This is a genomic window from Marinimicrobium sp. UBA4209 (assembly GCF_002381585.1).
Taxonomy (GTDB): Bacteria; Pseudomonadota; Gammaproteobacteria; order Pseudomonadales; family Cellvibrionaceae; genus Marinimicrobium; species Marinimicrobium koreense.
In genome coordinates this window covers 571-56938 of sequence record NZ_DFTP01000117.1, presented here as the reverse complement: position 1 = coordinate 56938, position 56368 = coordinate 571, and the positions used below count along the sequence as shown (strand labels likewise).

General features: G+C 57.8%; 59 protein-coding genes and 1 pseudogene (1 of these 60 cut by a window edge). 30 read left to right on the top strand and 30 right to left on the bottom strand.

Annotated features, from left to right (window positions below; translation table 11 throughout):
* The 4 genes from B3187_RS17375 to ahpC all read right to left on the bottom strand — a co-directional run.
* Positions 1-626 carry the 5' portion of an EAL and HDOD domain-containing protein gene (locus B3187_RS17375; protein ID WP_286807747.1) on the bottom strand. The gene continues 613 nt to the left of window position 1, outside the view, so only the first 626 of its 1239 coding nucleotides appear in the window; it begins with the start codon at positions 624-626; its stop codon lies beyond the left edge, outside the window.
* 125 nt (positions 627-751) lie between these two features.
* Positions 752-1759, bottom strand: coding sequence for a zinc-dependent alcohol dehydrogenase family protein (locus B3187_RS17370; RefSeq protein WP_286807746.1), 1008 nt, complete (start codon positions 1757-1759; stop codon positions 752-754).
* Between the two features lie 190 nt (positions 1760-1949).
* Entirely contained in the window at positions 1950-3548 is a 1599-nt protein-coding gene (ahpF, locus tag B3187_RS17365) for an alkyl hydroperoxide reductase subunit F (protein WP_286807745.1), read from the bottom strand.
* A gap of 96 nt (positions 3549-3644) precedes the next feature.
* Positions 3645-4211 carry an alkyl hydroperoxide reductase subunit C gene (gene ahpC / locus B3187_RS17360; RefSeq protein WP_123638521.1) on the bottom strand — a complete coding sequence of 189 codons (567 nt, stop codon included), beginning with the start codon at positions 4209-4211 and terminating at the stop codon, positions 3645-3647.
* Between the two features lie 414 nt (positions 4212-4625).
* Between ahpC and B3187_RS17355 the strand changes: the two genes are divergently transcribed.
* From B3187_RS17355 to B3187_RS17315, 9 genes and pseudogenes are all read left to right on the top strand, one after another.
* Positions 4626-5819 (top strand): acetate/propionate family kinase, encoded by a 1194-nt coding sequence (locus tag B3187_RS17355; protein WP_286807744.1) that lies wholly within the window; start codon positions 4626-4628, stop codon positions 5817-5819.
* Positions 5820-5824: 5 nt separating this feature from the next.
* Positions 5825-7960, top strand: coding sequence for a phosphate acetyltransferase (gene pta, locus B3187_RS17350; RefSeq protein WP_286807743.1), 2136 nt, complete (start codon positions 5825-5827; stop codon positions 7958-7960).
* Positions 7961-8089: 129 nt separating this feature from the next.
* Positions 8090-9670: an ABC-F family ATPase gene (locus B3187_RS17345; protein WP_123638525.1), complete on the top strand. Its 1581-nt coding sequence runs from the start codon at positions 8090-8092 to the stop codon at positions 9668-9670.
* 256 nt (positions 9671-9926) lie between these two features.
* The gene (locus B3187_RS17340; protein ID WP_286807742.1) at positions 9927-10757 is read left to right on the top strand and encodes a class I SAM-dependent methyltransferase; all 831 of its coding nucleotides are present in this window, start codon (positions 9927-9929) and stop codon (positions 10755-10757) included.
* Between the two features lie 229 nt (positions 10758-10986).
* Positions 10987-11385, top strand: a complete 399-nt coding sequence (locus B3187_RS17335) for a hypothetical protein (protein ID WP_286807741.1) — start codon at positions 10987-10989, stop codon at positions 11383-11385.
* A 495-nt stretch (positions 11386-11880) separates the two neighbouring features.
* Positions 11881-12270, top strand: coding sequence for a hypothetical protein (locus B3187_RS17330; protein ID WP_286807739.1), 390 nt, complete (start codon positions 11881-11883; stop codon positions 12268-12270).
* Positions 12271-12644: 374 nt separating this feature from the next.
* Entirely contained in the window at positions 12645-13289 is a 645-nt protein-coding gene (locus B3187_RS17325; RefSeq protein WP_286807738.1) for a hypothetical protein, read from the top strand.
* A gap of 160 nt (positions 13290-13449) precedes the next feature.
* Positions 13450-13701: a type II toxin-antitoxin system Phd/YefM family antitoxin gene (locus B3187_RS17320; protein ID WP_286807751.1), complete on the top strand. Its 252-nt coding sequence runs from the start codon at positions 13450-13452 to the stop codon at positions 13699-13701.
* Positions 13702-13753: 52 nt separating this feature from the next.
* Positions 13754-13975 (top strand): annotated as a pseudogene (locus B3187_RS17315) (type II toxin-antitoxin system RelE family toxin); the annotation flags it as partial.
* A 35-nt stretch (positions 13976-14010) separates the two neighbouring features.
* Here B3187_RS17315 and B3187_RS17310 read toward each other — a convergent pair.
* Together B3187_RS17310 and B3187_RS17305 are read right to left on the bottom strand one after the other, a co-directional pair.
* The gene (locus B3187_RS17310; protein ID WP_024461514.1) at positions 14011-14520 is read right to left on the bottom strand and encodes an MOSC domain-containing protein; all 510 of its coding nucleotides are present in this window, start codon (positions 14518-14520) and stop codon (positions 14011-14013) included.
* Between the two features lie 17 nt (positions 14521-14537).
* Positions 14538-15545 (bottom strand): histone deacetylase family protein, encoded by a 1008-nt coding sequence (locus B3187_RS17305; RefSeq protein ID WP_024461515.1) that lies wholly within the window; start codon positions 15543-15545, stop codon positions 14538-14540.
* Positions 15546-16120: 575 nt separating this feature from the next.
* Between B3187_RS17305 and B3187_RS17300 the strand changes: the two genes are divergently transcribed.
* Positions 16121-17428, top strand: coding sequence for an efflux RND transporter periplasmic adaptor subunit (locus tag B3187_RS17300; RefSeq protein WP_286807737.1), 1308 nt, complete (start codon positions 16121-16123; stop codon positions 17426-17428).
* Positions 17425-20556: an efflux RND transporter permease subunit gene (locus B3187_RS17295; protein WP_286807735.1), complete on the top strand. Its 3132-nt coding sequence runs from the start codon at positions 17425-17427 to the stop codon at positions 20554-20556. The genes B3187_RS17300 and B3187_RS17295 overlap by 4 nt, the downstream gene beginning before the upstream one ends.
* An 8-nt stretch (positions 20557-20564) precedes the next feature.
* Here B3187_RS17295 and B3187_RS17290 read toward each other — a convergent pair whose 3' ends face one another.
* From B3187_RS17290 to B3187_RS17275, 4 genes are all read right to left on the bottom strand, one after another.
* Entirely contained in the window at positions 20565-21488 is a 924-nt protein-coding gene (locus B3187_RS17290) for a DUF3667 domain-containing protein (protein WP_286807733.1), read from the bottom strand.
* A gap of 4 nt (positions 21489-21492) precedes the next feature.
* The gene (locus B3187_RS17285; RefSeq protein WP_024461520.1) at positions 21493-22425 is read right to left on the bottom strand and encodes a sensor domain-containing diguanylate cyclase; all 933 of its coding nucleotides are present in this window, start codon (positions 22423-22425) and stop codon (positions 21493-21495) included.
* 108 nt (positions 22426-22533) lie between these two features.
* Positions 22534-24171 carry a methyl-accepting chemotaxis protein gene (locus tag B3187_RS17280; protein WP_286807732.1) on the bottom strand — a complete coding sequence of 546 codons (1638 nt, stop codon included), beginning with the start codon at positions 24169-24171 and terminating at the stop codon, positions 22534-22536.
* A 160-nt stretch (positions 24172-24331) separates the two neighbouring features.
* Positions 24332-25096, bottom strand: coding sequence for an alpha/beta fold hydrolase (locus B3187_RS17275; protein ID WP_286807730.1), 765 nt, complete (start codon positions 25094-25096; stop codon positions 24332-24334).
* Between the two features lie 165 nt (positions 25097-25261).
* On the opposite strand from B3187_RS17275, the gene B3187_RS17270 reads away from it, so the two are divergent.
* Together B3187_RS17270 and B3187_RS17265 are read left to right on the top strand one after the other, a co-directional pair.
* Entirely contained in the window at positions 25262-26410 is a 1149-nt protein-coding gene (locus B3187_RS17270; RefSeq protein WP_286807729.1) for a helix-turn-helix transcriptional regulator, read from the top strand.
* 160 nt (positions 26411-26570) lie between these two features.
* Entirely contained in the window at positions 26571-27602 is a 1032-nt protein-coding gene (locus B3187_RS17265) for a LacI family DNA-binding transcriptional regulator (protein WP_286807728.1), read from the top strand.
* Between the two features lie 148 nt (positions 27603-27750).
* On the opposite strand, the gene B3187_RS17260 is transcribed toward B3187_RS17265, so the two are convergent.
* From B3187_RS17260 to B3187_RS17250, 3 genes are all read right to left on the bottom strand, one after another.
* On the bottom strand, positions 27751-28893 hold the full coding sequence (locus tag B3187_RS17260) for a Gfo/Idh/MocA family protein (RefSeq protein WP_286807727.1): 1143 nt from the start codon (positions 28891-28893) through the stop codon (positions 27751-27753).
* 81 nt (positions 28894-28974) lie between these two features.
* Positions 28975-30663 (bottom strand): alpha-amylase family glycosyl hydrolase, encoded by a 1689-nt coding sequence (locus tag B3187_RS17255; protein WP_286807726.1) that lies wholly within the window; start codon positions 30661-30663, stop codon positions 28975-28977.
* A complete protein-coding gene (locus tag B3187_RS17250) occupies positions 30660-32168 on the bottom strand; it encodes an MFS transporter (protein ID WP_286807725.1) in 1509 nt (502 codons plus the stop codon). Before B3187_RS17250 ends, B3187_RS17255 begins: the two co-directional genes overlap by 4 nt.
* Before the next feature lie 382 nt (positions 32169-32550).
* Between B3187_RS17250 and B3187_RS17245 the strand changes: the two genes are divergently transcribed.
* The 5 genes from B3187_RS17245 (at position 32551) to B3187_RS17225 (ending at position 40950) form a co-directional block, all read left to right on the top strand.
* Complete coding sequence (locus tag B3187_RS17245) at positions 32551-34179, top strand: alpha-glucosidase family protein (protein WP_286807724.1); 1629 nt, start codon at positions 32551-32553, stop codon at positions 34177-34179.
* A gap of 242 nt (positions 34180-34421) precedes the next feature.
* Complete coding sequence (locus tag B3187_RS17240) at positions 34422-37235, top strand: TonB-dependent receptor (RefSeq protein WP_286807723.1); 2814 nt, start codon at positions 34422-34424, stop codon at positions 37233-37235.
* 74 nt (positions 37236-37309) lie between these two features.
* Positions 37310-38800, top strand: coding sequence for a tryptophan halogenase family protein (locus B3187_RS17235; RefSeq protein WP_286807722.1), 1491 nt, complete (start codon positions 37310-37312; stop codon positions 38798-38800).
* A 13-nt stretch (positions 38801-38813) separates the two neighbouring features.
* On the top strand, positions 38814-40655 hold the full coding sequence (locus B3187_RS17230) for a glycoside hydrolase family 13 protein (RefSeq protein ID WP_286807721.1): 1842 nt from the start codon (positions 38814-38816) through the stop codon (positions 40653-40655).
* A 13-nt stretch (positions 40656-40668) separates the two neighbouring features.
* Positions 40669-40950 carry a hypothetical protein gene (locus tag B3187_RS17225; protein ID WP_286807720.1) on the top strand — a complete coding sequence of 94 codons (282 nt, stop codon included), beginning with the start codon at positions 40669-40671 and terminating at the stop codon, positions 40948-40950.
* A gap of 168 nt (positions 40951-41118) precedes the next feature.
* Here the strand turns inward: B3187_RS17225 and B3187_RS17220 are convergent, their stop codons facing one another.
* The 17 genes from B3187_RS17220 to B3187_RS17140 form a co-directional block, all read right to left on the bottom strand.
* Positions 41119-41478 carry a Mor transcription activator family protein gene (locus B3187_RS17220; protein WP_286807719.1) on the bottom strand — a complete coding sequence of 120 codons (360 nt, stop codon included), beginning with the start codon at positions 41476-41478 and terminating at the stop codon, positions 41119-41121.
* On the bottom strand, positions 41471-41968 hold the full coding sequence (locus tag B3187_RS17215; RefSeq protein WP_286807718.1) for a gp16 family protein: 498 nt from the start codon (positions 41966-41968) through the stop codon (positions 41471-41473). The genes B3187_RS17220 and B3187_RS17215 overlap by 8 nt, the downstream gene beginning before the upstream one ends.
* Positions 41968-42150 (bottom strand): hypothetical protein, encoded by a 183-nt coding sequence (locus tag B3187_RS17210; RefSeq protein WP_286807716.1) that lies wholly within the window; start codon positions 42148-42150, stop codon positions 41968-41970. The genes B3187_RS17215 and B3187_RS17210 overlap by 1 nt, the downstream gene beginning before the upstream one ends.
* Positions 42151-42166: 16 nt before the next feature.
* Positions 42167-42412 carry a hypothetical protein gene (locus B3187_RS17205; RefSeq protein WP_286807715.1) on the bottom strand — a complete coding sequence of 82 codons (246 nt, stop codon included), beginning with the start codon at positions 42410-42412 and terminating at the stop codon, positions 42167-42169.
* A complete protein-coding gene (locus B3187_RS17200) occupies positions 42409-42801 on the bottom strand; it encodes a hypothetical protein (RefSeq protein WP_286807714.1) in 393 nt (130 codons plus the stop codon). The genes B3187_RS17205 and B3187_RS17200 overlap by 4 nt, the downstream gene beginning before the upstream one ends.
* Positions 42788-42979, bottom strand: coding sequence for a hypothetical protein (locus B3187_RS17195; RefSeq protein ID WP_286807713.1), 192 nt, complete (start codon positions 42977-42979; stop codon positions 42788-42790). The genes B3187_RS17200 and B3187_RS17195 overlap by 14 nt, the downstream gene beginning before the upstream one ends.
* Entirely contained in the window at positions 42976-43329 is a 354-nt protein-coding gene (locus tag B3187_RS17190; RefSeq protein WP_286807712.1) for a DUF2528 family protein, read from the bottom strand. The genes B3187_RS17195 and B3187_RS17190 overlap by 4 nt, the downstream gene beginning before the upstream one ends.
* A gap of 2 nt (positions 43330-43331) precedes the next feature.
* Positions 43332-43955 (bottom strand): DUF3164 family protein, encoded by a 624-nt coding sequence (locus tag B3187_RS17185; RefSeq protein WP_286807711.1) that lies wholly within the window; start codon positions 43953-43955, stop codon positions 43332-43334.
* On the bottom strand, positions 43952-44314 hold the full coding sequence (locus tag B3187_RS17180) for a hypothetical protein (RefSeq protein WP_286807709.1): 363 nt from the start codon (positions 44312-44314) through the stop codon (positions 43952-43954). The genes B3187_RS17185 and B3187_RS17180 overlap by 4 nt, the downstream gene beginning before the upstream one ends.
* A gap of 316 nt (positions 44315-44630) precedes the next feature.
* Positions 44631-44933, bottom strand: a complete 303-nt coding sequence (locus tag B3187_RS17175) for a hypothetical protein (RefSeq protein ID WP_286807707.1) — start codon at positions 44931-44933, stop codon at positions 44631-44633.
* A 1-nt stretch (position 44934) separates the two neighbouring features.
* Positions 44935-46086 (bottom strand): AAA family ATPase, encoded by a 1152-nt coding sequence (locus B3187_RS17170; protein ID WP_286807705.1) that lies wholly within the window; start codon positions 46084-46086, stop codon positions 44935-44937.
* A gap of 10 nt (positions 46087-46096) precedes the next feature.
* The gene (locus B3187_RS17165) at positions 46097-47854 is read right to left on the bottom strand and encodes a DDE-type integrase/transposase/recombinase (protein ID WP_286807704.1); all 1758 of its coding nucleotides are present in this window, start codon (positions 47852-47854) and stop codon (positions 46097-46099) included.
* Between the two features lie 8 nt (positions 47855-47862).
* Complete coding sequence (locus B3187_RS17160) at positions 47863-48762, bottom strand: DUF3102 domain-containing protein (protein WP_286807703.1); 900 nt, start codon at positions 48760-48762, stop codon at positions 47863-47865.
* Positions 48763-48800: 38 nt separating this feature from the next.
* The gene (locus B3187_RS17155; protein WP_286807701.1) at positions 48801-49115 is read right to left on the bottom strand and encodes a helix-turn-helix domain-containing protein; all 315 of its coding nucleotides are present in this window, start codon (positions 49113-49115) and stop codon (positions 48801-48803) included.
* Positions 49112-49300 carry a hypothetical protein gene (locus B3187_RS17150; protein WP_286807700.1) on the bottom strand — a complete coding sequence of 63 codons (189 nt, stop codon included), beginning with the start codon at positions 49298-49300 and terminating at the stop codon, positions 49112-49114. The genes B3187_RS17155 and B3187_RS17150 overlap by 4 nt, the downstream gene beginning before the upstream one ends.
* Positions 49300-49740, bottom strand: coding sequence for a hypothetical protein (locus B3187_RS17145; protein ID WP_286807699.1), 441 nt, complete (start codon positions 49738-49740; stop codon positions 49300-49302). The genes B3187_RS17150 and B3187_RS17145 overlap by 1 nt, the downstream gene beginning before the upstream one ends.
* A gap of 30 nt (positions 49741-49770) precedes the next feature.
* Positions 49771-50007 carry a DNA-binding protein gene (locus B3187_RS17140; protein WP_286807698.1) on the bottom strand — a complete coding sequence of 79 codons (237 nt, stop codon included), beginning with the start codon at positions 50005-50007 and terminating at the stop codon, positions 49771-49773.
* A 102-nt stretch (positions 50008-50109) separates the two neighbouring features.
* Between B3187_RS17140 and B3187_RS17135 the strand changes: the two genes are divergently transcribed.
* From B3187_RS17135 to B3187_RS17085, 12 genes are all read left to right on the top strand, one after another.
* Positions 50110-50559 carry a helix-turn-helix domain-containing protein gene (locus B3187_RS17135; RefSeq protein WP_286807696.1) on the top strand — a complete coding sequence of 150 codons (450 nt, stop codon included), beginning with the start codon at positions 50110-50112 and terminating at the stop codon, positions 50557-50559.
* Positions 50556-50933 (top strand): hypothetical protein, encoded by a 378-nt coding sequence (locus tag B3187_RS17130; RefSeq protein ID WP_286807695.1) that lies wholly within the window; start codon positions 50556-50558, stop codon positions 50931-50933. Before B3187_RS17135 ends, B3187_RS17130 begins: the two co-directional genes overlap by 4 nt.
* A 43-nt stretch (positions 50934-50976) precedes the next feature.
* Positions 50977-51558, top strand: coding sequence for a hypothetical protein (locus B3187_RS17125; protein ID WP_286807694.1), 582 nt, complete (start codon positions 50977-50979; stop codon positions 51556-51558).
* Between the two features lie 342 nt (positions 51559-51900).
* Entirely contained in the window at positions 51901-52170 is a 270-nt protein-coding gene (locus B3187_RS17120) for a putative holin (protein WP_286807693.1), read from the top strand.
* Positions 52171-52232: 62 nt separating this feature from the next.
* Positions 52233-52868: a transglycosylase SLT domain-containing protein gene (locus B3187_RS17115; RefSeq protein WP_286807691.1), complete on the top strand. Its 636-nt coding sequence runs from the start codon at positions 52233-52235 to the stop codon at positions 52866-52868.
* Positions 52868-53284, top strand: coding sequence for a hypothetical protein (locus tag B3187_RS17110; RefSeq protein WP_286807690.1), 417 nt, complete (start codon positions 52868-52870; stop codon positions 53282-53284). The genes B3187_RS17115 and B3187_RS17110 overlap by 1 nt, the downstream gene beginning before the upstream one ends.
* The gene (locus tag B3187_RS17640; protein ID WP_422655511.1) at positions 53184-53405 is read left to right on the top strand and encodes a hypothetical protein; all 222 of its coding nucleotides are present in this window, start codon (positions 53184-53186) and stop codon (positions 53403-53405) included. The genes B3187_RS17110 and B3187_RS17640 overlap by 101 nt, the downstream gene beginning before the upstream one ends.
* Positions 53402-53581 (top strand): hypothetical protein, encoded by a 180-nt coding sequence (locus tag B3187_RS17105; protein ID WP_286807689.1) that lies wholly within the window; start codon positions 53402-53404, stop codon positions 53579-53581. Before B3187_RS17640 ends, B3187_RS17105 begins: the two co-directional genes overlap by 4 nt.
* Before the next feature lies 1 nt (position 53582).
* The gene (locus tag B3187_RS17100; protein WP_286807688.1) at positions 53583-53885 is read left to right on the top strand and encodes a DUF2730 family protein; all 303 of its coding nucleotides are present in this window, start codon (positions 53583-53585) and stop codon (positions 53883-53885) included.
* Positions 53886-53892: 7 nt separating this feature from the next.
* Positions 53893-54195 carry an ArsR family transcriptional regulator gene (locus B3187_RS17095; RefSeq protein WP_286807687.1) on the top strand — a complete coding sequence of 101 codons (303 nt, stop codon included), beginning with the start codon at positions 53893-53895 and terminating at the stop codon, positions 54193-54195.
* 1 nt (position 54196) lies between these two features.
* A complete protein-coding gene (locus B3187_RS17090) occupies positions 54197-54745 on the top strand; it encodes a phage protein Gp27 family protein (protein ID WP_286807686.1) in 549 nt (182 codons plus the stop codon).
* The coding region (locus tag B3187_RS17085) for a hypothetical protein (RefSeq protein WP_286807685.1) at positions 54745-56368 on the top strand (1624 nt) is incomplete at its 3' end. The genes B3187_RS17090 and B3187_RS17085, both read left to right, overlap by 1 nt.

Sequence of the window (56368 nt, the reverse complement as noted above, 5' to 3'; positions counted from 1 at the left end):
TGAATGATTTTCGGGCGGGCAAAGAAGTAGCCCTGAAACAGATCGAAACCAGCGGCATAGAAACGTTGATGATCTTCGGGTGTTTCAATTCGCTCGGCCAGCCAGCGCACCGGGTAGTGGGATAACTGTTTGCGGTAGGTGAGGGCCTGATGAAAGGGGGTTTTCTCCACATCCACTTTGATGATGGAAGACATGCGCAACAGGGGTTCCCACTCGGGTTTGAACTCAAAATCGTCCAGCGCAAAACTGAAGCCGCGCTGGTGCCAACGCCGAACCGCTTCGATCACTTCCGCGTCCGGGTCGATCCTCTCTACCAGCTCCACCACGACCCGACCCGGGTCGATGGGCAGAAACGCACCGGAACACAAAAAGCTGCGGGACACGTTAATAAAAGCCGGGGCCTGATAGCGCTTGATCTGATCGCTGACGCCCGTACAGAAGTTGAACAACAGTTCGTTGGTCGCGTTGCGCTCACCGACATCAAAGGCGGTCTGGCCCTCGTCGTTTCGATACAGCAGCTCCACACCGGCCACTGCATTCTCTCGGTCGTATATGGGCTGTGCTGCCAGAAGAACATTCAGTTCACTGTCGGAATCGTCTGCCGGCAAGTCGGGGCCATTCGCCATTGGGAAACTCTAATGTAATTGTTGTCTTGACGATGTGAGTATACGTGCCAGACAGACCCCTGTCGCCCCGGTGTCGGTAAGTTTAACAGGGGCACCCTCGAGGTGCCCCGGACCACCCAACGCGACTAAATCGTCAAGGTGATCTTGCCAAAGTGTTGGCCCGACTGTTCATACTGAAAGGCGTCAGCGATATCTTCCAGAGCAAATGATCGGTCAATCACCGGCTTGAAGCTGAGCACTTCCAGTGCGCGCACCATCGCTTGCTGATCCGCACGACTGCCGACAATCAGCCCCTGAATTCGAGCCTGCTTTGCCATTAGGCGAGCGGTCGGAATATCGCCCGCCACGCCGGTCAACACCCCGATCAATGCGATGTGTCCGCCAATTGCCACCGCGTTGATCGATTGCGGCAAGGTGCCGGGGCCGCCCACTTCGATGATGTGGTCGGCGCCGTAACCATCGGTGAGCTTGCGCACCGTTTTGCCCCACTCGGGATCGTTCTGGTAGTTGATCACATGATCGGCACCGAGGGCTTTGAGCTTTTCCAGCTTGGCATCGGAGGACGACGTGGCAATCACCTGCGCCCCCATGGCCTTGGCCATCTGCACCGCAAAGATCGATACCCCACCGGTGCCCAGGGTGAGCACCGTCGCGCCCGCTTTCAGGCCACCATCGACGACCAGAGCCCGCCAGGCGGTGAGGCCGGCGGTGGTCAGGGTCGCCGCTTCTTCGTGGCTATAGCCTTTCGGGGACAGGGTGAAATAGTGTACCGGGCGCACGACCGACTCCCGGGCATAGCCATCAATGCCGTCACCGGGGGTAGTGGAGAAATCACCGATACGGGGTGGGCCCGACAACCATTGGGGGAAGAAGGTGGACACCACATGATCGCCCGGTTGGAACTCGGTGACCTCCGGCCCCACGGCATCCACCACCCCCGCGCCGTCGGACATGGGGATACGGTTGTCCTCGGTGGGGATGATGCCGGTGACCACGCTCAGGTCATGAAAGTTGAGGGAGCTGGCGTGCAGACGCACGCGGATTTCCCCCGGACCGGGTTCACCCGGCTCCGGGCGGTTTTGAAGCTCCAGAGATTCGAGGGTGGCGGGGTTGCGTACCGCAATGGTTTTCATGGGGCACTCCTTCGAGGTGAAACGAATGATCCCAGTGTAGCTTATGGGGAGGTGGGTGTGGTTGGGGGATGGTGCAGGCGTTGGGTGACGGCGGATGCGGCCTTTGGCCTTATCCGCCCTACGCCTGGCTCCGAGGTACCCGTAGGGCGGATAAGTGCGAAGCACGCATCCGCCGTTACCGTAAGTGAACCTACGCCGTAGCCACTTCGGCTTTCGCCGTTGCCGCCGCATCATCTTCCTCTTCCACCGAACTGCGAATCAGATGATCAAAGGCACTCAACGCCGCCGTCGCACCGGCACCCATGGAAATCACGATCTGCTTGTACGGCACGGTGGTGGCATCCCCCGCGGCAAACACGCCGGGCATGGAAGTCGCACCGCGGGCGTCGATCTCGATTTCACCAAAGCGGTTCAACGCCAGGTCGCTGCCCTTGAGCCATTCAGTATTGGGCACCAGGCCAATCTGGACAAACACCCCGGCCAACTCAATGGTCTGGCTCGCGCCGGTCAGGCGATCGGTGTAAGTGATGCCGTTGACCTTGTTGCCATCGCCGTTGATCTCGGTGGTCTGGGCGCTGGTAATGATGGTGACATTCGGCATGGATCGCGCCTTGCGTTGCAACACGTCATCCGCTTTGAGCGTGTCGGCATATTCGAACACGGTCACATGCTCGACAATGCCTGCGAGATCAATCGCCGCCTCGACACCAGAGTTACCGCCGCCAATCACCCCGACATGCTTGCCTTTAAAGAAGGGGCCATCACAGTGCGGGCAGTAAGCGACGCCCTTGTTGCGGTACTTGGCTTCGCCGGGCACGCCCAGCTCGCGCCAACGGGCACCGGTGGCCAGCACCACGGATTTGCTCGACAGAGTCGCGCCGCTTTCCAGTTCCAGGTCAATCATCTTGTGCCGGGCGATGCTCGCCGCACGCTGTTCGGTGATGATGTCCACGCCGTATTCCTTGACGTGCTGCTCCAACCCGGCGGACAGTTTCGGACCCTCGGTATAGGGCACCGAGATAAAGTTTTCAATGCCCATGGTATCCATCACTTGGCCACCAAAACGCTCGGCCAACAGGGCGGTGCGCACGCCCTTGCGCGCGGCGTATACGGCCGCGGCGGCACCGGCGGGGCCACCACCGACAATCAATACATCATAGGGATCTCGCTCACTCAGCGCGGCGGCCTTCCGGTCGGCCGCACCGGTGTCCAGCTTATTGACGATCTCTTCCAGGGTCATGCGGCCCTGACCAAAGTGTTCGCCGTTCAGATAAACGGCGGGCACCGCCATCACTTGGCGCTCTTCCACTTCCTGTTGAAACAGACCACCGTCGATCATCTCGTGGGTGATATTCGGATTCAGGGTCGCCATCAGGTTCAGGGCCTGAACCACATCCGGGCAGTTCTGGCAGGACAGGGAAATGTAGGTTTCAAAATGGAATTCGCCTTCCAACTGACGCACCTGCTCCAACACCTCCGGGTCGGCCTTGGACGGATGACCGCCCGCCTGAAGCAGCGCCAGTACCAGCGAACTGAATTCGTGCCCCATGGGAATACCCGCGAAGCTGACGCGGGGTTCTTCACCGGCGGGGGCAATCGCCATGGCCGGACGGCGCTTGCCGTTACCGGGTTTCTGTTCAATTTTGGCGGACAACTCGGCGATTTCACTCGCCAGACTCTCCAGCTCGGAAGACTTGGGGGTTTCATTACCGGACACACGAATCTCGATCGGATTGACGATCTTCTGCAAATAGGTGTCCAGTTGCTGTTTCAGCGTTGCATCCAACATCGGTGTGTCCTTAAAAATTCGGTCTAACGGATTCGTTAAAAAAGGGCCCATCCGAAGATGGGCCTAAGGCGTGATTAAGCAATGAACGGGTCGGGATTAAATCTTGCCGACCAGGTCCAGTGACGGAGCCAGTGTCTCCTCACCTTCTTTCCACTTGGCGGGGCAGACTTCGCCCGGGTGAGCGGCGATGTACTGGGCGGCTTTGATCTTGCGCAGCAGCTCGGACGCATCGCGGCCGATACCACCCGCCGTGATCTCCACGATCTGGATCTTGCCCTGAGGGTCGACCACAAAGGTACCGCGATCGGCGATGCCTTCCTCTTCAATCAGCACGTTGAAGTTGCGGCTGATCTGACCGGTCGGGTCCGCAATCATCGGAAACTGGAGCTTACCGATGGTTTCGGAGGAGTCGTGCCACGCCTTGTGGGTGAAGTGGGTATCGGTGGACACCGAGTAGATCTCGACACCCAGCTTCTGGAATTCAGCGTAGTTGTCCGCCAGGTCGCCCAGCTCGGTGGGGCATACAAAAGTGAAGTCGGCGGGGTAAAAGAAGAATACGGCCCACTTACCCTTCGCATCTTCGTCAGTGACTTTTACGAACTCACCGTTGTGGTAAGCATGGGCACTGAAGGGTTTCAGGTCGGATTCAATATAGCGAGACATGCAAAGTTCCTCGTTGAGTGGATTTAAGGGAAAACCTAATACGAGGCTTATGCTATTAAAAAATATCTTTTAATAGAAGTTCTATATATCAATGAGTGTGATAGCTATTGGCAATATGGGTTTAATAGTTAATAAATATGGCTTTGTGTCGCCCTGGTTACGGCGGATGCGCTGCGCTTATCCGCCCTACGCGACCTGCCGTGCTACCCGCATTCTGCGCGGCCATGTAACCTGCCGAAGTTGGCGTAGGGCGGATAAGGGCGAAGCCCGCATCCGCCGTAACCACACGTTGGGCAACCACGAACAAGCCTTCAACTCCGAAAAACATCCGACCACCCTACCCCCATCGGCTGACTCCCCTTCAAACCACGGAGCCGCTACACTGTGGCAATAGCCACAGTCACGGAGTCGTTCATGGTTCGCAGTCCCGTTCTGGTGATCAATTCAGGCAGTTCATCGCTCAAATTCTCGGTGTTTGATATGCACACGGGCCGCGAAGTCCTCGCCGGTCTGGCCGAGCGGTTGGGGACAGCGGAGGCGCTGATGAGCTGGCAAGGCGAGGGCGCCAAACAGCACCGGGCGATTCCGGACCAGGGCCATGACGGTGCCTTGCGCGAGGTGCATTCGCTGCTGGATGACGTCGGCACCCCGGCCGCCATCGGTCACCGGGTGGTGCACGGCGGCGAAGTGTTTTCCGGCTCGGTGGTCATTGATGAGGCGGTCATTGAGGGTATCGAGGGTTGCGCCAGCCTGGCGCCGCTGCACAACCCGGCCAACCTGCTGGGTATCCGGGCCATGCAGCGTCTCTACCCGGCGGTTCCCCAGGTGGCGGTGTTCGATACCGCCTTTCACCAGAGCCTTGCGCCCGAAGCCTATCTCTACGCCATCCCCATTCGCCTGTACCGGGAGCAGCGCGTGCGCCGCTACGGCTTTCACGGCACCAGCCATCAATACGTAGCGGGCGAAGCGGTTCACCGCCTGGAACTCGACCCGCAGGATCACGGCCTGATTACCGCCCACCTGGGCAATGGCTGCAGCGCCGCCGCCATCCACAATGGTCGGTCGGTAGACACCACCATGGGCATGACCCCGCTCGAAGGGCTGGTGATGGGCACCCGTAGCGGGGATGTGGACCCGGGCCTGCACGAATTTCTGGCCGAGAAGCTGGGGCTGACGCTGGCGGAGATCACCGCCATGCTCAACCGGGAAAGCGGGCTGCTGGGCCTGTCGGCCCTGTCCAACGATATGCGCACTCTCACAGAAGCGGCCCAGTCCGGCAACGGCGATGCCCAGCGGGCCATTGAGGTGTTCTGTTTCCGGTTGGCGCGGCAGATCGGTGCGCTCGCCGCGAGCCTGCCAAGATTGGATGCGCTGGTCTTTACCGGGGGTATTGGCGAGAACGCCGCCCCGGTGCGCGAGCAGGTACTGAAACGCCTGCCCCTGTTCGGCTTTGAATGTGATACTGCCCTTAACAGGCAGCACGGCGACGACCGGGGCCGCATCAACGCCCCAGGCACCACCACCGCGGTGGTCATTCCCACCCGCGAAGAGTGGATGATCGCCAACGATGCTTTTCAACTCACTCATCTGTCATCAGGCGTGGGGTAACCGCTGTGCAACACACCTTTTTCATTACCGCCACTGGCGTCGGTACCGGCCTGACCTCCGTCTCCCTGGGTCTGGTTCGGGCACTGGATCAGCTCGGCGTCAAAGTCGCGTTCTGCAAGCCCATTGCCCAGCGCTCCGGTAACGATCGCGGGCCCGAGCGCTCCACCCATATGGCCCAGGCCACACTGGGCCTCAAGCCAGCCGAGCCGCTGCGCCTGAGCGATGCCCAACAGAAGCTCGCCCAGGGCGATGCCGATGCGTTTATGGAAGACGTCATTCAGGTGTACCAGCAATCCGCGGGCGATGCCGAAGTGGTGATTGTGGAGGGGCTGGTGCCGCTGGCGGACAACAACTACATCGATCGACTGAACCAGGACATGGCCAAGGCGCTGGATGCCGATATCATCCTGGTGGCCGCCAAAAACGCCGACAGCACGGCACAGCTGAACGAGCGCATCAAAATGGCGGCCAGCCTGTTCGGCGGCTTCAACAATCCCCGGTTACTCGGCTGCGTCCTGAACAAGGTGGGTGCGCCGGACCTGGAGTACCAACAGGTGGTGGCCACCGAGGAGCCTACCAGCGAAGAGCCGGAGAACATCGGACTGGAGCGCATCATCGCCTCGCTTCCGGTGTTCTCCCAGCAGCACTTCCGCTGCCTGGGCGCGATTCGCTGGCAACCCCACCTGGTGGCACCCCGCACCCGGGATGTGTGTGATTACCTCAATGCCGAAATCATCAACGAAGGGCAACTGCTCGAGCGCCGGGTGCAGAACATCACCGTCTGCGCGCGCACCATGAAAAACATGCTGCAGACCCTCAAGGCCGGCACCCTGGTGGTGATTCCGGGGGACCGGGAAGACATTCTGGTGGCCAGCTGCATGGCCGCCCTGAACGGGGTGCCACTGGCGGGCATTCTGCTTACCGGCAGCCTGCATCCCGACCCGAACGTCATGGCGCTGTGTCAGGCCGCCCTGAAATCCGGCCTGCCAGTACTGCTGGTGGGCGGCAACACCTTCAAGGTGGCGCAACAACTGAACAGCATGAACACCGAAGTACCGCCGGACGATATCGAACGCATAAACAATGTGATGGACAGCACCGCCGCCGACCTGGATGCCCGCTGGCTGATTGAGCGGACCCATGTCCGGCTGGAAAAGCGACTGTCCCCTCCGGCCTTCCGCTATCAACTGGTGCAGCGTGCCCGCGCCAACCCCAAGCGCATTGTGCTCCCGGAGGGCGACGAGCCGCGCACGGTTCAGGCCGCCGCCCTCTGTCATCAGAAAGGCATCGCCCGCTGCGTACTGCTCGGCAAAACGGATGATGTGCACCGCGTGGCGGCCAGCTACAACGTGGTGCTGCCCGAGGATATCGAGATCATCGACCCCGAAACCGTGTACCGCCATTACGTGGCACCCATGGTGACCCTGCGCAAACACAAGGGGCTGACCGAGCCCATGGCCGAGGCCATGCTGGAAGATACCGTGGTGCTGGCCACCATGATGCTCGCCCAGGGCGATGTCGACGGCCTGGTCTCCGGTGCGGTGCACACCACGGCGAACACCATCCGCCCCGCGTTGCAGTTGATCAAAACCAAACCCGACGCGGCGCTGGTGTCCTCCATCTTTTTCATGCTGTTGCCGGATCAGCCGGTCATTTACGGCGACTGCGCCGTCAACCCGGACCCCAACGCCGAAGAGCTGGCCGATATCGCCATCCAGTCCGGTGATTCAGCCATCGCCTTCGGTATTGAGCCGCGCATCGCCATGATCAGTTATTCCACCGGCAAATCCGGCTCCGGCAGCGACGTGGAAAAAGTGCGCGAGGCCACCCGCCTCGCTCAGGAAAAACGCCCGGACCTGGTGATCGACGGCCCTCTGCAGTACGACGCCGCCAGCGTCCCCTCGGTGGCCAAAAGCAAAGCCCCGGACAGCCCGGTGGCGGGCAAGGCCAACGTGTTCATTTTTCCCGACCTCAACACCGGCAACACCACCTACAAGGCGGTACAACGCAGCGCCAACCTGGTGAGTATCGGCCCCATGCTCCAGGGCCTGCGCAAACCGGTGAACGACCTGTCCCGGGGCGCCTCGGTGGACGACATTGTGTACACCATCGCCCTGACCGCCATTCAGGCCAGCGCCTGATTCCGCCAGCCTGGCGTCCCGCCCCGGCAAATCCGCTTGGGCTGGGCGCCCGTATCCGGTAGACTGCGCTCCTTTTGCGCCCTCCCCTACCGCGCTTGCGGCGCCCACACCTCCCAGTTGGACCCCTTTGTGATCTCTACCGCCAATATTACGATGCAGTTCGGGGCCAAGCCCCTGTTCGAGAACGTCTCGGTCAAATTCAACAACGGCAACCGCTACGGCCTGATCGGCGCCAACGGCTGCGGCAAATCCACCTTCATGAAAATTCTGGGCCGCGACCTGGAGCCCTCCGGCGGCCAGGTGATGCTCGAGCCGAATGTGCGCATGGGCATGCTGCGCCAGGACCAGTTCGCCTTTGAGGAATACACGGTGCTGGATACCGTGATCATGGGCCACACCGAACTGTGGAAGGTAAAGGCCGAGCGCGATCGCATTTACAGCCTGCCGGAAATGAGCGAAGACGACGGCATGAAGGTGGCGGAACTGGAAGTACAGTTCGCCGAGCTGGACGGCTACACCGCCGAAGCCCGCGCCGGCGAGCTGCTGCTGGGCCTGGAGATTCCGGAAGAACAACACACCGGCCCCATGAGCGCCATTGCTCCCGGCTGGAAGCTGCGGGTGCTGCTCGCCCAGGCACTGTTCTCCGATCCCGACGTGTTGCTGCTGGATGAACCTACCAACAACCTGGACATCAACACCATCCGCTGGCTGGAAGGCATTCTGACCCAACGCAACAGCACCATCATCATCATTTCGCACGACCGGCATTTCCTGAACAGTGTCTGCACCCATATGGCGGACCTGGATTTCGGCGAGCTGCGCATTTATCCGGGCAACTACGACGACTACATGATCGCCTCCACTGCCGCCCGCGAACGGCTACACAACGAAAACGCCAAGAAGAAAACCCAGATCGCCGATCTGCAGTCCTTTGTCAGCCGGTTTTCTGCCAACGCCTCGAAAGCCAAGCAGGCCACCTCGCGGGCCAAACAGCTGGAGAAGATCAAGCTGGAAGACATTCCGCCCTCGAGCCGGGTCAGCCCGTTTATCCGCTTTTCCCAGGACAAGAAGCTGCACCGTCTGGCGGTGGTCATGGAAAAAGCCAACAAGGCGTTTGACAAGACACTGTTCGAAGATCTGAGCCTGAGCATTGAAGCGGGTGAAAAAGTCGCGATCATCGGCCCCAACGGCGCGGGTAAAACCACCTTGCTGCGCTGCCTGTACGGAGACGTATCCGCCGACTCGGGCACCATCAAGTGGGCCGAGCAGGCCGACGTCGGCTATGTGGCACAGGACCACTCCGATGATTTTGCCTACGAGGCAACACTGTTTGAATGGATGCAGCAGTGGACCACCGGTGATGAACAGGTGGTACGCGGCGCACTGGGGCGCATGCTGTTTTCCAACGACGACGTGAAAAAATCGGTAAAGGTGATTTCCGGTGGTGAACAGGGTCGGATGCTGTTCGGCAAACTGACCCTGCTCAACCCCAACGTCATGCTGATGGACGAACCCACCAACCACCTTGATATGGAATCCATCGAGGCCCTGAACCTGGCGTTGGAGAATTATCCCGGAACGCTGATTTTTGTCAGCCATGATCGGGAGTTTGTGTCTTCACTGGCTACCCGGATTATCGATATGAAGCCGGATGGACTGGTGGACTTCCACGGCTCCTATGAAGAGTATCTGCGCAGTCAGGGGTTATAGTTTGGCGGGCACCCATGCGGTGCCACCACATCCATCAAAAAGAGCACTCCAGAATATTATCCTCGCGCCTTATAGCGATACAGTATAAACAGGACGTAACTCGCCGTCTGAAGCATGATATAACGTTGCCCAAGACGGCAGTCTTCCGGTTGAATACAGACACACCCTACCTGAGGGCATCAGGCAATAAAAAACGGGTGAAAGTGCATTTTCATTCACTCTCAATAATGAATATACACCACAAAAGGATCTGGCCATGCTGATCAAGCTACCCTGCATCAAACTACTTTGCGTAAGCCTGTTTCTTCTAGCAAGCCACACCAGCTTTGCCGACACTGACAATATCACCCAAGCTTTGCAACATGAGGTTCGTACGGAAGAGAACAAAGCACGAGATTCAGCGCGCAAGCCCGAACAGGTACTGACGTTCTTTGAAGTTACGCCGCAAAGTACCGTCGTTGAAGTGTGGCCGGGCTCTGGCTGGTATACCGAGATCCTGGCGCCATTATTGGCAAAAGAAGGAAAACTTTACGCTGCCCACTTCTCTGACAAGTTCAGTCTTCTGGACGCCGAATATATGCAGAAAGCCCGGAGTGAATACCAGGAAAAACTTGAATCGCACCCGGTTTACGACAATGTGATACTCACCGAGTTTGCCCCACTGGCCGATATCGCTATTGCGCCGCCAGCGAGCGCTGATGTGGTGCTCTCTGTTCGCAACCAGCTTTATGTATTTGAAGGCGAGAAATCAATGAATCACGCCTTGGCCAACTTTTATCAGGCGCTCAAACCCGGCGGAGTATTGGGAGTTGTGGCGCCACGCCTACCGGATGACTTGCAGGATGCGGATTGGGGGAAATCAGGTTATGTCCCCGAACAACTATGGTTAACGTTGGCTGAAGAAGCCGGATTCAGCTTTGAAGGCAAAAACGACCTGCTGCTAAACCCGAAGGATACTGCCGATCATCCGCAAGGAATCTGGTCCTTACCTCCCTCCTTGATGGGAGATGCAAAAGACAAAGGAAAGTATCTGTCCATCGGCGAAGCCAACCGGATGGTGCTGAAGTTCAAAAAGCCAAGCAATTAAAAGGTCGGAGCTTGTAACCCCGCAGGGCACCCATAGGGTTCCGCCACCCGGCTTTATGCCTACGCCCCAAGCCGGGAAAACGGGCTGCGCACCGCATTGTCTTCTGAACCGCTGTCTCATCAATATCCTTGACGCGCAGGCGAATCGCTACGCGGCCTGTCGGCCGCCGGATGCTCGCAAGCTTGCACCGGTCTACGCGGCGCTATGCAAAAATTTGGAGTCTGAGATTATGGAAATAGTTATAACTGTAGTGGCTGTCCTGGCAGCCACAACTATTCTATATAAGGTGCTGCCTCACCGGAATCTTGGACAAAAAAAACCGATACTTGCACTTTTCCCAAAATACAAGAACGAAGTGCCAAAGCCTAAATCCGTTTATCGTGTGGAAGAGGTAATGTCGTCCTTGGGATTTGAGAAGAAAAAAGATCAAGGCGGCTCAATAAAGTATTCGAGAGGCTCTATAGCTGGCGACATATCTGTTAAGCTTATGAAGATAAACGTTACGTTTTCGCCAATAAGCAATGGTAATCTTCCTTACACTGTTGAAGCCGCCTGGGTTGTTGCTTTCGACACAGGAGATCATTGGGACTTTACAAAGCAACTGGGCGATAAGATCGAAAGTGCATAACGAAGCACAGCACCACACAGTCTCCGGCTGCCGAGCACTTGCAGGCTCCCACCGCTATGCGATGAAAATATGCCAAGTATTCGTAGGTCTTCTAGCGATTGTAGCTACAGGGTGTGCAGGAATCGAAGCTAATTCTCCTGTGTCGTTGCGTGGCGAAGAAAACTCCTACAAGTATGACCAAGTCGTTCTGGAGAAAGCGCTAAAGAAGGCTCAGACGTGGTCAAATATAATATACGGAAAAGATTGCGTTGTTTGTGCTGAACTCCTACCAGATCCTTCGAAGTCACGTTTTGAGCTCCATATTACTAGCCCTGGTGACTTACTGTTCAACACCTCTGCCACTATGGAGTTCAGAAAATCCGATGGAAAAGTCATTGATAAATCGATATATCATTCTTGCAAAGTACACTACAAATCAGAAAATGATGCATAAAAAACGTTTCCATTTGACGCCGCAATGCGGCGCAAATGAAGCCGGGCGCCAAGAGGAAAAGTATGGTAGAACTGGATCACGATGAATGGAAAGAGATTAGAGGCAGAGTAGACTCTCTAGCGAATGCGGTGTTCTTGATTGCAGGTGGTGCACTAACATTGTCGGTATCATCACTGCTTAGGTTTTCCCAGGAGATCGGACCTGAATTAAAGACTTGTATAAGTCTTTCATGGCAAATACTATTCGGCTCTATAGTTGGTTTCATACTATTGAAGGTAAGCCTGATTGCACAATCGTATATGCGGTGCACCCTTCGCCCAGAGCAGTACAATCGCATAAACGGAATTACCAACTCCTTCGGCTGGACGGTAGGGCTTTTAGCATTACTATTGTTTATTGTAGGAATGTACATGATGTTTGGCGTTGCTTTGGTCGTAATTTTCCCAACTTAACAATCCAAGACAGCGGGGCATATTGATATTGGCTGCCCAGGTAAGGAGGTCTGAAACATGGAAAATGCAGATCGGGTATAAGGTAATATCAGGCTGCTAGTCTTTATAGTTACTTTGCCCTTTTGGGCAATACTAGCCATTGAGGTGTACAGCATTTGGCTGGGCGACCCTTATACTTTCGATATCACGCACGCTCTGGCTGCAGCGGCAATATATGCGTTCTTTCGAATAGTAGTACAGGGTAAGAATCCAATCGGAACAGCTGATAATGCAAAGCAATAAAAATGCTTACCATTACACCACCGCAAGTGGTTCAGCTCCAACACTTCAAATGTGGCCTTCATGCAAGGCGTTATGCGACTATAGGAAACATTATGAAATACCGTCTAGTATTCACTTTGGTTTTAGCGTTCCTGCAGTCTTGTGCCACGGTCGATAGTCCGGCTGAGTCTTTCTCCTTTTCCCGTGAAATGAAGTATGGCTTCTACTCCTACAGTTTCAAACGCCTCGAGGCCTACAAACCTGAATCGGAATTAGCGCTGATTTTCCCGTCGATTCCTGGAGCAATCTTTGGAAACCCCACAGATGATATATTGTATGTTGCTGAAGTCAGAAATAGCCATACCTTTGAACTCGTCCTTCCCAGCGATATTGATGCGAAGTCGGCGACTATTAGGCAGTCGGGTTTAAATGTTGTTCCAGCCGATACAAAGCTATTGAGGCTAGGCACTTTTCACGCATTTTCGCCGTACCGCGATCACATAGGTGGCGGTGGATTTATTAGTACAATAGACAACGAACCGCTAATTCTCGTTTATTTTTCCAACCCGGCGAATATTCGAGGAGTGCTAACGTTAGGAAAACAAAAGTTCGACCACCAAATCACCATTTCCAATGCGGGTTGGAATTGGATAAAAGTAGTTGAGCTATCCGATAATAGCTACCGACTATCTGAGTTTGACGGTGATAAAGGGGATATCGAGTTTAGTGTGGTCGTCAATACTGCTGCCAGCATATAAGTATATGCTTAACAACGCGCAGAGCTGCACTGTCCCAGGCCGCGGTGGGACGCTCGTAAAATCGCTCCCGTGTGCGCAAAGTTATGTAGGTAAGGCGTTAGGAAAACGACAAAGTGTGGCCAATAACATGTGTTGATTACTGGTCTTCTTTTGGTGATTTATTCGTCATACTTTTTCTTATTTTTCCGTAAGCATATCAGAATTAAAGAAGAATCCGTCCGCGCTGCTTTCTCAGTCTAGTGGTTCAGCAATCGTCGCCCTGAACCATAGACAGCCGGTGGCATACCTGATCCCTGCGGAGACCTACGAAGCTATGACGAGTATGACTGAGGATTATGAGCTAGCTAAGCTTCTCGATGAGCGACCAAGAGATAAGAATCAAGCAGTATCAGTGTCTTTGGACGACCTATAAGCTCAAGTTTCTACCAGTTGCGCTAAAATAGTAGGAGAAGTTTGGAGCTCCAGTCAAAAGCCAGTTTAAGAAAAAGCTGGCGACCAGGCTGGAAAATCCAAGAGTGCCAGCGGATAAACTAAGCGGTTACGAGTCGGCTTATAAGATCAAGCTTCGTTCGGCTGGGTATCGGCTGGCTTACGAAGTGGTTGACGATGAATTGCTTGTGTACGTTCTGGCTGTAGGAAAACGGGATAAAGGTAAAGTTTATTCCGTGCTCAAAGTACGAAAGTAAGTTGTACCAATAAAACCGCCTAACAAGGTGTGGCTTTAATCCGCCGCGAGTTGCGGCAACCGCACTACCGCATCCCCCACCGTCATCCGGCCGCCTTGAATAATCCGGGCACAGAGTCCCCCATAGCCAAACATCGCTGCAGCGCCCCCTGCGCCCAGGGCTTCGTCCATTCGGGAACAGGGGTGACAGAGGGCGGTGGTTTCCAGTACGGCTTCGCCAATCTGTAGGCGCTGGTGGCGCAGCAGGTTCATGTTCATTCCGGAGATCACCAGGTTGCGCCGTAATAGCGCCGGGTCGATCTCGGAGTGGCCGGTATGACGAGCGATGGCCTCGATAAATTCGCGGCTTATCAGGGTCACCTGGCGAGAGGAGCCCGGGGTTTTGCTCATGCGGTGATCGCCTTCCAGGCCCAGCCCCTCTACCGCCCGGGCGCTGTCCACCACGTGGATGTCGCCTCGCCGCTTACTGCGCAGGCCGATCCATTCGAGCCGCCCCTCTGGCAGGCTTTGGCACAACTTGTCGAGTAAGCGGGTTTGGGCTGTCATATTGTCACCGGGATGCGTTACGGGTTCAGGCCACTAAAGAAGTTTTTGGCGTTGGTCGCCAGGGACTCCAGGTGGTAGCCGCCTTCCTGTATCACCAGGGTGGGCAGGTTCATGGCGTTGATGCCTTCGCCCATGTGCCGGAAGCCTTCGCTGCTGACCGAGACTTTGGCCTGCGGGTCTTCGTGGTACACATCGAAGCCCAGAGCGACGATCAGTACGTCCGGCTCGTACAGGCGGATGGCGTCGGCGGCGTCGGCCAGTTTTTCGAAGAAGGTGGACTCGGGGGAGCCGTGGGGCATCGGCATGTTGATGTTGTAGCCATAGCCGGGGCCCGCGCCCCGCTCGTCTTCATAGCCGCTCACCACCGGGTAGAAGTTGGTGGGGTCGCCATGGATGGAGATGTAGAGCACGTCGTCCCGATCGTAGAAGATTTCCTGAATACCCTGGCCGTGGTGCATGTCCGGGTCGAGAATGGCGACTTTGTCGTAATGGTCCAGCAGGGCTTCGGCGGCGATGGCGGCGTTGTTCAGATAACAGAAGCCACCGGCGGCGTCGCGCCGGGCGTGGTGGCCGGGCGGGCGGCACAGGGCGTAGGCCCGCTGCTGTCCGGTGAGAAGCTCATCGGCGGCGGATAGGGCGCTCTGGGCGGACCAGTAGGCGGCCTCCCAGGTGTGGGGGCCGATGGGGCAGCTACCGTCGGCCTGATAGCGGGCGCATTCCGCCAGAATACCGCGCATGGGGTTCGGTGAACGGACAAAGATGTTGGACATGACTTCCCCGCCCCAGTCCTCGGGCCAACGCCGGTGGGCTGACTCAAGAAAGCGCAGGTAGCCCAGGTCGTGCACCCGATTGATCACATCCATGCCGTGATCGGTGGCCTGTTCCGGCCGGACGCCCAGGGCCTCCAGGCCCTTGACCAGCTCCGGGGTGCGCTCCGGCAGCTCTTGAGGGGGGCGCATCTGGCCGCGGGTCAGGTAGGATTGCGGGGCGTGTTTATCCTGGGACGGATGAAAAAACGCTTTCATGGTCTCTCCTGTCTCCGGTGATCGTGGGTGTTATTGCCTCTGTTGAGACTAGCACATACCGGGCCGGGTTCACCCTGGCTTTGCCCACGGACCCAGGTGCGCTAGACTAACGGCATGAATCGCCACTCCTTCCGTCATTGGTTGTTTGCGCTACTGCTGTTTCTGGCAGGGCCGCTGGGTGCCTCGCATCCGCCGATGATGACCGATACGGCGCCCGAACCCTGCCATGACACCATGGAGATGGCTATGGCCGATGGTGGTGCCATCCACAGTCATTCAGAGCATGACTCTACGCACCTCGCAGCCACCCCGGATCACGACTGCGACAGCCAGTGCGCCTGTTGCCCGGCTCCTGCTCCGGTTTTGTGGCCCTGACGGTGCAAGCGGTCCCGCCAATCTCAACCCCGAATCACTTCCTCTCTTCAGCCACCGACGCTGCACCCACGCGCGCGCCGCTGGAACTGCTCCGCCCGCCCAAATTCTCCTGACCACAGGATAGGTGCGCCTGACGATCGCACCCCCTTGGCCCTCCGCGGCCGTTTTTCTGTTGTGGTATTACCTTGTGGACAGGTGTTATGAACAAACCTCTATTTTTCGTGGCGCTGCTGGGCGCCTTTGCGCCGGGTGTGGGCAGTCATTTGCTTTGGCCCGAGCCTTCGGACAACGCCGAACCATCCAAGACTAGCGACGAGAAGGAGCCCCTTTACTGGGTGGCTCCCATGGATGACAGCTATCGCCGGGATGGGCCCGGCAAGTCCCCCATGGGCATGGATCTGGTGCCGGTGTATGCGGAGGACCAGAAACGCGAGCCCGGCGATGTCCGGATTAACCCGGCGGTTGCCCAGAACCTCGGGCTGACGCTGGCGGAAGCGACCCACGCGCCGGTGGGCCAGACCATTGAAACGGTCGGACTGGTGGAGGTGAACCAGCAACAGGTGCAGCACTTTCACGTGCGCGCCTCAGGCTGGATTACCGAGCTGGCTGTGGCCACCGAGGGCGACCCGGTCAAAGCCGGTGAAAAACTGTTTGAGTTTTACTCGCCGGAAATCATCAACCTGCAACGGGAATACCTGCAAAGCCTGAGAGACCAGCTTCCGGGACGGGCGGAGGGCTCCCTGTCTCAGATGCGCGCCAAAGGGGTGAGCGAGCGGGAAATCGAGCGACTGAAACGCGAACGCAGCGTACGGGAGAAACTGCGCTACTACGCGAGCCGGGACGGCTATGTGGTGCAGCTCGGTGTGCGCGAGGGCAACTTTGTGGACCTGCCGCAGAACCTGATGTCCATTGGCAGTCTTGAAGACATCTGGGTCAATGTCGAGCTGTTTGAGGCCGATGCGGGTCGTATCACCACCGGCCAGCCGGTCACCCTGACCACCGCAAGCTATCCCGGTGAAACCTGGGAGGGCACCGTCTCCTACCTCTACCCCACGCTCAACAGCAACACCCGAACGCTGCGCACCCGCCTGGAATTTGCCAACGACGAGGGTCGGCTTAAACCGGGCATGTTTGTCCGCGCCCGGATCGAGCCCGAGGATGAACAGGCCGTGCTATCCATTCCCCGCAGCGCCCTGATTCGCACCGGCGCCGGAACCCGCGTAGTGCGGGAAGTGGAACCGGAGGTGTATCGCTCGGTACCGGTCAAGGTCGGACAGGTCGGCCGCGAGCGCGCCGAAATTCTGGAGGGCTTGCGCCACGGGGATCGCGTGGTTGAAGACGGCCTGTTCCTGATCGATTCCGAGTCCAGCCGCGCGGCGGATTTGGGCCGAATCGAAACCCGAACACCAGAAGAGGACGAGGCGGATCACGATGCCATGGATCATGACGCAATGGATCACGGAGACATGGATCATGAGGGAATGGACCACGGAGGAAGCGCACCATGATTGCCGCGATCATTCGCTGGTCCATTCACAATCGCCTGCTGGTGGTACTGGCCACCTTGATGCTGTTGGGCTGGGGGCTCTACTCGGTGCGCAACACACCGGTAGATGCCATCCCAGACCTGTCCGATGTGCAAGTGATTGTCAAAACCTCCTACCCCGGGCAGGCGCCCCAGGTGGTGCAGGACCAGGTGACCTACCCGCTCACCACCGCGCTTCTGTCCGTCCCCAAAACCCAGACCGTGCGGGGCTTTTCCTTCTACGGTGACTCTTACGTTTATGTGATTTTTGAGGAAGGTACGGACCTCTACTGGGCCCGCTCCCGGGTGTTGGAGTATCTGAATCAGGCCGCTCAGGATTTACCCGAAGGCGCTCGCCCCGAACTCGGCCCGGATGCCACCGGGGTGGGCTGGGTATTCAACTATGCGCTGGTCGACCGCACCGGCCAGCACAACCTGGCGGAACTCACGACGCTGCAGAACTGGTTTCTGAAGTACGAGTTGCAGGCGCTCGATGGTGTGTCCGAGATCGCCACCATTGGCGGCATGAACCGGCAATATCAGGTGGAGGTCGACCCGCAGAAGCTGCGCGCCTATAACCTACCACTGCAACAGGTGCACGCCGCCATCGTCAACGGCAATGCCGAAACCGGCGCGTCGGTCATCGAAATGGCCGAGGCGGAGTATATGGTGCGCGCCACCGGTTATGTGCAGAGCATAGAAGACCTGGCGCAGATTCCGCTGGGCACCAACGAGCGGGGAACCCCGCTGCAGTTGAAAGACGTCGCCACCATCCAACTCGGCCCGGAAATGCGTCGGGGCATTGCCGAGCTGAACGGCGAAGGCGAGGTGGTGGGTGGCATCGTGGTGATGCGCTCGGGCGAAAACGCGGCGGAGGTGATTGACCGGGTGAAGGCCCGGCTGGATGAACTGAAGCCCAGTCTGCCCGACGGCGTGGAGGTGGTCACCACCTACGACCGCTCGCAACTGATTCGCAATGCGGTGAGCAACCTGTACGAAAAGCTCGGTCAGGAACTACTGGTAGTGGTCCTGATCTGCGCCCTGTTTCTGTTTCACCTGCGCTCATCCCTGGTGGTGGTGTTCAGCCTGCCGCTTGGCATTCTCATCGCGATGATCGTAATGCAGATCCAGGGCATCAACGCCAACATCATGTCCCTCGGCGGCATTGCCATCGCCATTGGTGCCATGGTCGATGGCGCGGTGGTGATGATCGAAAATTTTCACAAGCACCTGGAGCGCCACAAAGGCGAGCTGAGCAACGAACAACGCTGGCAACTGGCGGCCCGCTCGGCATCGGAAGTGGGCCCGGCCCTGTTTTTCTCGTTGCTGATCATTACCCTGAGTTTTCTGCCGGTATTCGCCCTGGAGGCCCAGGAAGGGCGGATGTTCTCCCCGCTGGCCTTTACCAAAACCTACGCCATGGCGGCCGCCGCCGGGTTGGCCATTACCCTGGTGCCAGTGTTGCTCGGTTACTGTGTGCGCGGGCGCATCCTGCCCGAGCGGAAAAACCCGATCAACCGGGTTCTGATCGCAGGCTATCAACCGCTGCTGCGCGGCGTGTTGCGCTTTCCCAAAACGACACTGCTGATCGCCCTGGCGATCATGGTCATCGGACTCTGGCCCGCACAGAAACTCGGTACGGAATTTATGCCCACGCTGGATGAAGGCGACCTGATGTATATGCCCACCACCTACGCGGGCGTATCCATTGGCGAGGCGCGGCAAATTGTGCAGCAGACCGACAAGCTGATCAAAACCCTGCCGGAAGTGGAGACGGTGTTCGGCAAAATCGGTCGGGCCGATACCGCCACGGATCCGGCCCCGCTGACCATGATCGAGACGGTGATTCAGTTCAAACCCAGAGACCAGTGGCGACCCGGTGTCACCCCGGAATCCCTGCGCGCCGAGCTGGATCAATTGATCGACTTTCCGGGCCTGACCAACGCCTGGGTGATGCCGATCAAAACCCGGATCGATATGCTCGCCACCGGCATCAAAACTCCGGTGGGAGTAAAAATTGCGGGGCCGGACCTGTCGGTGATTGAACAGCTCGGGCGGGAGCTGGAAACCGTGATTGGTGAGGTACCCGGTGCGAGCTCCGTGTACGCGGAACGCGTGGCCGGGGGGCGCTATCTGACCGTGGATATCGACCGCGCCAGCGCCGCCCGTTACGGGCTGAATATCGCCGATGTGCAGTCGGTAATCCGCACTGCCGTGGGCGGTGCCAATATCACCGAAACCGTCGAAGGACTGGAGCGCTACCCGGTCAACCTGCGCTATCCCCAAGCCTATCGTGACTCGCCGGAGGCGCTGGCCAATTTACCCATTGTCACCCCCAATGGAACCCACATTCCTTTGAGCGAGGTCGCCCGTGTGACCATCGACGATGGACCGCCCGCTATCAAGAGCGAGAATGCCCGGCTGAACGGTTGGGTGTTTGTCGACATCACCGAGCGGGATCTGGGCTCCTTTGTGGCCGACGCGCAAGCGGCGGTGAACGAGCACATTGAGTTGCCCTCCGGCTACTCGCTGCGCTGGGCCGGTCAGTACGAATACATGGCGCGCGCTCAGGAAAAGCTGGCGCTGGTGATGCCGATTACCCTGGGCGTGATTGTGTTGCTCCTGTACCTGAACTTCCGCCGCTTCAGCGAAGTGGCGATGATCCTCATGACATTACCGTTCGGGTTGTTGGGCGGCGTCTGGTTGCTGCTGGCGTTGGGCTATGACCTGTCGGTCGCGGTGGCCATGGGTTTTATCGCCCTGGCGGGGGTGGCGGTGGAAATTGGCGTATTGATGCTGGTGTATCTTAACCTGGAGTATCAGGCCGCCGAGGTGCGCTGCACCGAGGCCGGTCGGGCCTTCACCCGCGCGGACCTACAGCAGGCGGTGATGGAAGGGGCCGGGCTGCGGCTGCGGCCGATTGTGATGACCGCCGCCACGCTGTTCGCGGGCCTGCTGCCCATCATGCTCGGCGGCGGCACCGGTTCGGAGGTGATGCAGCGCATCGCCGCGCCGATGGTGGGCGGCACCTTCACGACACTGATCCTGACCTTGTTGGTGCTACCGGTGATCTATTACCTGTGGCGCTCGGTGGGTAAGCCGGCGACTTGATCGCCGGCTTAGCTGCGCAGGATGCTCTGGATCGTCGTAAACAAAAACGCCGTGAAGAGCAGAAAGCTGTAAGCAGTGGCAGTGAGTAAAAATTTAAGAACCGATTTCCACCATCCCTGACGATAAAACGTTTTGTGGCTCAGTAGCAGGTAGAGAGGCACCGACCAGAACAGCAGGCTACTGAGCACACTCAATGCCTCGGGCACCACAGGCCAGGCCGCGATGGCATCCTCAAGCATGGCCAAGCCCACCACCACCACAGCCAATTGCAACCCGAAGCTGTGGGTGTGGAGGGCAAGTATCAGGTGCTCCATATAATAGTGATGTCGCCGCCAGTAAATCAATTTCAGAACCAGGGCAAACAGCGGTAATAGCAAGAACATTACCTGGGGAGCAAGGGAAAAAAACTGATTGATGCCGATCTGAGGGTTCTCGGCAATACGACCAAAATTATATTCGAGTCGGCGATTGATTTCGTCGCTGACCAAGGGCAGCTCAAAGTGCACATCCCGGCCCGGTATGGGTGGCGCAACCAGACCGCTCCTCGATTCTGACCCCTCACCCGAGGCTCTCTCGGTCGTCTCCTCCGGTGGATTCAAGTTGATCGAATCCACCGGTATCGCCTGAGCGAACACCAGAAAAGCCACAATGGAGGTAAAGATGTACAGGCGCAGCGGCGGAACATATGGGGCTCGGTGCCCCTGAACGTAACGCAGACTCAGAAACCCCGGGCGGACCCACAGTGGCCACAAGGTCCGCCAGAGACGATTGTCCCAGTTGGTGAACTCCCCCAGGAACTCGGTGATGAGTCCGAAGGCGCTGCGTACATAATTCTTGTTGTCCTGCCCACAGCGATGGCAATAATCGCCCTGAAGCGGCGTATCGCAATTGGCGCAGAGCGAAGGCTGAGTCATGTCATCCCTGTCGGCCATTGCGCTAAGCCACCACCCGGTCGCGCCCTTCAAGCTTGGCTTGATACAGTTTTCGATCCGCGCTCTCAATAAATTCCGCCAGCTCACACTCGTGATCGGGAATAATACTGGCGACGCCGACGCTGATGGAAACCAACTGACTGGCATCGGAAGCGGCGTGGGGAATCTGCAACTTCAAAATGGCCTGGCGGCATCGGTCGGCCACCGCATGAGCGGCCTTTCCATCCGTTTCCGGGAGCACCAGCATGAATTCCTCGCCACCGAACCGGGCCAGGAAATCCCTGGGGCGGGAAGCCACGGTATCCAGGGTCTGGGCAATCGACCTCAAGCAGTCATCGCCCTGCAGGTGTCCGTACCGATCGTTGTACTGTTTGAAATAATCGATGTCGATCAGCAATACCGACAGCGGCTGGCAGTTGCGCCGGGCATTCAACCACTCCACATCGAGAATGGAGTCGAGCATGCGCCGGTTGGCCACGCCGGTCAGGCCGTCCTGGTAGGACAGCGTCTCAAGTTCTTTCTGCAGTTTGATCAGTTCCTGCTCGGTTTTCTTGCGCTCACTGATATCGAACATGAAGCCGATCAGCGCTTCCACTTCACCTTGCTCATTGCGGGCGACATGGACCACGTCCCGAATCCAGACGTAGTCGCCGTCTTTGGTCAGTGCCCGGTAGTCTGCCTCATGGTCCACACCGGACTGGGACTGGCTCACACAGAAGTTCACCACCCAGTCCCGATCTTCCGGGTGCATCCGGGTCGCCCAGTCCTCTACGCTGACCCAGCTTTCCGGCGTCCAGCCCAGGAGCGCTTCAATCTGGGGGCCGATGTAGGCGAATTTCATGGTCGCCCAGTCGATTTTCCAGGGGATGGCCTTGGTGGATTCAAGCAGGGTTTTATAGACCGCGCTATCAGTTGCGTCGGAAATGGGGGAGCTCATGAATAGGTGGCCCGGTGCTGGTTGGTCAAAGCCGCTCCTCTGCCGGGAGCGATCACGCTGCCTCAATATACTCCGAACCGCCGGGGCGGCCAACACCCGCCCACCTGACTACACCTCGAAATGGGCCACTTTGCGCGACAACTGCTGAGCCAGCTCGGACAGCTCCCGACTGGACCCCGCTACCTGATCGGCGCCAGCGGAGGACGCCAGGGTCGCTTCGCTGATCCGGTTGATGTTCTGATTGACGCCCTCGGCCACCTGACTCTGCTCCTCGGCGGCGCTGGCAATCTGGTGGTTCATATCGGTGATGGATACCACCTCCTGACGAATGGTGGACAGGGCGCTCTCGGCCTCCCGGGTTTTTATCACGGTTTTCTGGGCCAATTGATGGCTGGTTTCCATCACCTCCACCGCGTCTCCGGCCCCGGTCTGCAGGGTGCCGATCATCTCCCGAATCTCCCGGGTCGAGGCCTGGGTGCGGGTCGCCAGCGAGCGGACCTCATCGGCAACCACCGCAAAACCCCGGCCGTGCTCGCCGGCGCGGGCCGCTTCGATGGCCGCATTCAGGGCCAGCAGATTGGTCTGCTCGGCGATACCGTTGATTACATCGATGATTTTTTCAATATCGCCACTCTGGGTCGATACCGTCTGCACTTTGCTCACCGCGTCCTCAAGGGTCTGCGCCAACTGTTCAATGGCGGAAGCGGTTTCCTGCACCGTCTGATTGCCGGTGTTCACTTCCCGGTCAGCGCTCTGGGTGGCGTTTGAGGCATTGGCCGCGCTTCGGGAGATCTCCACCACCGAGGCACTGAGCTGATTGATGGCGGCGGCCATCTGCTCGGTTTCCGAGGACTGCAGGCGCACCTGTTCGCTGTTGTCATCCGAAGTCCGGGTCAGCTCTTCCGACGAGCGGGCCAGGGTTTCCGCCGCCATGCGTACATCGGTGATCACACCGGCGAGCCGGCGCAGGGTTTTGTTGATATTGGCCATGACGCTGTTTGGGTAGCGAGAGCTCTCCGTCACGGTCAGTTGCCCGGATGCGAAAGCTTCGATCGCCTCTGACAAGGCTTCCGGCTCAGCCCCGAGAGTCGCTTTGATGTTTTTGATGATCACCACGGCCACCACCGCTCCCGCGATCAACGCCAACAAAAGAAACGCCACCATGACTTTGGCAAAATCGCTTGCTACCGCCTGCACATGATCCACGTCCCGCCGGATATCCGCTTCCTGATAGTCAATAAACGCATTCACCCGAGCCAGCCATTCGGTGTAGGCCACCGAGACATCGGATAACAGAAACTCGCGGGCCGCCTCGATGTTGCCGGCCTGGCGAAGGGCGATCAACTCAGAGGTCAGGCCCAGGGTTTCCTGCTCAATCGTCTGAATCCGGTCCAGCAGGCGCTGCTCTTGATCAGTCACGTTCTGGGTGTCGAAGAGCGCGTCCATCTGCCGGGCCGAGTCCTGATAAAACGCATCCAGGTCACGCACGTCCTGCAAGTGAGCCTGCAGGGCGCGGTCGTTCTCGACCAGCACGGCATCGCGAATGGCGATGGCCCGGTCGTGGACGCTGCCCCGGAAATTGATGGCATAGCGTTGCTTCTGGGAGGCCCCCTCGTTGACAGCGGACAGGGTCCGGTCCATGACGGTCACCCGCTGGATCCCCAGCACGGTCACCATGGTAAACAGTAGAAGAATCAATCCGAAACCCGCGCCAAGGCGCTGGGCGATGGTGAGCGATCTAGCCATGATAAGTACTCTGTATACGGGGACTCGCCCCTAGAATGTCCTTGGCTCTGCGGCCAAGTGTTAATTTTCCCGACAGAGTACGTGTCAGTGTGTCGCATAGATCAACATTGCGACCATTGGGCTGAGAATCGTTGGATTACGCGCGTTGCGCTAATCCAACCTACTCAAGTTGTGACGCTATGGATTCCATTGACTGCTGTAGTGCGTTAGCGAAGGCCTGGGGCTGCTCGAACTGGGGGAAGTGATGGGTGCCCGGCAGGATGGTCTCCTGAACGTAGGGCGCGCAGCGCTTTTGCGCCGCCTCGGAAATGTGCTCACCGTTCAGCGCCACAATGGGCCCTTTGATAGCGGCAAAAGCCGCGTCCGGGGACCAGCGCAACAGGTTGTGCCAGATGGGCAGCAGGCGCTCTGGATCGCCCGACGACATCCGGGCTTTGATCCACTCACGGATTTCAGGGTCCAGCTCCGACACCGTGGTGTTGTCCACCAGCCCGGCCATGGCCTCGCGAAAATCCGCCTTGAAAGGTTCTTCAATGGAGGCAATGGTCTCGGCATCCATATCCCCATAGGGCAGCCCGAAACTGTCCACCAAAACCACGCCCACCGGTCCGGACCAGCGCCGGGCCGCTTCCAGGGCCACGCAACCGCCCATGGAGTGGCCCACCAGTATCAGTCGGTGGGCGCCCTTCTGATCAGCCACCTCGGTTACGGCTTTGGCCAGGCCCTCGATCGTCCAGTCATCCCAGAGTCTATCCCGCGCCTCGCCGTGGCCGGGCAGATCCAGAGCCAGGCAGTGGAGGTCCTGGGGCATGGCAGCCAGTGTTTGCACCCAATCGGTGCGCTGGCAGCTCCAGCCGTGAATCAGAATGACCAGAGGTTCGCCCTGGCCCTGCTCGGTCACACAATCGTCATAGTGGTCGGACATGGTTGGCTTCTCGTTGGAATGAGTCGTGCTTGAATTAGTCATTGCAGATTGGCGTATTTCAACGCAGACTTATTTAAAATAAGCGAAAATCGCGCCAGAGTCGATGATTTGATCTCCGGCTGCCCGCCACATCCACTGGCGGCGGCCTTACGGAACCACGGTGCCATGCCAGACGATACACTGCGGAAACGCTTTGCTGAGCATAACGAACAACTCCTGGGAACCCTTTACGGCAGTGCGCTGAGCAACGGCCAGTGGGGGCCGTTTCTCAAGCGGATGATCGATTTGACCGGGTCCCGCTCGGCCCGCTTACTGTTGTTGAATCAGGGCGCGAATACCGTTCAGCGCAGCATCAAGGTCAACATCGACGATAGTGCGCACCAGCGCTACGTGGAACACTTCGTCAATTTGTGCCCCTGGCGCACCGAGCTGGGAGAGAAGCCAACCGGGCAGTTGTATTCCACCTACCTCGATTTCAGTTGCCGACAGCCGACGTTTTACCAGACCGAATTCTTCAACGACTGGGCCAGAGGCCTGGATATTCATCACGGCGTGTGCGGCACGGTCTACAGCACCGAGCAGCACAAGGTGCAACTGTTGATTCAGCGCACCGGCGGGCAGGGGTATTACTCCCGGGAAGAGACCAACCTGATCAACAGCGTACTGCCCCATATGCGCCAGGCACTGCGACTCAGTGCCCAGATGGCCGACCGGGAGGCGCGGTTGACGTCGGCCCTGAATGCCGCCCAGAGTCACCCGTTGCCATTTGTTCTGTTCAATGCGAATGGCCAGATCCGTTACCTCTCGCCTCAATTGGAGCAGGCCGCCCCGATGGGCCTGCGCTTCACCTCGGACGGCGTTGAATTCACCGACCCGAATCTGAATCCCCCCTTCAAAGCGGCTCTGCAGCGTCTGACGGGCCAAGCGGCCCACTGCCAAAGCCTGGAGTGGCGCTTTGAGGTGCCCCGCCCCCACTGCCCGCCCCTGTATTGCCTGTTGACGCCGGTGTTTCCGGGCGCCGAACCCAATCTGCCGTTCTGGCAGACCGATATCCACGCCGCGCTCTATATCCGGGACCCATTGGCTCAGATCGGCCGACGTCACCAGCAGTTGGTCACCGCCTACGGACTGACCGACACTGAGGCCAGGCTGGCCCTGGATATCGCTCTGGGTCTGGAACTGAAAGCGGTAGCCACCCGGGACCACCGCTCGATCCACACCCTGAGAAGCCAGTTGAAGTCCGTATTCAATAAAACCGGCTGTTCTCGACAGAGCCAATTGGCGGCCCTGGTCAACCAACTGCCGGCCCGATAGTCCCTCAACGGCACTGGTGCCACTTTTGCTCAACCCTGTGATATATTCATTCCCGATCCGGCATTTGGCCCCACACCCAGTGTCGGGTTTGCCAAGCAACGGCAATCGCACACAGAGCCATAACAACAGAGGCCAGTAACAGGCCCGGGACTTTCGGTGTATGAAAGACGACAAGCCCACCTCGTTCGATATTGCCTATCGGGCCGGGGTTTCCCAATCCACAGTGTCACGTGCCCTGCGCGACAGCCCGTTGGTCAACGAGGCCACCCGTAAGCGAGTCCAGGCAATTGCCCGGGAGCTGAACTACAAAGTCGACAAAAACGCCCGCAACCTGCGCTCCAAGCAGACCCGGACCATCGCCCTGCTGCTGTGTGAAGATCAGGGTATTGGCGACTCCATGATCAACCCCTTCTTTCTGTCCATGCTGGGCAGCATTACCCGCGCCTGTGCCAACCGCCAGTACGACCTGCTGGTGTCCTTTCAGCAGATGAGCGATGACTGGCACGCGGATTTTGAGGACGCCCACCGGGCCGACGGAATCATTTTCCTGGGGTATGGCGACTATGTGACCTACGTGGAAAAGCTGATCCACCTGAACGAGGCGGGCGCTCACTACATTACCTGGGGTCCGGTGTTGCCGGGCCAGCCGGGCGTGTCCATTGGCTGCGACAACTACAACGGTGCCTACAAGGCCACAAAACATCTGTTACAGCTCGGCCGGAAACGGATCGCGTTTATTGGGGACGCCAGCGAGCACTCCCCCGAGTTCCGGCGCCGCTATGAGGGGCACGCCCGGGCACTGAAGGAATTCGGGATTGAGCTGGATCCGGCCCTTCAGGTCGCGGCGGAAACCTCGGAAACCGACGGCAAGGCGGGCATTGAAACCCTGCGAGCGCGGGGCGTGGAATTCGATGCGGTATTTGGTGCGAGCGACCTGATCGCCATCGGGGCGATTCAGGGAATTGAGGCCGCCGGTCTGATCGTACCGGATGATATTGCGGTGGTGGGCTTTGATGACATTCCCACCGCCTCCTACACCCATCCGCCCTTGACCACGGTGCAACAGAACACCCGACTGGCGGGTGAGCTGCTGGTAGACAACCTGCTGAAGATGATCGACGGTGAGAAACCGGAATCTTTCCTGCTGCCCACCGACCTGATGGTGCGTGGCTCTTGTGGGCACAAGGCATAGCGTTCTAGCTTATGCGGTAATCTAACCTTCTCTAATAACGAATGACAACGGCACGTACGAATTGACTACCACTTAGCACATGAACCAAACCTAAATGTTTTCAATAACTAAACGGACCAAGTGGGCGTCGGGGTCAATATCACGGGTTCTAATCTACATCCCTGTTTAGACCCATCTCTTTATTCTGCCCGGTGTCGGTTGGCAAAGTAACGCGCTCGCCACTGGCAGCGCTTTGGCGCGCCGCATCTAGGATCTGCATTACAATCATGTTGTTTTCCAGTGAAGATAACGCATAGGGTTCGGGTTCGATGGTTTGCTCAATCACCGCCTTAAAATAACTGAAGGGATCATCATACGGATACGGCCGCTCTTCCAGTTTTTTGCGGGTTTCATCAAAGTCATCGTAGCCGCGGGCGAGGCGTTTACGATACTGATGGCGATTATCGGCATAGAGCACGCCAGTGGTGCCATACACCTCCATATCTTTGCGACCGATTGGCCAGTTCCACGACCCTTGTACAACAGCTTGGGCGTGAGGGTAGGTTAAAATGAGAGTCGCCTCATCGTCTACCTCAGGGTTATTTTCCGGCTGTAACTGCTGGGTCACTGCTGTGACGGTCTTGGGCACTTGACCGTCGGTCAGCCAGGTCAGTAAATTCGCTCCATAACAGGCAAAATCCATAATGGCACCGCCGCCATTTTGTACCGGGTCTAACAGCCAGTCTAAAAACTCCTGGTTGATCCCCAGTTTACTCGGACCTTTGTGACCGTCTTGAACCAGCACCTTGCGCATCTCGCCAATGTCGCCCGACTGTAGCGCCGCTTTGACTGCATGGTTAGTGGGATACCAGGTCGTTTCATAGTTTGTCAGTAGATGGATTTTGTGCTGTTTCGCCAGATCATACATTTTTTGGGCATGGGTCATATTGACCGCCAACGGTTTTTCAACCATGACATGAATGCCGCGCGGGGCAGCCACTTCCACCACTTCAAGATGCTCAAAAATACTGCCAAAGGCTGTAATGGCTTCTGGCTGGGTAGCGTCTATCATCGCTTCCAGTGTGGGGTAGACCTTATCCATACTGTAATCATGCTGGCTGGCATATCGCCGGGCCAGGGATTTATCCGGCTCGACAATGCCCACAATCTCAAAATCGCCGCGCTCTTCACTATTAAAAACCCAGTGCACGTGGGTATGGGTTAACCCCGCCACTCCAATCTTTAATTTATTATCCGCCATAGCCGGTCCGGAACTCGCGAGCAATAGCCAAAAAAACATCAGCCACTTCATTATTTTCTCCTGTTATCCGCTAAATTGATAATCAAATATTCGCATTCTATAAGGCAGAACAAATCCCGAACGTTGCTACAATCACATTTTCTTAAGTTGAACCAACCTAGCCGCCAAGCCGTCATTATTAACAGGACCATCGTAGATAAGAACCCGTACGCCATCGCCCGGTACCCCCAGGGTAATCTGACCGTCCACATCAAATCGCTCACCGGTATCGGCATCGCGCCACTCGCCCTGACTCAACCAGCGATCAACACTGATACTGGTTGCCTCGTCACCTTTGTTCAAGAGCACCAGTGCGGTTTGCGCCTGATGATCGTCCTGATATACCCGCAGAAACGACGCCGTATCGCCCGAGAAATCCAGATTGGCCTGCAGACCTTTTTGCAGGGCAACTGACTCCTGCCGAATATGGGCAATCCGACTCAGGTTGTCGGTAATGGCATGGCTGCGAGCCTGTTCAATCCGTTCCTGGCCGAAGTAATTCCGATTGCCTTCGTGCTCTTTGGTGCCGGGCATAAACCCGATTTCCGAACCATAGTAAATGGATGGAATACCACGGGAGGTGAACAGCCAGTTGTTGGCATTAATGTACGCCTTGGTATCGCCATCCATCCGACGAATGTCGTGATTCTCGTAAAAAGAGACCAGCTCGTAGGGATTATGATAAGGGCTGTTTTCCAGGTGCAGGTAACTCAGAATTTCCGAGTAATCACTCTCCGGATTTTCAAACACCGAGGTCAGGGTTTCCTGTGCGGGAAAGTCCAGGAGGCTCAAACCGCCATTTTCCGGCTGAGTGTGCTCCCCGAGAAACTCCGCGTCGAACACAAAGCTCTCACCAAACATGAAGAAATCCGGATGCTCTGCGCGAATGCGATCAGTAAACTCTTTCCAGAATTCATGGGGCTTGTGCCGCAAGGTATCAATGCGAAAGGCCGCCGCGCCCTGATCAATCCACTGAAGGTAAGCGTCCACTACATACTCCATCACCGCGGGATTATCGGCATCAAACTTACCCAGCTGCGCCAGGTCTTTTTCCCGCTCGTAGAAAGCATGCAGGGGGTTGTTCGGATTCAACTGCTCCGGCTCCAGGTTTTCGTGATCGGCAATCAGCTCGCCATTGCGCCCATAAACCTCACCGTACATCGGCTGGTCTTCCTCCATCGAATAGGCGGGTGAGCTGTGATTGGCCACAATATCCAGAACGATTTTCAGGTCGTGCTCTTCACGCAACCTCCGGGTCAGGTCCGAAAAGGTCAATCCTTCGGACTCCCAGTGTTCATCAACTTTGAAAAAATTGGTGCCCCAATAACCGTGGAAACCGGTTTTGCCGCCGTCTCCCGGCTGAGCAAAGCCGACCGGATCACCGCCATTAAAAGCCTGGTTGGGATTATCCACGATCGGAGAAATCCACAGCGCCGTGACCCCCAGTGATTTCAGGTACTCGGCATTATTCAGGATGCCTTTGAAATCCCCACCCAGGTAACCAACGTTGGCCTCTTTTCCATCAGGACCCGGCATGGGAACATCAAAGCTGGGAAACTCGCCGCCCTGATCTTCGTGGTTGTTGGAGGGGTCGCCATCCACAAAACGATCGGTCAGCAGGAAATAAATCGCCTCTTCGGCAAAGGCTTCCTGAGTGCCGTAGTAATGGGGTCGATCAGTGGTGGAGGTGCTCGTAGAGCCAGGAGTCGACGTGGAGGCACAGGCCGCCAGAGCCAGGGTGCTGGCGAGAATACTCAACCGGGTCGTCAGTGCGTGCTTCATGCGTCGACTCCTTCGTCAGTCACAATAAGGGTAGCGGCAGCGGCCACCAGGAAAGATACGCCGCCCGCCACGAGCACCCAAATAGCCTCACCGGCGAACAGATTATTCAGAATCAAACCCAACAGACTGCCGGCAATGATCTGTGGAATCACAATAAAGAAATTGAAGATCCCCATGTACACGCCCATTTTGTGGGAGGGCAGCGAGCAGGACAGGATCGCGTAAGGCATCGACAGAATGGACGCCCAGGCAAAGCCGACCCCCACCATGGACACCAGTAACCAGACGGGATCGCGAATGATCACAAACGAAATCAGTCCCGCCGCGCCCAGGCACAGGTTTACAATGTGTGCGCCCTTGCGCCCCAGCTTACGGGCCAGCAGGGGAATCACTATCGCCGCCAACGCGGCAAAACCGTTGTAGGCGCCAAACAGTACGCCCACCCAGTCAGCACCGTCGTTATAGAGTTTTGACGATGTATCCAGGGTCTGATAGTGATGGCTGGTAACCGCGCTGGTGGCGTAAATCCACATGGAAAACAGCGCAAACCAGGAGAAGAACTGAACCACGGCCAGTTGCGCCATGGTTTTGGGCATATGGAACAGGTCATGCGCCACCTGATAGATGCCATTGCCGGTTTTGCCCTGGCGGAGCATATAGCCCGCTACCAGCTGCAATATACCTACACCTCCCAGAAGTCCAGCCAGCACATAGACTTCCTTCTCAAGACTGAGACCATACACCAGAGCGGCCACCAGAATACCCGCCACCGCAAACACCGTACCCCAACCGCTGTAGGAAGACGCGGAGCGGGTTTCCACATCCGCTGATGCCGCCCGCTTCTGTTGTACCTTGAATTGTTCAAAAGCGGCGAGCTCTTCCGGGCTGTATTCGCGGGTTTTGAGTACCGTCCAGAGGACCGCCAGCAATAGAATTGCACCGCCAATCCAGAATGAATAGATCACTGAATCTGGCACTACGCCTGGTGCGGCGGTATTGCTGACATTCAGCCAGTTGGTCATGATCCAGGGCAAAAACGAGGCGACCACTGCGCCAATACCGATGAAAAAGCTCTGCATGGCAAAGCCTTTGGTCCGCTGTTTGTCCGGGAGCATATCACCCACAAAGGCGCGGAATGGCTCCATGGAAACATTGATGGACGCATCCAATATCCAGAGCATACCGGCGGCCACCCACAAAGTGGGTGAATGGGGCATATACAACAAGGCAAGACTGGCGAAAATGGCGCCGAACAGAAAGTAAGGACGACGGCGTCCCAATCGGTTCCAGGTTTTATCGCTCATATAGCCGATGATTGGCTGAATCAGAAGACCGGTCACCGGCGCCGCCAGCCAGAGAAACGCCAGGTCATCAATGGGCGCTCCAAGGGTCTGGAAAATACGGCTGACATTGGCATTCTGCAGGGCAAAACCGAACTGGATGCCCAAAAATCCGAAACTCATGTTCCAGATCTGCCAAAAACTGAGTTGAGGTTTTTGTTTCATGTTAACCACTTGTTATCTGTTATCGGGTGCTTTCAGCTTAGCATCTTCACACCCTTTAAATGAGAGCCTGACGCGCCAGCCGCTCAAATTAAGCAAGCCGGCGCGCCGCGGCAATAGCCTGCATACGTATTCATTCAAATATGGCTCTTTTTTGATCGATTTCCCGCCCTCGATATCAATGCATACGTATGTAGTCTGTTGCCGCCGATTCCAGCGCTAACGTATATTGGTTTCAGTTCAAATAAGGCCGGGTAACAACCAAATCCGCGCTAAAACAACGAAGACAATAACGCTTCAAGGCTCTTTGCGATGAATTCCTCTATGGCTCTTTTTGACCGGCGACCAGACCGGATTCAGTCAGTAATTTCTGCGGAGGTACACCATGCAAACTAATCCCTGGTGGCGCGGTGCCGTCATTTACCAGGTATACCCCCGCAGCCTCATGGACAGCAATTCCGACGGTATTGGCGATATTCCAGGGATCATTTCGAAGCTGGACTACATCGCCAGTCTCGGAGTTGACGCCATTTGGGTATCCCCGTTCTTCAAGTCGCCCATGAAAGACTTCGGGTATGACATCAGCGATTACCGGGACATTGACCCCATCTTCGGCACTCTGGACGACTTCGACCGATTGATCGAGCAAGCACACGCCAAAGGCATCAAGATCATTATCGATCAGGTCCTGAGCCACACGTCAGACCAGCACGCGTGGTTCGAGGAAAGCCGCCAGTGTCGTAACAACCCCAAGGCGGACTGGTACGTCTGGGCCGACCCCAAAGAGGACGGCACACCGCCGAACAACTGGCTGTCCATTTTTGGAGGTTGCGCCTGGGAGTGGGAGCCGCGGCGCGAGCAGTATTACCTGCACAACTTCCTCAAAAGCCAACCGGACCTGAACTTCCATAACCCGGAAGTCCGCGCCGAAATTCTGGACGAAGTGGAATTCTGGCTGAAACGGGGAGTAGACGGCCTACGTCTGGATGCGATTACTTTCTGCTTTCACGACCAGAAGCTGCGGGACAACCCGGCCAAACCCAAGGAAGAGCGCAAAGGCCGTGGCTTTACCGAAGACAATCCCTACGCCTTTCAGTACCACTGGTACAACAACGATCGCCCGGAGAATGTGCAGTTTCTCGAATCCCTGCGCAAAGTCATGGACCGTTACCCAGGCTCGGTCACACTGGGAGAAATCTCATCAGAGGACTCCCTGGCCACCATGGCCGAGTACACCAAAGGCAACGATCGGTTGCACACCACCTACAGTTTTGAGTTGTTGGTGGAGAACTTCAGCACCCGCTATATCCGTGAAACCGTGGAGACACTGGAGGCGAGCCTCGCTGAGGGTTGGCCTTGCTGGTCCATTGGTAACCACGATGTACGTCGGGTGATGACGCGCTGGGGCGGAGCCGATAAATCCGATGCCCTGGCCAAGCTGTTCAATGCCATGATGCTATCCCTGCGCGGAAGCGTGTGCAGCTATCAGGGTGAAGAGCTTGGCCTGACCGAGGCGGCGCTACAAAAGCACGAACTCCAGGACCCCTACGGGATCACCTTCTGGCCGCGCTTCAAAGGCCGGGACGGCTGTCGAACTCCCATGCCCTGGCAGAAGGATGTCCACACTGCCGGATTTTCTGAAGCAGAGACCACTTGGCTGCCCATTCCCCAAGAGCACCGAATCAAAGCGGTCGACGTTCAGGATAAAAACCCGGACTCCGTTCTGAATGCCTATCGTATTTTCGTTCACTGGCGCACCGATCAGCCAGCGTTGCGCCTGGGAGATATCGAATTCCAGGACACACCAGAGGGACAGATGCTGTTTACCCGTCGTCATGATGACCAGGCACTTCTGGTCGCCATGAACTTTTCAAACAAAGAAGTCGCGCTGGATGTGGAACATTTGAACGCAGGCCCGGCACTCGAAGGACACGGATTCAGCGGCGCAAGAATCGAAGGTCGACAGCTGATTTTGCCTGCCTATGGCGCCGGCTACTTCAGCCTGGATGGCTGATTGCTCCCACAGATTCACTCTGCATACGTATTCAATGGGTTGGCAACGGGAAACAGGCGTTGAATACGTATGCAATGAATTGCCCACCCATACACGATGGGATAGCCTGAATTTCAGCAGGAATTTGGCGAAACGTCGCTGAATCTGAAATCGCCTGGACTGATTTGCATCAGTGACTGGCGGCGACATTTTAACAACTGCTCAATGCTCAACCATAATAACCTATGAAAGGGGATCGTTAGATGATGAACACCAAGAAGCTTATTCTGCCTTCCATGATCGGCTGCCTTGCCGCCGGAATGACCATTGCTCCCGCATACGCCCAGGACCAAGAAGCTGGCATGCTCGAGGAAGTGGTGGTTACCGGTATCCGCCGCAGCCTTATGAACGCTATCGCCATTAAAGAAAACTCTTCCTCTATCGTGGAAGTGGTTTCCGCTGAAGACATCGGTAAACTGCCCGATACCAGCATCGCCGAATCACTGGCTCGCCTGCCCGGTCTGGCCGGTGAGCGGGTCAACGGTCGCACCAGCGGCATTTCCGTCCGCGGTTTCAACGAAGACTACGTCGCCACCACCATGAACGGCCGCGAATTGCTGGGCATTGGCGACAACCGTGGGGTCGAGTATGACCTCTACCCCTCTGAAATCATTTCCGACGCAGTCGTCTACAAGACCATGCAAGCCGATCTTGTGAATCAGGGCCTCGGTGGTGTGGTCGATCTGCGTACCCTGCGTCCGCTGGAAAATGATCGCATTATCAGCATTAACGGCAATTACGAAGTCAATGGCATGGAGTCCGCTAACCCGGACTACGATGACACCGGTCATCGCCTGGCATTCACTTATTCCGATACCTTTGCCAATGACACCATGGGCTTCGCCGTAACACTGGCTTCCATGGAATCGCCCAGTCAGGAGGAGCAGGCCGGCATCTGGGGTTACCCTGAGATCGACGAGGGCTTCATCTTCGGTGGTCACAAATCCTTTGTTCGCTCAGCCACCATGGAACGCGACACCATCTCCAGCGTATTTCAGTGGGAACCCACCGAAGACCTGAGCATCACCGTTGACGCCCTGTATATCGACTTCCTTGAGTCCAAAGTCTTCCGCGGTTTTGAAGATGGCGGGCCAGTCTGGGGCGGCGCGAACTACACTGTAGGCGACGTTGAAAACGGACTGGTCATGAATGGCGAATTTGATGGCTTCCACACCGTAATCCGTAACGATGGTGAAACCAAAGAAGGCGACCTGTCCACGTTCGGTTTCAACGCCAAGTATCGGCTCAATGAGACCTGGTCAGCTGAACTGGACGTTGCTACCAGCGAATCCGCCAAGGACCTGATCAATATGGAAAGCTTTTCCGGTACCGGTCGTGCTGGCACCACTCAGCAGGGCGATCCGGGTGCTCGATCATGGCAGCAAGTATCTCCCGAAGGTGTGAGGTTCGGTGATCACTCGAGCATTGCATTGCCCGACTATACTGACCCTGCTGCTATCCGCTTAGCGGGCCCACAAGCCTGGGGTGGCGCTATTGCCCAACGCGTTGGAGGGAAAAACAACGCGCAGGACGGCTTCGTTAACTATCCGAGCTTTGACGAAGAGCTGGACACTCTGCGTCTCTCTGCAATCGCTGAACTCAACGGCGATTTTTTCCAGAGTGTCGAGTTGGGTTTGAACTATTCCGACCGAACTAAAGGCAAGGTTAACTACGGTGCCTTCCTAGTGGCCCCCGGTTTTGATGCGGACCTGCCCCTCGAGGACCAGACCGCCCTGCCCTTGAACGACCCGGCCTTGGCTTCCTACTACGTTGGTACCTCCAGCTTAGACTACCTTGGTACTGGCACCAGTGTAGTTGCGTATGACGGCGTAGGGATGTATAGAGATGGCATTTACACCGAGATCGACGCTACCGAGTTTGAAACTGACCGCTTAGGCGACACGTATGTTGTGAACGAAGAAGTTCTCACCGCCTATACCAAAGCGGACTTCGAAACCGGCATTCTCTCCGGTAACGTGGGTGTGCAGATAATCGACACCAATCAACGTTCAGATGGCTTTGTCAGCGTATCTCGTGAAGACGAAGACACCGGCCTGGTCAGCGTTGTCGCGACTCCAGTCAGTGGCGGCGCTGATTACATCAAGGTCCTTCCAAGCCTGAACATGAACTTCCAGATGACGGAGAGCCAGGTTGTTCGTTTCGCAGCGGCGAAGACCCTTTCCCGGGCCCGTATGGATGAAATGCGCCCAAACAACACTGTCAACTTCCGATTTGACGACGCCCGTCGCGAAAGCGCCGATCCGGAATTCAGCGCCTGGAGTGGCTCCGGCGGTAACCCGAACCTGCGTCCACTCGAAGCCGTACAAACCGACCTGTCGTACGAGTACTACTTCACCAACGACGGCTATGTGGCAGCCTCATGGTTCTACAAGGATTTGCTCAACTGGCACATCAGCCAGGACGTGATCACAAACTTCGAGCCTTACTTCATCGAAGGCTATCATGATGCAGGTACGGACAACTTCCAGTCCTACCAGGGTCCGACCAGTTCCATTGCCGAACTGGGCAAGGGTAAAGTGGAAGGTATCGAGCTTCACGGTAGCTTGCCGTTCTATACCTTCAGCGAAACGCTGGACGGTTTTGGTTTGGTCGCTGCGGCAACCTTCCTCGACGGCGCTATCGAGTATGATGGCGAACAGCAGGAAATCCCCGGCTTGTCCGAAGAGTCTTACCAGCTGACGGTCTACTACGAGAAGAACGGCTTTGAGTTCCGTGTCAGTGGCCGCAAGCGCGATGCGTTCCTTACAGAAACCCGCGGCCTCAGCTTGGCGCTGACTCCGACAACGGACCAGGGCTCTGAGCTGTGGGATGCGCAGATCGGTTATGACTTCGGCGCGGGTGGTTTCGACTCGCTTGACGGCCTGAGCGTTACCCTGCAGGCCCAGAACCTGACCGACGAAGAAACCGTCGGAGCTGCAGAAGACGATCCCCGTCGGATCACGTCTTACCAGACCTTCGGTGCTAACTATCTGCTCGGTGTGAACTACCAGTTCTAAACAGGGCATGAAGGAAAGCCCCTGCTATAGTGAAGAGCTGTAGCAGGGGCTTTTTTTTGGCTGGAGATAAAGACGTGAATCATTCCATAAAAAATGTGTTGGTTGTCGGCGGCGGCTCCTCCGGATGGATGGCGGCAGCCGTATTGTCCCGATTTTTCAGCAAGCAGATCCGTATTCAACTGGTGGAATCCAGCGAGATAGGCACCATCGGTGTCGGTGAAGCAACCATCCCCCCCATCAAGAACTTCAATGATGTACTTGGCATCAAGGAAGCCGACTTTCTGAAACAGACACGGGGTACCATCAAACTCGGTATTCAGTTTGAGAATTGGAATCGCCCCGGCGACTGTTATATGCACGCCTTCGGTGAAATCGGGCGCAACCTCGGCATTGCCGGTTTCCATCACTATTGGCTGAAAGCCCGACAGGCCGGTGTGGCCGAAGACTTCTGGCGTTACTCGCTCAACGAGCAGGCCGCTCGGCATAACCGCTTTGCTCCCATGGAAACCATTCCCGGCACTCAGTTTCCGGGGCTTACCCACGCGTATCACCTTGATGCCGGCCTGTACGCACAGATGTTGCGCGCCTACAGCGAAAAGCTCGGCGTCAAGCGCATTGACGGCAAAATTCAGACGGTCGACAAGGATTCCGAGTCCGGCGATATCGCCGCCGTTGAGCTCGAATCCGGTGAACGCCTAGCAGCGGATCTGTTTATCGACTGCTCGGGTTTTCGCGCACTGCTCATCGGTGAAGCGCTGGACGTCGACTTCGAGGACTGGAGCCACTGGTTGCCCTGTGATCGCGCTCTTGCGGTTCCCAGCGAGGCAGCAGAAACCATCACGCCGTATACCCGGGCCATCGCCCACGAGGGCGGCTGGCAATGGCGAATCCCGCTTCAGCATCGCACGGGTAACGGCCTGGTCTACAGCCACCGCCACCTGAGTGACGACGAGGCGACGCATACCCTGTTGTCCAACCTGGACACCCCCGCCCTGGCGGACCCTCGTCCGATCCGTTTCAAAACCGGACGCCGGGTCCAGCAGTGGTGCCAGAACGTTGTGTCCCTGGGCCTGTCCAGCGGCTTTCTCGAGCCCCTGGAGTCCACCAGCCTGCATCTGGTTCAACAGGGGCTGACCCGCCTGATCAAGCTGTTTCCTCGCAACGGCATACAACCGAGCGATATTGAAGAGTACAACCGGCAGTCACAGTTCGAGTTCGAAAAAATCCGTGACTTCATCATTCTGCACTATCACCTGAACCGTAAAACCGACAGCCCGTTCTGGCGCATGTGCCGTGAAGCACCCAAGCCGGAATCACTGCTTCGGCGCATTGACCTGTTTGTCGGCTCAGGGCGGGTTTTTTGCGAGCAGGAAGAACTGTTTCGCGAAACTGCCTGGGAACAGGTCATGATCGGCCAGGGCATTACGCCACAGGACTATCACCCGCTGGTGGACAACATTGAAGATCATCAACTGCGCGAGTTTATGAATTTCTGGCAACGGATTGTCGACAAAACCGTCGCCCAGATGCCCTCTCACAACGACTTTATTGCCTCGATCAAGTAGTGGATACCTCATCATGATACGCCTGACATTATTCCTCACCCTGCTCCTTGGAATACCCGCCGCGCTTGCCGATCCCATTGACCGCATCGATCCGCCGTTCTGGTGGGCGGGCATGCGCAATCCCAACGTACAGCTGATGATTCACGGCGACCGGATTGCCCAGTGGTCTGTAAGCCTGGAGCATCCTCAGGTTGCGGTGACCGATGTGCACCGTGTCGAGAGTGAAAATTATCTGTTTGTCGATCTTGACGTTCGCAGCACCTTTCAGGGCGGGACTGTCACCCTGCAGTTTGCCCATGAAAACGGCGACAATTTCCAGCATGACTATGCGTTCCACACCCGCCGGAAAAACTCCGCCGACCGCAACGGCTTCAACACCACCGATGCCATTTATCTGATCACCCCGGATCGTTTTGCCAACGGCGACTCGAGCAATGACACACTTCCCGAGCTCAAAGAAGCCGCGAACCGGGACAGCAGCGTCGGCCGTCACGGCGGCGACCTGGCCGGGCTGATCCAGCACCTGGATTACATCGCGGACATGGGCTTTACCGCCATCTGGCCAACCCCCATGCTGGAAAATGATCAACCCGAGTATTCCTACCACGGTTACTCCATTACCGACTTCTATCGGGTAGATCCGCGCTTTGGTGACAATGAGGACTATCGACAGCTCAGCCTGCAAGGCAAAGCCAAAGGCGTCGGCCTGATTCAGGATATGATTCTCAACCACATCGGATCCGGCCACTGGTGGATGGACGATCTGCCCACCGACGACTGGTTGAACTTTCAGGACGAATTCGTCCCCACCACCCATTACCGGACCAGCGTTCAGGATCCTTACGCGGCGGACATCGATAAACAGGAGTTTGCCGACGGTTGGTTTGTGAAATCCATGCCGGACCTGAACCAACGCAACTCGCTGGTGGCCAATTACCTGATTCAGAACAGCATCTGGTGGATTGAGTACGCGGATCTTTATGGCATCCGTACCGATACCTATTCCTACTCCGACAAGGATTTCCTGACCGAGTGGACCCGCCGCATTATGGCGGAATACCCCAACTTCAATATTGTCGGTGAGGAGTGGAGCACCAACCCCAATGTGGTGTCCTATTGGCAGCGCGGCAAAGACAATAAAGACGGTTATGTGTCCTATCTTCCCAGCGTAATGGATTTCCCCATGTACGACGCCCTGCGCGCCGCACTGACGGAAGACGAAGCGTGGAATCGCGGGTTGATTCGCGTCTACGAAACCCTGGCGGATGACAACCTCTACGCGGACCCGATGAGTCTGGTCATTTTTGCCGAGAACCACGATACCAGCCGACTGTACAGCCTGATTGATAAGGACGTCGAGCGGTTCAATATCGCCATGACCTTGCTGGCCACCATGCGCGGGACCCCTCAATTCTTTTACGGCTCGGAAGTGCTTGCCACCAGCCCGAAGACCCGTGACGACGGCGCCGTGCGCAGTGACTTTCCCGGCGGTTGGGCCGGAGATACGCGCAATGGGTTCACCGGCGAAGGTCTGACGGATACCCAACGCTCTGCACAGGAATACCTTCGTCAGTTACTCAACTGGCGGCAGGAACAGGAAGCCATTCACCACGGTGACCTTCTGCACTATGCCCCTCACGATGGCGTTTATGTGTTTGCCCGCTACACCGAGAAGCAGCGCATTCTGGTGGCAATCAATCACACCGGGGAAACCCGCCAGCTCTCCAACGAGCGTTACGCACAGGCCATTGATGGTCACCTTTCAGGTACCGACGCCCTGAGCGGCGAAACCCTGTCCCTGGATAACGATCTGACACTCGAGCCAATGAGCGCGCTCATTCTGGAACTGCACTGACGGAAGACATACCATGAAAAAACCCTGGATCGCCACGGCGCTTCTGGCCTCACTGGCCGGATGCGCCCAGTCGCCCAAACCGATCGACAGTACGGACAGCCCGAAAACCCATGCCGGCAAACCCGTGGTCTATCAGATGTTCACCCGGCTGTTCGGGAACACCGAAACAACCAACAAACCCTGGGGCACCCTCGAGGAAAACGGCGTCGGCAAATTCGCTGATATCACCGACACCGCGCTCCGGGAGTTACACGCACTGGGGGCGACCCATATCTGGTACACCGGCGTACCCTGAACACGAGTGATATAAATCTACCACAGGAGCGCGATAATTATGGGATTTAGAGGGTGCCGAGGGGACTTATTGGGATAGGGTTGTGAAAGACTGTTTCACTCTGGGCAAGAGCGGGACGCCAGCAAAAAACGATCGAATCAAGGGCAGCTCCAGGGTGGACTGCCCTTTTTAGTGAGAGGCCTTGTCGAATATATCAGGTTGCTGCCTGGAGATGGCTCGCTTGCGGATCCGCTTGGCGATGCGGTAGATCGCGTTCACGGTCAGGTCGTATTCCCTGGCGAGCTCCAGGTGATTGCGGCCGTTGAACTTGTCCCAGATCTCCAGATCACGCTGGGTCAGCTTGTAGCGATAGTCCTTGGGAATCGTGATGTTCTGCCCTGCCCAGTGCTGAGCCAGGTCATCAGCGACCGCTGAGCCGCACTGCTCGGCCCGGTCCTCGGGAATGTTGAACTCGCGGAGCACCCGCGCAACGCGGTCCGCCGCTTCTGATAGTAGCTGGTGGCGCAGATGCTCCATTTGGTCACTCATCGCTCGATACCTCCTGTGTGGCGCACTTCTCAACGCGATTATGCCACTTCTTGAGATGTTCGATTACCCTGCTGGCCTCGTCCGTGCTGAGCCATTGCAGGGCTTCAATCTTGACCATGCGGCAGATGAAGGTGCCCATGGCCCGCTCTGACGGGTCGCGGACAGCGCCCAGGTCGTGCAGCTTGAGCCAGAGGTGGCGGATCATCCTTGACTGGCTGTCGTCCGCCAGAGGGCGGCTGTGGCCGCTCCTGGATGGCGCTGGCCGCTTCGGCTTGATCTTGAACCCCTTGGCCTTCAGTTGCTCCAGGACGATCTCCAGGCCGTTTATGGACAGGTCAGCGCTGCTGGTTTTGCCACCCAGAGCCGGGATGTTGGCGAGCATCATGCGATAGCTCTCATCAGCCATTCCGAGCTCCCGCCTGGCGACGTGGATCAGTTTGATCAGGCGCTTGCGGCGCCGTTCTGCTTGAGCTCCCATGGCTCTGGGCATCAGTGGATCCTCCTGGTGGTCTGGCGCTGCAGCTTCAGAGTGCGGCGCTCTTCTCGCATGGTCTGGATGTGGCGTTTGGCCGCCAGGGTGTTGCCAGCTGCTGCCGCCACCATGTAGCAGTGGCGTGCGGCCTCAATCCGAAGGTGCGTGCGCTCTATGGCGCGTTCCTGGAGTGCTGTCATGTTTCGCTCCTCGTTGTTAAACGATTGGCACGTAGCTGGCTTTATAGCGGCGTACTTGGTCAATTAGATCGGAGGCCGCCCCCTCTGCTTGCATGGCCTCCAGCAGCGCGCGCTGGGCCGCCTTGAACGAGGTGAAACCGCGCTCCCACCCAATTTCATGAGCTAGAAGCTCCGGGCCGAAATCCAGATCCCCCGCACTGATATCGGTAGCCAGCATTTCACCGCGAGCCACTCCGCAATCGTCCCAACCGTAGAACTTCATGAGCGGCCCTCCATACGGTCCAGGCGCTCCAGTTCCGCGATGATCAGGGCGCCGGCTTTGACCAGGCAGTCTCGACGACCCTTGGGCCGCCAATGTTCTCCGCCCCAAGGCCATTCTGGTCTTGGCATTTGGCAGACGGTAGAAGCCTCATCACCACCGGTTGCCGAAGCGGCTGCATACTCCGAGGCGGCTCTTGCCAGTTCGCCAGCGGTGTAGCTGTCGTCCCAGAGACGGCTGTAGCCTTCGGCTCTCATCTGGCGGAGACGCTCGTCGAACAGCAAACGAGAGCACCGGACCGTTGGATTTCGACGGCTTATTATCCAGGTGATAGCCAACGCGATAGCGCTACACAGGCCGAAGATTGCCAGAAACAATTCAAGCATCTTCATACTCGTCCTCCTGGCTGGGCTTGGTGTCCATCTCGTAGATGTCTACCTGGATAAGGAATGCATACTGGCAGCATGGGCAGGTGGCGGTGACCTCCAGGAGGCCTTCATCCTCTGCGGAGGTTTCGGCTTCGACTTCGGAGTCGGGGATCTCCCCGTGGCAGTTTCGGCAGCGCATCACGACGTCTCCTTTATCTCGTGGACATCGAACTCGTCGGCGGACAAGTCGGGCAGCTCGCAGTCCACCACGGTGATGCCGATTTGGGCGGAATGAGGCCATCCTTCCTCCTCGCTGAGCTTCTCCACCGCGCCATATCCGTTGTAGCCATCAACCAAAAACAAAAGCAGAGGGCCAGCCGCACGGCGCGCGACGGCCTGAATGACGTCTCCACCGGACGCCCGCAGCACATCTTTATGCAAGATCCAGAAGTTATTAATTTCTTCGCCAACTTCCGGGGTCACTTTGTCCAGGTCGATATCCAACGTGATGCTGATATCGAGTCCTGACTCCAATTTGAATCGCCTTTTCATGGTTACACCTTTGCGATATCGAGGGGTAGTTGGTCGTATTGATCAGTGCGGCCGGCCCGTTTGTAGAGGCGCAGGTAGGTGATGCTGGCCTGCACGCGGATGCTGTCGGTGATGATTTCCATCGCTTTTTGCCAGCGCTCGTCCTCGATGTCGTGACTGCGCAGGTCGAGCACTCGGCTGACGCTAATTTCGCCGGCGGCGTTTCGGCGGAAGGCTCGGTTGGCGATGACCACCAGGCCGTTGGGAACACCTGGGCGGCCGCTCCAGTCGAGCAGGCATTCATCGATCAGCTTTTTGGCGGCGAGCAGGCGCTCGTCAAAGGTCATGCTGTCGTGGTTGGCTCGCATGACGCGGTAGCGGCCGTCGAAGCTGGTGAACTGCACATTGCCCTTTTCGCCGCCGAGCTTGATGGAGTACTCCTGGGCGCTGGTTTCGATGAAGGCCTCGATCTCCGCCAGCGTGTCTTGCTTGAACTGGCGCAGGCGTTCGCTCAGTTCCTCGGCACGATCAGCGATGCGCATGACCAGGTCATCGCGCATGAGGTCGATCGTTTTAATGGTGTCTTCCGGTACCAGGCGACCGGCGGAGTCTTGCCGGTAGCCTTCGGGAATCGTTTCGGTATTCATTGCGGTTGCTCCGTTGGTTGAGAGGGTTTTGGCTCTACCCAGATGGCGACATCGCCCTTGAGGGGTGAGCCGTTTTTGATCATGTTTGCCAGCCAGTTGCGGTAGGCGTTCAGCGCATTCATGTTTGCCAGGAAGCTTGCGCCCTCCTCGAACCCGGGCACCCAGAGACCGTCCGACTTTTTGAATGCGGTGGACTGCATCATCAGCCGGACGGAACGATCGGTGCCTCGAGCAATGGGCGCAGCGGTAGGCTCAGCATCTTCAGCCGGCATCTCTCGTGTCAGCTGGATCTGGCCACAAAGGTTCTCCGGCCATTTCCAGTAGTGACACCAGGCGTACAGCATGGCTTCCGCCTCCATCGCTACCTCCACTCGCTCGGAACGACTTTGGCGCTGATTTTCTCAGCGACCCTATGAGCCATCTCAGACTGCATCGCGAGCTCACCGGCAACTTTCTGCGCATGCATTGCCTCGTCCGTCAGGGCTCGCAGTGCTGCGCTACAATCCGGCCACCGTTCTTCCTGGATAGCCTTGCGGAGCTTCGCCTGATGTAACTGCAGCATATTCTCCGCCTCCATATCACGCGGTTTGAATGCAGTTACTTGGCCCCCGCAGCGCCGCACAATTTCAGAGAGGCTCAGTGATTTACTATAGGGTGAGATTTCGGCGCCTGACATCAGTGAACCCTCCTCGGTGCGTGGATGTAGCGGCTCCAGGGGCGGATCCAGCGGACGCGGACCTGGTCTACCTTCTTTTCCATCTCGATCCATATGCCTTCGGAGTCGCGATACACGCGGCGCACTTCGCCCATCAGGCGATCGTTGGCCGGGTGGTCGCGCAGCAGGATGATGGCGCCCTTGGTGGTCAGGCTCATGCCGGCTACGACGTGGCCCATGTCCTCCAGGGCGGCCATGCCGGCTTCGGCCTCTTTGAACCGCCGCCGAAGCGGCGACGGAAATGGCTTAACGGATGCAGACATGTCACACCCCCTGAATGATTTCTCGATCAACGATGGGCGCGCCGATCTGGGCGGCCGTGTTCGCGGCAGCGGTGAGGAAATTTCCGATCGCAAGTGGGTAGAGCTGGCTATCGCCGTCCCGATTGACCAGGCGTTCGGTCAGCGCCTGCAGACCGCTATCGTCGATGACATTGGCCAGGTCGATATCGCAGCGGCCGAGGCGGTGGCCCAGGAATGAATCGAGCTCGTCCGGAGCGATCGGCAGCAGCTCCACCACCTCGCAGCGCTGCACCACTTCGCGTACCGCCAGGTTGCGTTCGCTGAGTTTCACGAGCAGCTCCGGCTGGCCGATGAGGATCACACTGACCAGCTTGGTGAAACCCACTTCCAGCTCCATAATGCGCTTCAAGTGCTTGAGCGTCGGGATGGGCAGGCTGTGGGCTTCCTCAATCACCAGGCAGTGTTTGTTGCCCGCCTGGTGGCTGTCTTTCAGCGCCTGGTGGAGCTGACGGAAACGCGCCTCCGGAGATGACTTGGGGCGCTGCAGCGGTGAAACCGTGGATAAAATGGCCTCCGCGATGTGGGTGCTCTTGAGCGTCTTGCCCTTGGAGTCGTTATCCTCGGCTGCCAGCACGTAGGGCTCGATCAGGATGATGGGCTGATGCTCCGTTTCGATGCGCTGCTCCAGGTCGCGCCGGACGGTGGACTTGCCCGCACCGCTCTCGCCGACCACGGCCAGGAAGCCACCGTGCCTGGCGGTCTGGTACATGGTCTCGCGCACGAAGCGGATGTTGGGCGACACCCACATGTCTTCGGCGTGGCTCAGATCCGCGAAAGGATCGCGGTGAATACCGAACTGCTGCTTGGCGGCTGGTGTGAAGGTTTGCTTTCGTAGTAACATAGGTTCGTCCTCCTCGGACTGTCGGTTGTCATTTGCGCAATCGGCAGGGGCCGCCTCATGGCAGTGGGGCGGCTCCATCACTTCAAAAATCTTCTCGCTTTTAATGCCCATGAACGTCTGAATGCGCTCTCGCAGTGCGGCCTGATCGACCGAGCGCGGCCACTGGCCGTGATTGATCAGCTGGGCGATAGTGGCCGGGCTGAGCTCCACGGCGCGAGCGAGATCGGCCTGAGAATGGCCACGGCTTTTCAGTTCATGCTTCAGTGCCAACATCTACTGTCTCCTATTTCACAATCCGCAGCGGCGCGGCGCCGGCGGTCAGTTTTTGCTCGATATCGGCCAGGGCTTCCCTGGGGACGCCTTCCGGGTAGTGCTGTTTTAACCAGGTAAAGTGCTGCGGGCCCTGCCATTGGTTGCCGAGCTTTTGGCTGAGCAGCTTGGCGGCCTCCACGTGTGTGAGGGGCTTTTCCTGAACGACCATGGGCGCGACGTCGGCTTCGTTGCCGCGCTTGGGGATGTAGTCCGTCATGGGCGTGTCGTGGATCGGCTTCATCGGATCCACCTTGCCGCCGAAGGGCACGTGTTTCTGCTTGCGGTTCTTCTCTGCCTGGTCGTCGGTGTCGGCTTCCATGGAAAGCCGGTTGACCGCCTTGCGCTCCTGGTCCAGGCGAGTGTCTTTGTGCGCCTGGAAGCCCGAGCCGATTTCGATATCTTCCTTGGTAAAACCAAACTCGTTGAACTGCATGGCTTCCACCACGTGGGCAACGGTGCGGCCCTCGGCATCCACCATCATCACTTGGGCGCTGTCATCGCCGCGCCATGGATTGCGGGTGACCTCCACTTTCATGCCCACCTCAATGCCGTCGATATGGCCAACGCTGTATTGATTGCCGTTGTAACGAATGGTGAGCTGCGGAGACACCTTCGGTGTTTTGACGGAGCCATACACCAGGTCAAACATCATCTGCCTGGGCGGCGCCAGGCGCAGCTGATCTTCGGTAATTGTCTGCCATACGTCATAGCGCGGACGCTTGGTACGGCTGTGAATGCGCGTTTTGTTGAAGGCGCGCATCCAGGCCCAGGCAATTTCGTTGATGCCTTCTAGCGTGTCCGGCGCCGTTTTTAGAAAGCGCAGGCGGTGCTCGAAGTCGCGCTCCACGATATCGTTAGCCTTCTCCACTTGGCCTTTTGCCCAAGGCTGCCCAGGCTTGTTGGTGTACAGTTCGATGTCCAGGGCGCGCAGCAGTGTGTCGAAATTCTTCGAGGTGTTAGCACTACCGGGGTCCATCATCAGGATCTGTGGCAGGCCGTGGAACGGGTCGTGCTTGTGTCGCTTCTGAGTGGCGTTAACAAACGCTTCAATCAGGTTGGTGGCGGACTCGGCACCCAGCACGTAGTGCACAAAGATGACCCCGCTGGCGTGGTCAGTAATGACGTAACGCCACACGCGGTCCTTCTCGATTTCCTTAAAATTCTGCGGCTTGTTTTTGTAGAAGGCGTCCTTCTCCATCACCCGTAGGCCGGACTGCTTCGGCAGGTAATACAGTACGCACAATGACGGGTCGATCTGCCAGACGTGGTTCGGGTGCTTGCTGGCCAGCCGCACTTTTGGTGACGGGCGGCTTTGCTGCTCCGGGTGCAGGCCAAACTTCATCAGGCCGCGCGTGATGGCGCTGATGCTCAGTGGTATCGCCTCGCCGGTGCTCTCGTCGATTCGCTCGGCCCGAATCACCCCATTACTACGCAGCACCTCCACCGCGTTTTCAACGCTGGCCAGGCGCTTGCCGTTGGCCCGGTTGCTGTCCTGCAGGTAGGCGCTGATATGCCGCGCCTCCTCCAGGGTGAGGGCCGTTTTGCCGGCGTCTTCGCGCCGCTTGCGTGGCTTTTTCATGGTGACCTCATTGAGTTTCCGGTGCAGCGTGGGAACGCTGAACCCCAATTCCTGAGCAGCGGACTGATAAACCGCCTGCTTCTTGCCGTGGCCCGCCGCCTCCGCTTCGCGGGCGACGGCGAGCAACCGTTCAATCAGTGCTGGACTCATAGGCGGGCCTACTCCGTGGCTTCTTGGTCGTCAAAATTCGGGTCAGCCCACACCGGATCACCATCATCCAGAGAACGCTCTATCCCGAGCTTTTCCCGCACTGACAGCAGCGCTTCGTCCATCAGGTCCAACTGGTGGCTGAGCCAACTGGTCTGATCCATGTCGAGCTCGTCGCCGTACTGAACGACCACCTCCAGGGCATGGCTGACGGTTACCCGAAGTGTGGCCTCAGCGTCATTGCAGATCTGGCTGGCTTCCGCTCGCACCTGGCTGATCACCTCGTCTGGCGCCTCCTTTTTGACGCGCTCGGCCTTGGTCTGCAGCTCGTCAATCTTGGCCCGGTTTTTCTCCATGACGCGGTCTTTCGCCTCGCGGTCCTCCCTGGCATCGCGCAGTGCCTTTTTGAGTTCCCGGACCGACATGCGATCAATATCGTCCAGGTTCATTCCGGCAACCGAGCCCCCGTCGGCTAGTTCTGACAGATCGTCGTCATCCTCTACCATCAGCTCGAACAGCTTTGTTTTCCCCAAAGTGGCGAACGCCTGCCGTTTTGAATCCAGTTTTGGTGAGCAGTATTTGATAGCAGCCTGCATGATCTGCTGAGCCGTTCTAGCGGCCATACCCAATTGGCTTTCGACGATATGGATGAACTCTCCGTGGGGTTCGTGCTCCTTGAGAATGATCAGTCGCTTACCAGCTTCGAGCATCGTTTCGGCGCTCTGGGCCATATAAAAGCGCGTCTCGTCCACCACTCGGGCGCGGTTGTAAACCAAGCCATCGCCATAGATATCCATGATTTCCTGAGAGTGCTCCGATGCCGGAGTCAGCGCCGAGCTGTGCTCCTGCTGTGCCTCAGTGCTGATGTCATCGTGCTCGATAGTGGTCGGTTGTTTAGGTTTTCTAGCCATACGTCCTCCGGTTAAATGCGCGAGCGCTCGCGCATTTGTTACAAATGAGCCCCAGCGTTCACACGCTGGTCCAGCTCCTCAATTCGGGCTTTTGCCCGGTTAATCTCGGCGGCGTGCGCCTGGGCGATTTGCAGCATGCGCACACCCAGGGCGTACCGCCCGTTCTCCAGCCGCGTGGCGACTCCTTCGGCTATCAGAGTGTTCAGGCACCGGTTGATGGTGGCTGGGCTCTCACCCAGCGCCTTGGCCAACTCTCCGTTGCTTAGGCCGCTAATGCTGTGCCCTTTCAGGGCCGCCATCACGCGGAGCACTCTGGCGCCGCTTTCGCTGACTCTTTGGGTGGTAGTACTCATTGCTTATGCCCCCTGTATTGGCGCGCAACTTCGTTGGCGATGTTCCCCTGCAGCAGGTCGTGCTGGCGGTTCCATTCGCGGTCACTGAGGGTGCTTTCCTCGGCGGGAAACAGCGCCTCATATCGTTCGATGAACTCACCGAGACGACCGGCCTGAAGGTCGATGGTCATGGTCTGGCGGGGCATCACGCGATACCTCGGGTGACGGCGGCGGATTGCAGGCGCTCTGGCTGCGGCTCCACCGGCAGCTGGGTGATGTTGATGTGCTCCACGGTGGGGGCAATGCACACGGCCAGAAGCACCTGCTTCTCGGGGTGGTCCTCCTCCGCTTCGCGCACCTGGGCGCACAGCGCCTGGCACCCGGTGCGGTAGGCGATGTGGCGGGCGGGCACGGCCCAGAGCACTTCTCCATCCAGGGTCACCTGGTGGGCGGCGTCTTGCGCCTGCTCCCGGTGGTCGGCGAGCTGTGCCTCGCGGATCAGCTCGATGACATAGAGCTGGCTGACGCCGAACTCGGCGGCGATAACGCTGATCGGGCATTGGCCGTCGCTGACCTGGTAGCGGCGCAGGATCATTCCGTCCCGGTACTCGCTGTGCATGGCTTTCACCTTTTCTTGATTGGACATGGCAGTGTCACTCCTCGGTTGTTTCGGGGTTTAGGCCACATGACGGTCCAGCGCTTTCGCCGGATCCTTCACGATGGTTCCTTTCTTGATGCCAAGCTTCACCGCAATGCGGTGCGCCTGACCTCGAATGGCTTTCTTGCGGCCGCTAAGCACCTCAAACACCAGATTTGGAGAAAACCCGTTTGAGAGGGCCCACTGGGTAATTGAGATGCCGCTTTCCTTGAGAGCTTCGCGGGCTTCCTCGCGAGTTCGGACTGGACTGGTCATGACGGCTCCTAGCTTGCTCGTGTCGTGTGCGCTAACATCAACTTAGTGTTGACTGGTGTATGTGAACTTTAATCCATAAATATGAACTATTCAAGGGGTCATATGAACTTTTCTGACTGCCTGCAGCGCCTGAAGCACGAGCTGCGGGTGAGCACCGATAAAGAGGTGGCTGAGGCGCTGGGCCTGAGCAAAACGGCATTTGCAGAGCGGAAGCGCCGTGGCGCATTCCCTATAGATAAAACGCGGGTTCTGTGCGCTCTGAAGCCGGAGTTGGACGAGGTGTTCATACTGACCGGACGGCGTCTAAGCGGTGAGGAGCGCCACCGAGTTCTTGTGGCTCTCGATATGTCCGCTGATTTAGAAGCAGAGGAAGAAGGCGAACTCCTCAACTCTCTGACAAAGGGAGTAGCTGAGGAGCCTGGCCACTATGGCGGAGAGGTGGACCAGGTCGCTAGAATCAAGGAGGCTCTCCATCGGTGCTCTGGGGAGGACTTGGATGTACTGGAGACCCTGGCAAATCGATTGGCACGTAATTCACGGAGGCAGGCATGAGAGTAGTGGGTGGATCTTTCGGCAACAAGGGATTGGCATTTTTTGGTAAGGGGGCCCGGAGTCTGATTATTGAGGCCAATCAGTCGGCGAAGTACGTAGCCCGGGACGTGATTCGGGTAGACACCAGAACTGAGAGCGACAAGAAATTCGGATGTGTCGGCTTTATTGTCGGGGTAATCATTTTGGGCGGCATCGGGATGCTACTCGCCGGCCCGATCGGGTTCATCGTTGCTTTCGTAATCTGCGTGTTTGGCTCCTACTATTCTGTCGATAAGAACCTGGTGGACGTCCATATGCTCGATGGAAGCAAGGTTACGGTGCAGTGCCGTTCCGGGCAGGTGACCAAGTTGGTTAATATGCAGAGCTCCAGCTGAGATGGGACTCGTGGATTTTGTGACATTGGCCAGGGAGGTTTCTGTGGCAGGCGCCGCCGTATCTGCAGCCATAGTTGCCTGGCTGGGTTTGAATACTTGGCGCCGGCAGCTGGTTGGTCAGGATCGGTACCAACTGGCCAAGGAATTAGTCCTATGCCTCTACCAGCTCCGTGATCAGATCGAAGCGGCACGCCGCCCAATCGTCGAGATAATGCGGGGTGAGCCAAGGCGTTTAGCAGAGGTCCAGTTCATGTTCGGAGATTTGGCAATCTACGAAATGGCTAGACGGGCGCAGCGGAGATTGCCCGAGATCAATGAAACAAAAAAGCGACTTGACTCGTTGGCGCTAGACGCTGAGGTGCTTTGGAGCGATGAACTAAAACCCCACCTGGAAGAGATCTCAAAGTTGCTCGATAACTTCTCTCTCGCAGTGGAGTACACCGTTTCCGCTCACAATCCAGAGCATGATCAGATGATTCACTCGATGATGAGTGAAATGGCTGCTGACACTGGCGCCATCGTCCTGGAGGTGGAAAAGGACAATTTCAATACTTCATTATCCGCGAGTATTAGCCGCATTAGAGCGATCGTTATGCCCCCGGTTGCACCGGCCGTCAAGCGGTGACCTGCCACCCTTCAGAGTGATCCATACCGTAAACGTGGGGATCAGGGTGATACACCAACGACGGTTGTAAGGCGACCAGTGCGCACCTATCCATAGGTTCCCCGGACGAAATACAATACCTACTTTCACGCTCCACCCCTCCGCCAGCCTAGTTCGACGTAACATCATCCCAGCCTTTGGCTCTCGATTCTTTTTGCGCGCGCAAAACGACACCGCGCCAGCCTCACGCGTAGTCTGGAATTCAAACCTGAACACAGGCATTGAACTTCAACCCGACGCGGAGGCCCCATGTATGGATTCCCTGGAGTAGAACCCACCCGACGCCCCAGGCTGCTGGGGTGGATGATTGCCACGCTGGTGGTCTTTCTTCTGATCGCCCTTCTTGCGCCGCACCAGTTGCCCGTGGTGGCCTACAAGAGCGCGATGGTCATGCTCGGCGCAGTTCTGGGCTACTGGATCGACCGGGCGCTGTTCCCCTATGCCCGACCTCACATCTTGGCGCATACCTCACCTGAGATTGACCGGAACGCGCACTGGGCCCGCTCGATGGCCATGCTGCGCCGCGCGGTGATTGTGCTGGCCTGTGTGCTTGGTCTGACGCTGGGGCTTTAACCATGGTTACCGTCAAGCGAATAGACCACAGCCGTCGCTCTCCAGCCTGGATACTGCCCGCCGTGACGACGTTGCTGGCCGTGTTTGCTCTGGCCCTGGTGCAGTGCGCACCAGCATCGGCTTCAAAGATCCCGGCCGCCGCCGAACGCCACCGCGCCACCCTGGTGCGTGCAGCGCACTGGGGCTTCGGCTTGGACGCCCCCATTTCTACGCTGGCCGCCCAGGTCCACCAGGAGAGCCGCTGGCAAACCGCTGCCAAGAGTCCCGTCGGTGCCGCAGGTCTCGCGCAGTTCATGCCCGCCACCGCCGAATGGATTCCGGACGTTGATCGCTCCCTGGCGAATCCCGACCCCTACAACCCCGGCTGGGCATTGCGAGCCATGGTGGTATACGACCGGTGGTTAATGGAGCAGGTGGATAAACGAATCCAGGCCGAGGGCCCTTGCGAGAGTTGGGCCATGGTATTGAGCGCCTACAACGGCGGACTGGCGTGGGTGTACCGCGACCGGCAGCGGGCGCTGGCTTCTGGAGCCAGTGGGCTCGCCTGGTTTGACGAGATAGAACACCACAACGCCGGGCGCAGCGCCGCCAACTTCCGCGAGAACCGCCACTACGTACGAGTGGTGCTGCTGGAGTTTGAACCGCTGTACCACCGCCGGGGTTGGGGCCCCGGGGTGTGCGTGAGGAGCCGATTCTGATGCTGCTGACAAAGGGCCGAGTGGTGTTAGCGATAGTGGCGGCCGGCGCACTGCTGGCCAGCCACTACGCCATGTATCAATGGGGCCACTCCGGCGCCGCCGGGGATGAACGCACCGCCTGCCGGGACCAGACCATTGAGCAGCTCACCGGGATGATGAGCGAGTGGGAGCAGCTCGTGCTGAAAGCCGGCGAGCAAAGCCAGGCCATTGACCGCGCCCTGAATGCCCGCCGCCTGGCCGATGAACAAACCACCGAGGAGCTACGCGATGCGCTGGCTGAGACGAACACTGACCGTGTTGATTGCCTGTTTCCTGTTGGCGTCATGCGCCAGCTCTCCGCCGCGCGGGCCCGAGCCGCCCAGGCCGCTGCCGGCGGCGTTACTGGTGCAGTGCCCGCCGCCGAGCGGGACGACTGACCGCCACCCGGACGCCGTCGCCCTGGTGCTGAAACAGGTGTACGACGAGTACGCCGTATGCGCAGGCCGCCTGTCGGACCTGATACAGAAAATCCACGAGCGCGAGGCGCAACCGCCGTGAAAGCGATCTACATCGAGAAGTGCAAAGACTCCCAGTTGTGGTACTGGGAGCTGGTCGGAGAAACCGTGCCCTACATCCGCGACATCGATGAGGGCTACTTGAGCAGGGAGCCAGCGGGGTACACCAACATAGTGCGGCGGGAGGATGGCCGCGTAATCGACGTGGGTAGTGATTGATATGAGTCTGGATGATATCGAGTTCAGTTGGGGCTTTTTGGCGTGGCTAATTACCGCCTGCTGTGCGGTGTTCGCGTGGTGGACAGCTCGCAGCAAAGCAGACGGCGCTGAGCAGATCAAGATGGAGCAGCGAGTTGCTACCTTGGAAAGCCGTATAAACGACGTCCCCAGCCAGGCAACCATCGCGAAGCTCTATGGAAAGCTGGATCGCCTTGAGGGTGAACTGGGCAGCTTCATCCGCGAGTTTCAGGGGCTAACGGCCGCCGTCAACCGAATGAACGATTATTTGCTCAACAACAAGTAGGTGCCCCATGAGTAAGAAACCCTTCGCCGACTACCTGCGTGAAGATCAGCGCCTGGTCATTCTTCGGGTTCTGGTAGACATGCCCAGCTACCGCGCCAACAGCTCCGTGCTGTACAACCTGCTAGACACCTTCGGCCACAGCCCCAGCCGGGATCAGGTGAAAGGCCACCTGCGCTGGCTGGAGGAGCAGGGCCTGGTGGACATTCAGGATGTGAGCGACCTGCTGATTGCCACGCTGACCAGCCGTGGCCAGGACGTGGCCGAAGGCCGCGTGGTGATCGATGGCGTAAAACGCCCGGGAGCGCGCTGACATGGGCCGCAAATCCACCGTGGACAAACTCCAGCCCGAGGTGCGCAGCCACATTGAAAAGCGGCTGCGGGAAAACCGCCTGACGTTGGATGAGCTGATCAACGACCTGCAGGACAAATTCCCGAGCGTGGAGCACCCAAGCCGTAGCGCCCTGGGCCGGTACCGGCAGAACTTCGACACCATGATGGAGCAGGTTCGCCAGCAAGAGCAGATGGCCCGCATCATGGTGGAAGAGCTGGGCGAAAACCCCGACGACAAAGCCGGGGCCCTTCTTGTTCAGTCCGTTACCACGCTGGCCAACCGAGTGCTGTTCGAAAGCCAGGGCGATGAAGAGCTCGACATCGAAGATGTGCGCAAACTCGCCCGCGCCGCCAAGGACATCATGCACACCCGCAAGTTGAGCCTGGAGCAGCGCCGCGAGGTGGAGCGCCTGGCCCGGGAAAAGCTCATTGCCGAGCAGGAAACCAAACTGGAAGAGCTGCGCGGCACCGATGGAATGAGCGAGCAGCTCGAAGACCGCATTCGCAACGTGTTACTGGGTAAAGCGTAATGGCCGATCGGATGGGTAAATACAAGGCCGTGGGCCCCGCTCGCAAGATCGACCTGCAGGCGGAGATGGAAGCCTACGGTGTGGTGGTGCCGGAGGATATCGCCGAGGCGGTACCGGGCGGCGATGCCGTGTTCCTGGGCTACCAGAAGCGCTGGTTTGAAGATGAGAGCCCCATAATGATCGGCCAGAAGAGCCGGCGGACGGGGCTCACCTGGGCCGAAGCCGGCCGCAACGTGATGAAGGGAGCGAAGCCACGGCGCCGTGGTGGGTGCAACACCTTCTATGTCGGCTCCAAGCAGGAAATGGCCCTGGAGTACATCGCTGCCTGCGCCCTTTTTGCTCGTGCGTTCAATGAACTGGCCGAGGCGGACGTCTACGAACAGACGTTTTGGGACGACGCCAAAAAAGAGGAAATCCTCACCTACATGATCCGCTTCCCTAAAAGCGGGCATAAAATCCAGGCGCTCAGTTCCCGCCCGAGCAACCTCCGTGGTCTGCAGGGTGATGTCGTCATCGATGAGGCGGCGTTCCATGAGGCTTTGGAAGAGCTGCTCAAAGCGGCTCTGGCGCTGACCATGTGGGGCAACAAGGTGCGGCTGATCAGCACGCACAACGGCGTAGACAACCTGTTCAACACACTGATTCAGGATGCAAAGGAAGGCCGTAAGGACTACAGCATCCACACCATTACCTTGGACGATGCCATTGCCGAAGGTCTCTACAAGCGCATCTGCTACGTGACCAACCAGGAGTGGTCCCCGGAGGCGGAGAAGAAGTGGCGCAATGATCTCTACAAGAACGCACCCAACACCGAGAGTGCCGAGGAAGAATACGGCTGCATTCCCAAGAAGTCTGGCGGCGGCTACCTCTCCCGCGTACTCATCGAGGCCGCCATGGTGGCCGATCGGTCAATCCCCATCTTCCGCTACGAGGCGCCCGAGGGCTTCGAGACCTGGACCAACCAGCAGCGCGAGGACGAGATCCAGAAGTGGTGCCTGGACAACCTGCTGCCCGAGTTGAACCGATTGCGGCCGCAGGATCGCCACTACTTCGGGGAAGACTTCGCCCGCCGGGGCGACCTGACCGTGTTTGCCCCGTTGGCAGTGATGCCGGACTTACGCAAACGCACCCCCTTTGTGGTGGAGCTGCGCAACCTCACCTACGAGCAGCAGCGCCAGGTGATGTTCTTCATCTGCGATCGCCTGCCGCGCCTGAGTGGCCTGGCGTTCGATGCCACCGGCAACGGCGGCTACCTGGCCGAGCAGGCCGCGCTGAAATTTGGTGCGGGGATGATTGAGCAGGTGATGCTGAACATTCCCTGGTACGCCGAGTGGATGCCCAAGCTCAAGGGTGAGTTCGAGAGCTTCAACATGGAGGTGCCGCGCCACCAGAACGTGCTGGATGACCTGCTGCACATCACCGTGGAGAAAGGCGTGCCCGTCATCGACAAGGGCCGCACCAAAGACAATGACAGCAGCTCCGCCAAGAACAAACGCCACGGGGACTTCGCGGTGGCCCTGGCCATGGCGAACCGGGCGAGCTGGATGAGTGGTGGCGAGATCGATTTTACCCCGGTACCCAAACACAGCCGGGGCTTTGATAACGCCGAGGATGACGACTTTA

What these genes read in the sequence shown, in the direction of transcription:
- B3187_RS17100 (WP_286807688.1), top strand. Translation starts at nt 53,583, where the DNA reads ATGAGTCTGGATGATATCGAGTTCAGTTGGGGCTTTTTGGCGTGGCTA.
- B3187_RS17250 (WP_286807725.1), bottom strand. Translation starts at nt 32,168, where the DNA reads ATGAAACAAAAACCTCAACTCAGTTTTTGGCAGATCTGGAACATGAGT.
- B3187_RS17150 (WP_286807700.1), bottom strand. Translation starts at nt 49,300, where the DNA reads ATGCCCCGCCAGACCATGACCATCGACCTTCAGGCCGGTCGTCTCGGT.
- B3187_RS17300 (WP_286807737.1), top strand. Translation starts at nt 16,121, where the DNA reads ATGAACAAACCTCTATTTTTCGTGGCGCTGCTGGGCGCCTTTGCGCCG.
- B3187_RS17225 (WP_286807720.1), top strand. Translation starts at nt 40,669, where the DNA reads ATGAAAAAACCCTGGATCGCCACGGCGCTTCTGGCCTCACTGGCCGGA.
- B3187_RS17120 (WP_286807693.1), top strand. Translation starts at nt 51,901, where the DNA reads ATGATTGCCACGCTGGTGGTCTTTCTTCTGATCGCCCTTCTTGCGCCG.
- B3187_RS17355 (WP_286807744.1), top strand. Translation starts at nt 4,626, where the DNA reads ATGGTTCGCAGTCCCGTTCTGGTGATCAATTCAGGCAGTTCATCGCTC.
- B3187_RS17275 (WP_286807730.1), bottom strand. Translation starts at nt 25,096, where the DNA reads ATGTCCGACCACTATGACGATTGTGTGACCGAGCAGGGCCAGGGCGAA.
- B3187_RS17310 (WP_024461514.1), bottom strand. Translation starts at nt 14,520, where the DNA reads ATGACAGCCCAAACCCGCTTACTCGACAAGTTGTGCCAAAGCCTGCCA.
- ahpC (WP_123638521.1), bottom strand. Translation starts at nt 4,211, where the DNA reads ATGTCTCGCTATATTGAATCCGACCTGAAACCCTTCAGTGCCCATGCT.
- B3187_RS17220 (WP_286807719.1), bottom strand. Translation starts at nt 41,478, where the DNA reads ATGAGTGACCAAATGGAGCATCTGCGCCACCAGCTACTATCAGAAGCG.
- B3187_RS17185 (WP_286807711.1), bottom strand. Translation starts at nt 43,955, where the DNA reads ATGAATACCGAAACGATTCCCGAAGGCTACCGGCAAGACTCCGCCGGT.
- B3187_RS17200 (WP_286807714.1), bottom strand. Translation starts at nt 42,801, where the DNA reads ATGAAGATGCTTGAATTGTTTCTGGCAATCTTCGGCCTGTGTAGCGCT.
- B3187_RS17270 (WP_286807729.1), top strand. Translation starts at nt 25,262, where the DNA reads ATGCCAGACGATACACTGCGGAAACGCTTTGCTGAGCATAACGAACAA.
- B3187_RS17295 (WP_286807735.1), top strand. Translation starts at nt 17,425, where the DNA reads ATGATTGCCGCGATCATTCGCTGGTCCATTCACAATCGCCTGCTGGTG.
- B3187_RS17285 (WP_024461520.1), bottom strand. Translation starts at nt 22,425, where the DNA reads ATGAGCTCCCCCATTTCCGACGCAACTGATAGCGCGGTCTATAAAACC.
- B3187_RS17240 (WP_286807723.1), top strand. Translation starts at nt 34,422, where the DNA reads ATGATGAACACCAAGAAGCTTATTCTGCCTTCCATGATCGGCTGCCTT.
- B3187_RS17210 (WP_286807716.1), bottom strand. Translation starts at nt 42,150, where the DNA reads ATGACAGCACTCCAGGAACGCGCCATAGAGCGCACGCACCTTCGGATT.
- B3187_RS17095 (WP_286807687.1), top strand. Translation starts at nt 53,893, where the DNA reads ATGAGTAAGAAACCCTTCGCCGACTACCTGCGTGAAGATCAGCGCCTG.
- B3187_RS17205 (WP_286807715.1), bottom strand. Translation starts at nt 42,412, where the DNA reads ATGAAGTTCTACGGTTGGGACGATTGCGGAGTGGCTCGCGGTGAAATG.
- B3187_RS17140 (WP_286807698.1), bottom strand. Translation starts at nt 50,007, where the DNA reads ATGACCAGTCCAGTCCGAACTCGCGAGGAAGCCCGCGAAGCTCTCAAG.
- B3187_RS17110 (WP_286807690.1), top strand. Translation starts at nt 52,868, where the DNA reads ATGCTGCTGACAAAGGGCCGAGTGGTGTTAGCGATAGTGGCGGCCGGC.
- B3187_RS17190 (WP_286807712.1), bottom strand. Translation starts at nt 43,329, where the DNA reads ATGAAAAGGCGATTCAAATTGGAGTCAGGACTCGATATCAGCATCACG.
- B3187_RS17145 (WP_286807699.1), bottom strand. Translation starts at nt 49,740, where the DNA reads ATGTCCAATCAAGAAAAGGTGAAAGCCATGCACAGCGAGTACCGGGAC.
- B3187_RS17135 (WP_286807696.1), top strand. Translation starts at nt 50,110, where the DNA reads ATGAACTTTTCTGACTGCCTGCAGCGCCTGAAGCACGAGCTGCGGGTG.
- B3187_RS17280 (WP_286807732.1), bottom strand. Translation starts at nt 24,171, where the DNA reads ATGGCTAGATCGCTCACCATCGCCCAGCGCCTTGGCGCGGGTTTCGGA.
- B3187_RS17230 (WP_286807721.1), top strand. Translation starts at nt 38,814, where the DNA reads ATGATACGCCTGACATTATTCCTCACCCTGCTCCTTGGAATACCCGCC.
- B3187_RS17260 (WP_286807727.1), bottom strand. Translation starts at nt 28,893, where the DNA reads ATGAAGTGGCTGATGTTTTTTTGGCTATTGCTCGCGAGTTCCGGACCG.
- B3187_RS17245 (WP_286807724.1), top strand. Translation starts at nt 32,551, where the DNA reads ATGCAAACTAATCCCTGGTGGCGCGGTGCCGTCATTTACCAGGTATAC.
- B3187_RS17165 (WP_286807704.1), bottom strand. Translation starts at nt 47,854, where the DNA reads ATGAGTCCAGCACTGATTGAACGGTTGCTCGCCGTCGCCCGCGAAGCG.
- B3187_RS17255 (WP_286807726.1), bottom strand. Translation starts at nt 30,663, where the DNA reads ATGAAGCACGCACTGACGACCCGGTTGAGTATTCTCGCCAGCACCCTG.
- B3187_RS17090 (WP_286807686.1), top strand. Translation starts at nt 54,197, where the DNA reads ATGGGCCGCAAATCCACCGTGGACAAACTCCAGCCCGAGGTGCGCAGC.
- B3187_RS17215 (WP_286807718.1), bottom strand. Translation starts at nt 41,968, where the DNA reads ATGCCCAGAGCCATGGGAGCTCAAGCAGAACGGCGCCGCAAGCGCCTG.
- B3187_RS17335 (WP_286807741.1), top strand. Translation starts at nt 10,987, where the DNA reads ATGGAAATAGTTATAACTGTAGTGGCTGTCCTGGCAGCCACAACTATT.
- B3187_RS17160 (WP_286807703.1), bottom strand. Translation starts at nt 48,762, where the DNA reads ATGGCTAGAAAACCTAAACAACCGACCACTATCGAGCACGATGACATC.
- B3187_RS17175 (WP_286807707.1), bottom strand. Translation starts at nt 44,933, where the DNA reads ATGTCTGCATCCGTTAAGCCATTTCCGTCGCCGCTTCGGCGGCGGTTC.
- B3187_RS17305 (WP_024461515.1), bottom strand. Translation starts at nt 15,545, where the DNA reads ATGAAAGCGTTTTTTCATCCGTCCCAGGATAAACACGCCCCGCAATCC.
- B3187_RS17330 (WP_286807739.1), top strand. Translation starts at nt 11,881, where the DNA reads ATGGTAGAACTGGATCACGATGAATGGAAAGAGATTAGAGGCAGAGTA.
- B3187_RS17340 (WP_286807742.1), top strand. Translation starts at nt 9,927, where the DNA reads ATGCTGATCAAGCTACCCTGCATCAAACTACTTTGCGTAAGCCTGTTT.
- B3187_RS17170 (WP_286807705.1), bottom strand. Translation starts at nt 46,086, where the DNA reads ATGTTGGCACTGAAGCATGAACTGAAAAGCCGTGGCCATTCTCAGGCC.
- ahpF (WP_286807745.1), bottom strand. Translation starts at nt 3,548, where the DNA reads ATGTTGGATGCAACGCTGAAACAGCAACTGGACACCTATTTGCAGAAG.
- B3187_RS17265 (WP_286807728.1), top strand. Translation starts at nt 26,571, where the DNA reads ATGAAAGACGACAAGCCCACCTCGTTCGATATTGCCTATCGGGCCGGG.
- B3187_RS17130 (WP_286807695.1), top strand. Translation starts at nt 50,556, where the DNA reads ATGAGAGTAGTGGGTGGATCTTTCGGCAACAAGGGATTGGCATTTTTT.
- B3187_RS17325 (WP_286807738.1), top strand. Translation starts at nt 12,645, where the DNA reads ATGAAATACCGTCTAGTATTCACTTTGGTTTTAGCGTTCCTGCAGTCT.
- B3187_RS17370 (WP_286807746.1), bottom strand. Translation starts at nt 1,759, where the DNA reads ATGAAAACCATTGCGGTACGCAACCCCGCCACCCTCGAATCTCTGGAG.
- B3187_RS17180 (WP_286807709.1), bottom strand. Translation starts at nt 44,314, where the DNA reads ATGGAGGCGGAAGCCATGCTGTACGCCTGGTGTCACTACTGGAAATGG.
- B3187_RS17290 (WP_286807733.1), bottom strand. Translation starts at nt 21,488, where the DNA reads ATGGCCGACAGGGATGACATGACTCAGCCTTCGCTCTGCGCCAATTGC.
- B3187_RS17155 (WP_286807701.1), bottom strand. Translation starts at nt 49,115, where the DNA reads ATGAGTACTACCACCCAAAGAGTCAGCGAAAGCGGCGCCAGAGTGCTC.